The organism is Nocardia sp. NPDC101769, from assembly GCF_044766925.1.
GTDB lineage: Bacteria > Actinomycetota > Actinomycetes > Mycobacteriales > Mycobacteriaceae > Nocardia.
Genome location: NZ_JBIWMX010000002.1, coordinates 507400 through 562640 on the forward strand (window position 1 = coordinate 507400; position 55241 = coordinate 562640).

Genomic DNA, 55241 nt, shown 5'->3' on the forward strand with positions numbered 1-55241 from the left:
TTCGGGAGTGAGCGGGGGCATCTGCGCGACGGCGGTGCGGAACGAGTCGACCTGCGCGTTCACGCCGTCCACCACCTGCTCGACCACGGGCGCGGCCTGCGGCGCCACCGCGGCCACCTGCTGCCCGAACCCGGTAGCCGCCTGCTCCACCACCGGCGCGACCTGTTGCTCGACCGTGGTGGCGACCTGCTGTGCGACTGGCACAACCTGCTGCACCACGGGCGCGGCCACCTGCGCGATCGGCGCGGGCAATCCGGCGATCGCCGAAACTGGCTGCACCTCGGGCAAACCCGTCACCGGATCCGAAACCGGCACCTGCGCAGCGGTATCGATCAAAGCCGGGGGAGCGGGAGGTGCTGGCTGCGTCGCATCGCCGCCGCTGAGTGCACCCGCGCCGAGGGCAGCGAGTGCGCCGCCGCCGACTACCAATGGGACGCTGACAAGTCCGCCGAGCGAGCCGCCGCCGACACAACCCGCGATGCCACCGACGATCGCGCCTGCGGGCGCTCCGACCCCGGCAGTTGGAATGCCGGCGATCGCCGCACCGGCCAGCGCTCCGACTGCCGCGCCAACGCCGCAGCCGATCGGTGCCAACACTGCCGGCGCGGCCACACCAACCGTGCCCGCGCCGAGGAGCGCACCCATCGAGCTCGAGGCCGCCATTCGGTCGGAATCGTCTCGTGAGAACCCCATTCGGTCGTAGGCGGCCGCGATCTGCCACTCCGCCATATCGAGATAGGCTTGGGCCTTATCGCGGGTCTTGGTGTCGATCCAGTCCGGCAGCTCAACGCCGCCCGTGCCGACTCGCAGCTTGTGTGGGTCCGCAGGCATTACTTCGGGCGTATTCGCGGCGGGCTGATCAGGCTGTGCATCCTGCGGTTCAGTCGGCTGGACCTGCGGCTGAATGATGGTGTCCTGCTGCGGCGTTGTCTGCTGCTTCGGCCGGGGCCGGTTCGGGGGCGCGATCGGTGGATCCGGGATGTAATCCGCCGGGCTGGGCGCGGAATTCGCGGGCGGCTGTTGCGGCTGGGTGCTCAGGCCCGGTTGCCCGTCGCCGGGTACGGCGAGGCCCGGCTGGCCCGGGGCCGCGGCGGCGACGCCCTGGCCGGCCACCAGCGCGATGGGCAGCATCGACAACAGGATCGAAGTTCGTGTGGTCTTCATGCCCCCAATTCCCCTTCCCCGAACGGACAGTGTCGGGTGTGCGGCCCGAATCCCCCGGATGCCAGGGCATTCCATACCGCTCGGGCATTCCGCACCACTGGCCGACGACACAGGTGGCCCACCGGAACCAGGTCCCGATGATCCATCATCAACCCCACCACCTGCGATGATCATGTTGCGGCCCTGATCTTACCCGGATCATGAGCTCCCACAACCGGTTCCGTGACAGGAGTGACGAATTGTTAAACCGCGCCGAGCAACACTCGTAGATCAGTGCCTCGCACTCGTAGGATCACGACACGTCGCCCGCCCGCGCGTCATCCGAACCGGCGTCACCGCAACACTTCTCGACCGTCACCAGGTCTACCCGGAGGAATCCTCATGCGCGCCAAGACAGCACACCATGCGCAAACCTTCGCCGCCGCGGTCTCGACCGTGCTCGTCTCGGCGGCCGTCCTCAGCGTCGCTGCCTGCGGCGTCAGTGATCAGAACGCCGCGAAAACGACCACCGCACCGGTCGATCCGGCCCGCGCTCCGGCCGACGTGCACTGGGAGAACTACCAGGGAGTCCAGCTCCCCATCGGCAGTCACGACGGTCCCAGCAAACTCGGCACCACCGCGGCGGGCTTCTCACACACCCCGCAGGGCGCGGCCCTGGCCGCCATCAATGACAGCACCCGGCTATCACTGGCCCCGGACGGCGCATGGCCGCAGGTGGCGGCTATTTCGCTGATTCCCGGTCCGGCCAAGGACTCCTGGGTGCTGGCCCGCGCGCAGGTCTCGATCACCGCCCCCGCCAATCCGGTGGTCGCCCCGCGCATCACGGCCTACAAGCTCACCGCCTACACCCCCGACCGCGCCGACCTCACCGTCTATGCCACTTACTCCGACGCCAGCATCACCGCGACCGCAGAGACCGTGCTCTGGGCGTCCGAGGATTGGCGGCTCCTCCTCGCGGATCCGGCCGCCAAAACCCAGACCGTGCAATCGGTTCCGGGCGTCCCGGCGGACGCGGTCGAGCTGGAACCCCCGAAATAGCCGCTACCCGACCAGCTTCAACCCGATCACGCACGCCACGATCCCACCCAGCAACAGCAGTTTGACCGCACTGACCGCGGCCCCGCCGGTAGCCATGGAATAGACGACGGTCAACACCGCCCCGATCCCCACCCACACCGCGTACGCCGTCCCCACGGGCAGCCCCCGCATGGCATAGGCCAGCCCCGCCATACTCACCACGATCGCCACCCCGAACACCACCGTCGGCCCGAGCCGGGTGAACCCGTCCGACTTCCCGAGCGCGGTGGCCCACACGGCCTCGAAAACCCCGGACACGACCAATACCAGCCACGACATGACAACCTCCGAAGGCCGTCTTGTCGCACACCGGGTACGGCTCCCTCGTCCGGGCCCCCCGACCGGGGACTACCTACACGATGGCAAATATTCAGCGACCAGGGCAAATTCCCCGCCGGTGATCTCGGCCTCCATCTGCCGAGTTCACCGGCCGCATCTCAGCGCCAGATCCCACGACCGAGGAATCGATCCCACTGTTCACCGGAGACGGCGAGGATCACCCCGGGCTGTACAAGGTGCTCCACGAGAGCACGGTGCACCGCAGGCTCGGCATGCCGTTCAAAGAAGTCATGGTTCAACGCACGATCGACTCGGTGCAGCGATGCATGGACGCTGGCCTCGCACCGTCGGACGATGCGACCACCGTGGCGATCGATCTGCGGACTGCCGTGAACGGCATGCTCTCCCAACGGATCAACGAACCCGATTTGCCCTGGCCGCCCGTCACCGAACAGCTGGACCGTTTCCTTGCCAAACTTGTCGGAATCCACGGGCCCAGCTGAATACCTGTCTCGAGACGCTGGTCGAGGCGAAATCGGCGACATAAGGCACGGCCTGATCATTTCATCGTGGCGAGATTGTGCCAGAGGTGTCTGAGGCTGTCGGTGCCACCGAAGAGCGTGGTGAAGTTGGTGGAGTCGATGAGCAGGATGTCGCCGGCGCGCGGGCCGGCGGGCGGCATCCAGATCAAGGCGTTGAATTCGGTGTTTCCGGCGGTGGTGAAGGGATGCGGCCGGTTGGGGTCGACGCGCTGGCGGGCCAGCACGCGTAGCGAGTCGCTTTCGGGCGCGGTGAGGTGGTAGTGCGGCAGATGGGGGTGGAAGTTGAATGTGGTGACCTGGTCGAGGAGCCGGGGTGTGTCCAGGTCGCGGAACGCGGTGACGGGGGCGATCTGATCGGTGCCCTCGACGACCGCCGGGCGTAGGCCCCAGGTGTTGTGCACCGGCACGTCCAGCGCTTTCATCAGCGAGCGCGTGTACTGGCCGAACCGTTGCTGGCGGGGCACGAGCGGGTCGCCGTGATGTTCGTATTCGATCTGCCGCTGCGCGTTGTCGTCGGTGAAGCCGACGTCGTGGTGTGGCGCCAGCAGCAGGCAGGTGCCCTCGCGTTGCAGCCACTCACGGATGGCGTCGATCTCCTCGGGGGTGGCCTGCTGTTCGGCGAGGAGATGGTCGAGCCCGAACACCATCAGGGTGTCGGTGTCGGCCAGGACGCGTTCGTCGATGGGCAGGGAGTAGCCGGCCTGGTCGATGCGCTGGAAGACCGCGACGGGGTGACCGGTGGCCTGCCCTGCCAGCTGCTGGAAATCCAGTGTCGAGCGGTGGAACAGCTCGAGGGTGCCGGCGATGCCCTGCAGGAAATGGTCCCTGTCGTAATCAGGGGTCTCGTAGGCCGGCCATGCGACGTTGCGGACCTCGGTCATCGTGGAGAAGCGGTTGTAGATTTCGGCGGGATCGCGTTGGGCTTCCCAGGGGTAGCTCCACGTCCAGTAGATGCTGATCCGCCGCCGCCCGTCGGCCGTGCGCGGAATGTGGCTCTGGTTGTAGGTGCGTGCCGTCGGCAGGCTGCTCATGAGGTCCCTACCTCTCGGTTTTCGAGCGTGGCCAGGTAGCGCAGGGCGCTGATACCGGGCAGGAAGAAGTACGCTCCGCCCTTGAGAGTGGTGAAGGCGGGCAGGCTCGTGAACACCTTCCGGATCGGCCGCCTGGGGATGGTGAATTCCAGGGTGCCGTCCTGGGCGCCGCAAATGGGGTCGTGCTCATTGCCGAGTTCGTGGAATGTCTTGTCGTTGATCCAGACGTTCTGGGCGAACTCGAACTGGCGAACCAGGCTGGCGCAGATGATGAAGGCGGCGATGCCCCGGTCCGCGCCGTCGTCGGGCGCATCCTCGGGCAGCGCCGGTCCGTAGGTGGCGCCGCGGCGAATCATCCTGCGCCGGTTCATGTTCGGCGCGGTGTCGCGCGGGTTGAGTCGGCGCGCATGCGAGCCCAGCGGCACCGCATAACCGTGCGGGTCCATCTGCTTGTAGTTGAAGTCGTTGTTGCGCAATGGATCTGCGCCCAGCCGAGGATCATCGTGGTCCGGTGACAGCACGAGGGGTGCGCCGCTACGCCATCGGCCCATGAGTTTGGCGGCGAGGAGTTCCTGACCGTCCGGGGTGTCGGCGTTCTCACGCAGGAAGTCCCGAAATGCACCCACGTGTTCTTGCAGCCGCCGGTAGGCCATGTAGCTGCCGTTGCGGGACAAGACCTCCGGCTGCGGCAGCCCGTGGGGTGGCCCTTCCTCGTCGGGGTAGCCCAGGATGAATTCGCCGGGTTGCAGCGGCGCGCCCGAGCCCGGGGTCGGTTCTTCCCCGGATCCTTCCATCACCGGCTGGGACAAGCGGTCGCGAAACCCGAAGTGGTCATGGGCATAGTTGAACGGCGGTGTCGCGTTCAAATCCAGGAACGACAACACGCGCACACCCGGACAGCCGGCCACCAGTTTCTCGTGTTCGGCCGTGCATCGCTGTCGTTCGTCCTCGGTGCGGGCGAACAGGATTGCGATGGCGTGCAGGTCGGCGCCGGCCAGCCCGCCCACCCAGTTGTCGGGATGATTGGCGCCGGTGTCACCCAGGATGTCGGCCCTGGCGGCCATGCCCTCACGGAATTCGTCGGGAAAGGTGGCAAGCGCTTGCTCTGGTACCCCGAGCGCCCGCAGCCCGTTCCAGGTGAAGGCCAGTGTGACCCAGCGCTGCGAACTGTCCATCGTGGCGCGCGCGTCCGCGGCCGACTGCACCCGGTCCAGCAGCGGAGTCAACCAGGCCCGGCCCCCGGCGGGGTCGTCGAAGGACAGGAACTCATAGCGGCCGGTCACCGCCGGGGTGCGGGTCAGCAGGATGTGCTGAATATCCTCGAGTTCGAGCATGGCGTCGGCTACTGCATCTGATCGAGCATGTCGGAGAACGCCGCCTTCGCCCGTAGCGCCTTCTTGATCTCGTCAGAGGTGACATAAGGGTACTCGCCGTACTCGAGGAAACTCGGAAACTGATGTTTGCGAACGAATTCGACGAATGACTCCGGATTCTCCTTCCAGTCCTCCGGGAATCCCTCGAGGTTTGTGAAGACGGTGTCTATCCCGGTCTGCGAGAACAGCATCACGGCGTCTTCGGTGTACTTGTCGAAATCGGTATCGAAGATGCCCTGATACTGGAAGTACAGTCCGAAGCCGACGTCGAACAGCAGCCACCTCAGGTAGTGCAGCCGGAGCGGTGCCAGTACGTCCGGGCTTGCGGCCACCGCGTCTTGGATCCGCTTGCCGTGGGCGCGGATGGCCTCTTCCCGGCCGGGTTTCACCTTGGCGATGATCGAGAACCCGTAACAGGCCGGGGTTCGTGGATAGGCGGGACCGTATCTGCCGCGCTGCAGTTCGAAGTAGCCCTCCTTGGGGATGGCAAGCGCTGCTGGTTTACTCCAGTCCTGATCGGCGGTTGGCATGTTGCCCACACCTTTCGCAGTAAGCCACATATTGAGACCGTGTTGTAACCCGCACTCGGCACCGAAAATGGATGCCGCGAATCGGCTGAGGCCAAAGGTCGGAAACTGTTGTCGATTTGTTAGGCTGCCGACCGCGATACGCGGTGGCAATACCGCCGAATTCCCGGGGCAGGCAACCCATTCTGGCAGGATGACCCCATGCCGACTCCGTCGCAACACAGCAAGCCTGCGCCGCCTCTGGGTCAACTGTCAACGCCGCGAGCCGCCGCACTGGCAGGGGTGCTCTTCGCGATATTGCTCGGTACAACGCTGGTCTTGATTCGCATCCAAATGCCCGACCACGTCGAGGATTCGGCGCAATGGCTGCAGAGCCGGCACGGCGCGCTCACCACGGCGACCGTGCTGATGCCATTCGCCGGAATCAGTTTCCTGTGGTTCATCGGCGTCGTCCGCGACGGCTTCGGACGCCACGAGGACCGGTTCTTCCTGTCGGTATTCCTGGGCAGCGGACTGCTCTTCCTCGCGATGATGTTCGTCGCGACCGCTGGTATCGCCGGCCTCGTGACGAGCAACAACAGCGTCACCGATTCGGCCGCCCGCATCGAGGTGATCAACTTCGGCAGGATGATGGTGATCTCGGCGAGCCAAACCTACGCACTGCGGATGGCCGCGGTATTCATGATCTCGCTCGCGACGATCTGGGCGAAGACCAGGCTGATGCCCCGCTGGCTCGTCGTGCTCAGCTACGTGCTCGCTGTGGCGTTGCTGATCGGCAGCGAGCTGAGCCGGTGGGTGACGCTGGTGTTTCCGGTCTGGGTGCTCGTGGTCAGCGGCATGCTGCTGGCCCGCGCCGGTCTGATCGGCGAGCAGAGCGGCGAGGGCGATCGGTCTCGGAGGCTTTCGTGAACGAATCATCTTCGCGTTCGCCCGATTTGGAGATGCTCTACTTCGTGGTGGCGGACCGCCATCTGCAATACGAGAACCTGCTCTGGCAGGTGCCTGCGCTCAGTCTGACCGCTCAGGCCTTCCTGTTCAGTATCTCCATGGGAGCAGGCAATGATCCCGTCGCGCGGATCGCGTCCTCGCTCCTCGCGCTGATCGTCTCGATCATCTCGATCATGCTGATGGCGAGCCATCGCCTCGCCGGCCGCAAGGACGAGCTCTGGCTGGAGCGTTTCGAACAGAATGAACTCGACGTGGGAGCCTGGGGCGCGCACGGCGCGGCATTCGCGAGGCAACAAGACATCGCCGACCTGGACGCAGGGTACGTGGGCAAGCTGATACCAATGCGGCAGATGTTCAAGGTATGGGTTGTCGGACTCGGCTGCTTCGGCATGGCCGCCGTCTTCATGATTCTGCGGACATTGGTCGGTCTCCGCCATTGAGCAGTCTCGAAGGGTGCCGACATGCTAGCCCACGAATGAAGACTTGTGGCCCCTAGCGATGCCGGCCGATCGCGGTTAACCTGAATCAGCGTCCTCGCCTCAACACCGTGAAAAGGACGTCGCTTCGGTCCAATACAGCTACCGGAGCCGCCAGGTCGACGCGGTCGCGACAGGGCCTGGCACCGGACCATTCGCACAAGGTCTGGTCCGGCAAATTTCACCGTGTGGCTATCGCTCGTCACGTAGGACCATGACAACCGGTCGGGGTCGAGAACGGACGAAGTGTGTCATGAGCCGCTTCCGAGAGCGGCGAAGCGAGCGACAGCATTCATACCACCGTCTGCTTCAGCAGACTTCGCCGCTCAATCGCCAGCGCAGCGGCTCGGCGGCAATCGCTGAGGTTGCCCGGCTGCACTGGACACGTCACTCGACATCGAGGAACAGATATGTCCAGCAAAATGATCAAGTTCGTGGCCGCAATCGCTATTGCCTTGCCGCTGGGCGCTATCGCGGCTCCGGCAGCTTCGGCCGCAACGCCTAGTTCGACATCGACCGCGGTTACTCCCGCGGACGGATCAGTTGCTATCTGCTTCCCCCTGGGCAGTGTGGTCTGGTGCATCTGAGACCAGGGACTGACGTCTCCGCATGGTTGGAAGGAGCTGCGAGAATACTGTGGCATCCCCGGATTCCGACTTCTCGGGGCCGGGGATGCCCCCATGCTCACCAGGCAGACATATCGAACGCCTAGTACCTGTGCGCGTTGTTCCGTCAACGGGAGAAGGCATGCGATAACGCAATTGAACATTATCTCGAAGGCGCATTACCCTGCCTCCCAGTCGTTTCCACGCTACATCGCGGGTAAGCGGTCTCCCTGGACGAGTTCTATGTCCAATTCGATACGGACGGTGGTGCCCACCGCGGCGATGCCCGCCTGCACCATGACGTTGTAGTCGAGCGCGAAATCCTTCCGGTGCAGGAGGGTTTCGGCGTGGAATGCCGCGCGAACGCCGCCCCACGGGTCGGGGCCGTAGCCGCCGTAGGTGACCGTGAGTTCCGTGGGGCGGGTGCGGCCGTGCAAGGTCAGGGCGCCGGGCATCGACCAGCCGGCAGGGCCGGTGCGGTGCAATCCGGTGCCACGGAAGGTGATCAGCGGATAGCGCTCTACATCGAGGAAGTCCGCCGACCGCAGGTGGTCGTCGCGCATGGCGATACCGGTGTCGACGGTGGCGGCCTTGATTTCCGCGTATCCGGTGGTGCGCTCGAAGATCTCGGCGATGTCGAGGCGGCCGCCGACCTCGGCGAAGCGGGCCTTGATGCCGGCGATGCCGAGGTGGCGGGCGGTGACCAGGACGGTGGAGTGAGCCGGGTCGATGGTCCAGGGACCCGGGGGCGGGGTGGTGACCGCGTCGGCGGAGCGTTCCAGGCGGATTTCGCCGAGAGTACCCGCGCCGGTGGCCGAGATGCGGGCGATCAGGGCGACCGGCTGGTGGCCGGGCGCGGTGACGACCGCGGTGTGCGTGCCCGGGGGCAGCGGCGCGGTGGCCGCCGCCCCGGTCGCATCGGCGGCGGCCCGGGCGAGCTGGTGGCCGTCGAGGTCGGTGACGGTGAGTACCGCCTCGGCGACCGGCCAGCCCTCCGGATTGCGGATCTCGGCGGTCAGGCCGGTCACGACAACTCCGCGGCCCGATCGGAACCCGTTGCGTAGAGCTCGGTTTCGCCCTGCCCGCCCGGAACCGGTTCGGGCTCCGTGCTTTCCAGGTCGTAGCCGAGCTCGACGGAGTGCTCGACCTCGCCGCCGAGCACGGTCACCCGGCTGGTCACCGGCGGATAGCCGCGGGCGACGACGGTGTATGCGCCCGCGTCCAGATCGGTGAGCGTGTAGCGGCCGTCCGCGTCGGTGCGGGTGGTCCCGACCGGCGTGCCCGCCGCGTCCAGCACGGTGACCTCAGCGTTCGCCACCGTCTGGCCGTCGCCCCGGACCGTGCCGGTGAGCGCCGCCGTCGGGGTCAGTTCGATGTCGTAGCGCAGCAGTCCACCGGCCGGCACCACCAGTGCGGTGGCCGTCGGGCGCAGTCGTTCGGCCGCCGCCACCAGGGTGTACGTACCGGCTCCGACGCCGTGGCAGACATAACCGCCGTCGTCACCGGACATGGCCACGCCGACCACCTCGCCGTGCAGGTCGGTCACCGTAATGGTCACGCCCGCAAGCAGTTCGCCGCCTGCGGTGCGCACGGTGCCGGACAGTTCACCCGAACCCTCCAGCGTGAGGTCAAGTTCCGGCGACCGCCCGTTGATCGACACGTTCACCGCGGTCGGCATGTGCCCGTTCGCCGCAGCGATGAGCACATAGCTGCCGGTAGCGGGCGAGTCGATGCGATAGCGGCCGTCGTCACCGCCGGTGGCGCGCGAAACCTGATGCCCGCGTTGATCGATCAGTGTGAGCGCCGCAGCGGGGACGGGGCTGCCGTCCGTCCGCCGGATCCGGCCGCCGATCGACGAGCCGTCCGCCCCGCCGAGTGCGGCGGTCGCGATCCGCTGCGCCGCCCGGTCGTCGGCCGCCGCCGCCCGCTCACCGGCCGGCAGCGCGTGGCCGTTCGCGATGACGCTGTGCCCGTTGACAATCGAGCCGTGCGCCGCCGCGGCCGCGGCCAGCACCGGTTCGGGCTGGGAGATCGCCTGGGCCGCGCCCTCCCATACCTGATCCTCGGCCCACTCGGACTCGGCCTGCTGCGCAGCGACCGCCGGATCGGATTGCGCGGCCAGGGAATCGGTGCCCTCGGCCGGAGCGGCCGGGGCCTCCTGGAGCGGGATCTCCTTCATGAACAGCAGCACTATGCAGGCCACCAGGGCCACTCCCGCCGCGGCCCAGAACACGCCGTGCATCGAGTTGGTGAACCCGATCAGAATGGGGTCGCGCACCTGCGCCGGCAGCGCCGCGATGCCCGCGGTATTGGACTGCACGCTGGAGAGCTTGTCGGCCGAGAATCCGGGCGGCAGGTGTCCGCCGAACGCGTCGGTGATCTTGTGCGGCAACAGGTTGAACAGGATCGTCAGGAAGACCGCGACGCCCAGCGTGCCGCCGACCTGCCGGAAGAAGGTCGCCGCCGCGGTCGACACACCCATATCCGAACGCGGCCCGGCATTCTGCACCGCGATGATCAGCGTCTGCATGCAGCCACCCAGCCCGAGACCGATGATGCCGCCGTAGACCAGCGGCTGCCACAGCGCGCTGTCGTAATGCACCGTCGCGTACAGCGCACCGCCGCAGGCGATGATGAACGTGCCCAGCACCGGCAGGATCTTGTACCGCCCGGTGCGCTTGGTGACCTGACCGGAGACCAGCGATCCGGTCATGATGCCCGCCACCAGCGGCAGCATGAGCAGACCCGCCTTGGTGGGCGAGAAGCCGCGCACCACCTGCATGTACAGCGGGACCATGGAGATCGCGCCGAACATGGCGATACCGACGATGAAGCCGCCCACGATGCACACCGTGAAGGTGGAATTCTTGAACAGCCGCAAGGGAATCAGCGCGGCGTCCGCCATCAGGTGCTCGACGACGAGGAACAACACGAGGCCGACGAGCCCGATGGCGTAGCAGACCATCGCCTTGCCCGAACCCCAGCCCCAGCCGCGGCCCTGTTCGGCGACAATGAGCAACGGCACCACGCAGATGGCCAGCGCCACCGCGCCGCCCCAGTCCACGCGCAGGTCACGCCGCTGGTGCGGCACGTTCAGTACGCGCGCCACGACACCGAGAGCGAGCACGCCGATCGGCACGTTCACCAGGAACACCCAGCGCCAGCCCTCGATCCCCCACAGGTGGTCGAAGCCGGAGAACCAGCCGCCCAGCACCGGCCCGAGCACGGTGGCGATACCGAAGGTCATCATGAAATAGCCCTGGTAGCGGGCTCTTTCACGGGGCGGCACGATATCGCCGATGATCGTCATGGCCAAGGACATGAGCCCGCCCGCACCCAGGCCCTGGAAGGCCCGGTACCCGGCCAGCTCGTACATGGAGGTGGCGAAGGTGCAGGCCGCGGAGCCGATGACGAACAGGCCGATCGCGGTGAGGTAGAAGGACTTTCGCCCGTAGATGTCGGCCAGCTTGCCGTAGAGCGGGGTGCTGATGGTGGCCGTGATCAGGTAGGCGGTGGTGGCCCAGGCCTGCTGGTCGAACCCGTGCAGGCTGTTGGCGATCTTGACGATCGCCACGCTGACGATGTTCTGGTCCAGCGCGGCCAGGAACATCCCCAGCAGCAGCCCGGACAGGATGGTGAGGATCTGCCGATGCGACAGTTGGGGTGGAGCGCCTGCCGGTGCGCCTGCGTGCGCGTCGGTCGTCGCTGTTGTCATGTGTCGATGCCCTGTTTCGAATCGATTGTTGCGGTGGTCTTTTCGATGCCGTCCACGAGCCGCGCCAACAGACCGGTCAACGCTGCCCGGTCGGCGGTGGACCAGTCGGCCACCATTTCGGCGATCCAGAGATTGCGCAGCCGCCGGTTCTCGGCGAACACGCGCTCCCCGTCGGAGGTGGCCTTGAGCACGCACGCGCGTCCGTCGATCGGATCGGCGCCGCGCTCGACCAGCCCGTGGCGCACCAGGTTCCGGCTCTGCCGGCTGATGGTGGAGATCTCGGCGTGCAACAGCTCGGCGAGTTTCCCGGTGCGTTGCGGCCCGTCGTGGACCAGGGTGAACAGCATGGCGTAGGCCAGCTGTTCGAGTCCTTCAGGACCGTGTTTGATCACCCGATGCTTGGCCCGGCCGACGGCTCGGAGGAGCCGAACCAGTTGCGCCCCTAGCGCGTCGGCATCCCCCAGAGCCCCGGCGTCCGACAGGTCGGTGGCGGTGTCGGGATCGTGGGCGGTGAGGGCCATAATCGGTTCCTTCTCACACTTACTTAGCACGTGCAACTACTTGCGTGTGCCAACTATACCCACGCTCGCCCACCCGATTCCAGTCCCGAGTTCGGCGGCCATCGCCGCGAACCAGAAGCGCGGCCGGGAAATTCGTGCGGCAGGCGGGCGCGATCGGCATCCGCACCCCTTTGCCGGGCTCGGTCGTGACCGGTCGCGCGCGGACCAATGTCTGCTCGGCGGTGGCCGGCGGCGTCGGGCGGAAACCGTCGCGTAGTGACAGACTCCCGATCATGAGTGCACAGGACGATTTCGAGCGGGTTGCGGCGGGGCTTGCCGACCGGGGCGTGACGGTCGCGAAGGTCTTCGGAAAGCCCGCCTACAAGGACGTCGACGGCAAGGCGTTCGCGTGCCTCTTCCAGGATGCTCTGGCCTGCCGCCTGCTCGAAGGGACCGCAGAGCACAGGGAGGCGTTGGAGTTGCCCGGTGCCGAGCTCTTCGATCCGTCGTCGCGGCATCGGCCGATGAAGGACTGGGTGTGCGTGCCGCACGCGAACGCCGGTCGCTGGCTGGAATTCGCCGAGATCGCCTGCGGTCGTCCACGCTGAGTAACGTCCTCAACCGGTCGCTCGGCGGTGCTGGATCGCCCACCAGACCTGTAATGCGGTGCCCGCGCCGCGCAGGTCGGTATCGGCCAAGTCCTCGAAACGGGACAGGCGATAGCGAACGGTGTTGGGGTGCACGATGAGTCGCTCGGCCGTGGCGTCGACCCGCATGCCGGTGTCGAGGAAGCACTCGGCGGTGTCGATCAGGGTGCGGGCGGCCTCGCCGGATCCGAGCGGGTCGAGGTAGCGGCGCACGAGCTCGGCGCCCAGCTCGGTGTCGGCGGCGATCGCGGGCAGCAATCCGACGCGATCGAGGTCGAGCGGGCCGGTGAGGTCGAACAGCTGAGCGGTGGCGAGGACCCGGGTGGCCAGGCGGAAGGAGCGGTCCAGATCCGCGATCCGCGTGGCGGGGCCGTAGGCGATCAGGCGCGACCCTTCGAGCCTGCTGGAGTTTTCCACAAAGCCGGCGAGGTCGCCGTCGACCGTGGTGGTGAACCCACGTGAGGTCGAGATCCCTTGCAGCGCAGGAGCTGTCGGTCCCTCGTCCGGGCGGGCCCGGTACGCGCGGTACTCGCCGTCGACGTCGAGACCGAGCTGCTGGGCACGAATCTGCAGCTCCGCGGGACCGATCGTGCCCAGCAGCAGGGAGCGGGTGACCTCGGCGCGGAACTGCTCGTCATGGCGGGCGAGCGCGATCTCGACCTCGCGATGGGCGGAGCTGAAGGCGATGGAGGCCTGGTCGACGAGGTCGAGCAGGTCGGTGATGGACTCCAGCAGCACCCGGTCGGGGACCTTGCCGGCATGGGCGGCCGCGGTCAGCTCGGCCAGGATCTCGCGCACCGCGATGCGCCAGCCGCTCTGCACGTCGGCCAGTGAAATACCCTGGCGGGCACGGGTTGCACCGAAATCCCCAAGGGCGTCGAGGTCGTCGGCCAGCAGCGGGCGGGAGTCGAGCAGAGCCCGGGCCAGCCGCTCCAGAATGGCTTCGGTGCTGCGTACAACGGTCGTCGCGGACAGGCGGGCGTAGACCGGCATCTCGGCTCGGGCGCGGGCGACCACGCGCTCGGACGCCTCGGGGACGCGGTCCAGGACCCCGGTGATCATCCGTTGTTTCGCGGTCGCGCGACTCGAACTCATGGTGCCCCGACCCTACGACCGGTGTCTTGGAGAAATCAACAATCCGGCGACCTCGAATTGAACCCCATCTCCATGGCGCACGTCATAGTGCCCGCGAATACTCGTGACACCGACCACAGTTGTTCGACGAAGGGTTACCCGATGTACCTGACCCAGGGGCTCCACCGCGCCGCCCAGCAGCGGCCCGACGGCGTCATGACCATCTGCGGCGAGCGGACCCGCACCAATCGGGATGTGTTGGATCGCGTGTCCCGGCTGGCCGGGGCGCTGCGCGGACTGGGGGTCGCACCGGGGGACCGGGTGGCCATGCTGTCGCTGAACTCGGACCGGTACCACGAGTACCTGCTCGCGGTGCCCTGGGCGGACGCGGTGCTCAACCCGGTCAATATCCGCTGGAGTGCCGCCGAAATCGCCTACAGCCTCGCGGATTCCGACAGCCGCGTCCTCCTGGTGGACGACGCCTTCGCACCCCTGGTGCCTGCGCTGCGGGAACGGTACGACGGACTGACCACGGTGATCCACTGTGGTGACGGCGCGACGCCCGAGGGCATGGAGTCCTACGAGACGCTGATCGCCGCGGCCGAGCCCATCGCCGACGCGCGTCGCGGCGGTGATGCGCTGGCCGGAATCTTCTACACCGGCGGCACCACCGGATTCCCCAAGGGCGTCATGCTCAGCCACGCGAATCTGATGACCTCCGCGCTCGGCGGTGTCGCCACCGGCTACCTGATGTCCCCGGACGCGGTGTTCCTGCATGCCGCGCCCATGTTCCACCTGGCGGATCTGGCCGGTTGGCTGGGTGTGATCATCTCCGGCGGCACCCACGTGACGATCCCCGCCTTCGACCCCGTCGCCGTGCTGAGTTCCATTCAGCAGCACCGGGTCACCTCGAGCGTGCTGGTGCCGGTCATGATCCAGCTGCTGGCCGACCACCCACGGGCGCCCGAATTCGACCTGTCCAGCGTCGAGCACCTCATGTACGGCGCGTCCCCGATCTCGGAGGCGGTGCTGGAGCGGGCCATGCGGCTGTTCCCTCGCGCCGGATTCGCGCAGGCCTACGGCCAGACCGAGGCCTCGCCCATCATCACCCTGCTCGGCCCCGACGAGCACCGCGCCGGCCGGCTGCGTTCGGCGGGAAAGGCGGTGCCGCACAGCGAAATCCGCATTGTCGACGGCGACGGGCAGGATGTGCCGGTGGGTGCCGTCGGTGAGGTGGTGGCCCGCGGCGGCCACGTCATGCTCGGCTATTGGAACAAGCCCGACGAGACCGCGGCCGCACTCCGCGCGGGCTGGCTGCACACCGGCGACGGCGGCTACCTCGACGCAGAGGGCTTCCTGTACATCGTCGACCGGTTGAAGGACATGATCGTGTCCGGCGGTGAGAACGTCTACTCCGCCGAGGTGGAGAACGCCGTCGCCGCGCACCCCGCCGTGGCCGCGGTCGCCGTCATCGGCGTTCCCGACGATGAATGGGGTGAACGAGTCCACGCGGTCATCGTCTGCAAGCCCGGCCACGCTGTGACCCCGGCCGAGATCCGCGATCACACCCGACAGCTCATCGCCGGCTACAAGGCCCCGCGCAGCGTCGAGATCGTCGACGCCATGCCGGTGTCGGGAGCCGGAAAGATCCTGAAACGCGACCTGCGGGAACGGTATTGGGGAGACCACGCGCGCCTGGTCAACTGACGAGTCGAATCCCTAGTGGGTCGGCGGTGCATCGCAGGCCGCGGGGCGTTCGGCGGCGGTGAAGAACTGGCAGATCCAGCTCGGGACGATCTGCCAGGCACCGTCTTCGGGAACGAGTGGAATCTCGAACGGCAACGCGTGCGAGCCGAAACTCATGACTCCCGTCGCCACCAGCAGGCCGTGACGTAGACGGTGGACGTCGCGGATCTGGTAGCGGGCCGATTCGGTCGCGTTGTCGGTCGCCCACGCTTTCCTGATGTCGCCGTTCTTGTCCCCGGCGATGCGCAGTGTGGGCGTTCCCGCGGCGGGATCGGTCCGCAGGGTGTCGCTCAGTTCCTGGTCGACCTCCGCGGCCGCCGGGACCGGTGGCTCAACGGCTTTGGGGTCGGCGGCCGGCACCGGTCCCGTGCCCGGGTAGAGCGCGTCGACGAGGTCGAACCACAGCAGGGCGGCATCGACCGGCAACAGCTGCGAAGTCCCGGGACCGTATTGGTTGACCGCGACCGCCACGGTGGCGTGCTGGTCCGGTAGGTAGCCCAGCTGGTCGGTGAAGCCGAGGACCGCTCCATTGTGCCCCAGCCACCGGCCCATTCGAGCGATGCCGAGGCCGTAGCCGATGTCCCTGCCGTCCAGCTGCGTGAATCGCGTTCGGGCCTGGAAGGTTTCGGGTTTCAACAGCGTGCCGGTAGCGAGCTGTGGGCCGTAGCCGGCCAGATCCGAGATGGTGGAAACCATCGACCCGGCCGCGCCGTACAGTGACGGCGGCACCCGGTTGGTGACATCGACGGCGGTGTTCTCGTCGAAGGAGTACCCGTCCAAGTGCGGTTCGGGGACGGCCGTATCCCGGGTATAGCTGGTCTCGTGCAGCCCGAAACCCTGTGCGGTGCCGTCGAGTACCTCCGCGACCGGCTTGCCCGTGACCTTCTCCAGCACCAGGCCCAGCAGGTAGAACTCCGAATTCGAATAACTGGTCTGCTGATTCGGCGGTTTCGCGTGTTCCGGATGCGCGATGATCGCGCGCAGGGTGTCACCGTCGTTCCACACCTTGTCCGGCGCATGCGCCACAGCCTGTATGCCGAAATCCGTGTCGCCGTCGAGCTTCCACACCCCGCCCCGCATCCCCAGTAGATCAGCGAGGGTGATGGTCGTCCCGTTCGGCACGCCCGGGACATACTGCTCGAGGGTGTCGGTGAGCCGCAGCCGCCCCGCGTCGGCCAGCCGCAACACGGCCGTGGCCGTGAATGTCTTGGTGATGCTCCCGATCCGGAAGTGGTCCCGCACCTGCGCCGTTCGGCCCGTCGCGGTGTCGGCGACACCGTACGCGTGGATGTAGGTGCCCTTCGCGGGATCGACGATGGCGACCTCCGCGCCCGGAATCAGCCCAGCCGCCAGATGCGTGGCCACGATCTCGTCGATGGCGCGCACCAGATCCGCATCCATCGCTCCCTCACCGCCGCGGGTGTGCGAAGTACACGCCACCGCCGTCGACACCAGGCACACCGACAGAATCGCGCCCGCCATCCGCACGACTCCGCACCGCTGTGTAAACCTGATCCGCACGTTCAGCCTCCCCTCCGAGCGAAGCTTCGAACGTATCGCGGAGGTGTATTGGGAACCAACCGAATTCGAGCCTCCCGTGCAGCGCTGTTCAGCGGAGTCGCGGGCCGGAGCCCCCACACTTCGGGCCGGGACACCTTCCGTGTCCCGGCCCGAAGTGTGCTGCGGAGCAGAAAGAACTACTGGCCCGTCTGGCAGACGCCGTTCAGGATGGCCGCGTTGTTGCCGACCAGTGCGACGTCGCCCTTGGCCAGCGCGTCGGCGTAGTTGTCGATCGCCCACCGCTCCTGGCCGCTGGCGTCGATGGCGTGCAGGCGGTCGGCGGCATCCTGCTTCTGCTGCGGGCTCGGGCCGAGCGAACCGTAGCTGGCGAGGATGTCGTTGGCGGCCTGGCAGGCCGGGGTGAGGGCGTTGGCGGTGCCGGCGGGCAGCACCAGCAGGGCACCCACGGCGCTGGCGGCCAGCAGGGCGGAAGGCAGGATCTTGCGCATTCATTCACTCCAAGAGCTCGTGTGCGGTTTGCGCCTCCGAGTTTGCCCGATGCCGGTCGAAAATCGATCACCGACATCTGCTCGGTGGCACATCATCGGGGCTGATTAGGGAGAAATCCCCCAATGGTGTGCGACTCCCGGGCATCGGATGGGCGGCTCGCCGGGCATCGGATGGGCGGCTCGCCAGGCATCGGATGGGCGGCTCGCCAGGCATCGGATGGGCGGCTCGCCAGGCATCGGATGGGCGGCTCGCCAGGCATCGGATGGGCGGCTCGCCGCCGCCGTGAATCCACGATGTGCACGGTCGGCCGCCTCCCGCCTGGCGCGGGGCTCAGCGTGTCGCCGGAGCGCACCGGGGTGGATCGCCTCGAGGCGGCGGGTGCGGCACGGTCCCTCGGAGTTCCCCGGGGGCCCGTCCGCCCCGTCCGCTCCCGCCTGCTGCTGCCGATCCCGTTCGGCGATCCGGGCGAACAACCGCACCACGGCATCCTCGAGCCGCAGGCCGAGCGATTCGGCCCGCAGCGCGGCCATCTCCAACGCGAACTCCCCGTCGGCGGGGGAGGGGTCGCTCAGGATCTCGTCCAGCGCCATGCCGTCGATGGCCTGCTGCCGGGTCAGATCCCACCCCGGCAGCCAGCTCAATACCCATGTCCCACCGTCGGGACCGAATACCAGATGCGCGGTCTCGGGCGTCATGTCGCTGGTAATCGCGCGACCGGATATACGGAGCGCCATAGCCTTTCACCCTCTCGGAGTGTGGGATCCCCTCGAAATCTACGGGCGCAGCCTTAAAGATCTCTATCGAATTGCTTGCCCCGCACTACAACCGAAGGTTGTCCTCCGGCCCTGCGGTAGCGTGCGTTCCGCCAGATCGAGATCACTTGCAGGGGGACGGAGGCGTAAGGAGACGCAACGCCGTGCACTCGGCAGGCTGAACGGCGGTCGTCTCGCCGCGGTATGTCTCGCCACGGTTGCGCCGACCGCGACGGCGCAACCGGGTGCTCGATTACCGAGGCCGTAGTGGACCAGGATACCCATCTCCTGTACGTCTACACCGACCGCGAAGTGACGATCCTGTCGCGCCCGCTGAGGGCCACCAAATGCCGGTCCGCATCCTGACCGTGCGCGGCGGCAACGAGCAGATCGGCGCCTATCTGGCGGGCCTCGGACACAGCGACCATGCCACGCGGATCGCGCGCTACGGCGATCCGATCTACGCGCAGGCGCGCCGCACCTACCTCGAAGGCAGCCATCCCACTCTCGCCGTCCGCGCCCGCGGCGTCGCCGACGCCTTCGGGATACCGGTTGACGTCAACGAATTCGTCACCGCCGCAGTCGGATACGACGTACCGGGACGGCCGGCCTGCTCGGCGATGTGGTGCCCGCCGGTCCTCACCACGAACGACACCCGATGATCGGCCGCACTGTGGACTGGTACACCCTGCCATCCCGGCGCGGATGGGTGGCAGGGATTGCGCCGGTCAGCGGAGTCCGGCGAAGAGGTCGGTTTCCCGGGCGGGTGCATCGACGACGCGGTTGAAGTGGCGGACGAAGCTTTCGGTGGCGAAGATCGTGTGTTGTAGTTCGGCGGGCATCTGGAGGAACGGCACGCTGTCACTCTGACTGGCGTGGGCCTCGAGCGCCTTGATCTTGCGCCGGGTGTAGGGGGCCACGTCCACGACGGTGGTGATCTGATCCATGGGCGTGCCGAAGTTGTCCGGCGGCTCGAAGTCGATCAGGCCTCTCGCTCGCAGATCCGCGAACGTCTCGCGGGAGGACTCGCGCGGAAGCGCGGTGTAGTAGAGCTTGTCCGGGATGTCGGTTGCCGATGCCGCCGCCACCGCGACACGGTTGGCCTGGATGTGGTCGGGGTGGCCGTAGTTGCCATTTTCGTCATAGGTGACGACCACCTGGGGGCGGTAGTGCCGTATGAGGTCTGCGAGTCGTGCGGCCGCCTGGCCGACCGGAATATTCCGGAAGGCTTCGGGGTCGTGGTTGGCGTCCCAGCCGTCCATCCCCGAATCGCGGTAGCCGAGCAGCTCGACGTGCTCGATATCCAGCAGCGCCGCCGACTCCTGAAGTTCGGAGAGTCGTTGGGCTCGTACCGCATTCGGATCGTGGCCCGGCCGTCCCGGCTTGATCCCGCCGGGCGCATCGCCCTGCTCACCATTGGTACAGGTCACCAGGACCGTCCGGATTCCTTCGGCGGCATACCGCGCGAAAACCCCGCCGGTGCTGAGGACTTCGTCGTCCGGATGAGCGTGTACGGCCATGATCGTCAGTTGGTCGGTCATGGGTCCCGTGTGTGCTCGGCGATTCGGTGCATTCACGCTACGAATGAACACCAGGAACCGGAGGGGTGATTCCCCTGCCGCAGAATCGAACGGCGAACAGCGCGGCGATCGTCACGTGTACCGCGCGGTATCACCGGATGTTCGACGCCGCGAGCTGGTGGCGAGGCGCGGGACCGGTGCCTGTCGTCGACGTGCGCGCCGCGGCGTTCGGGTCTGCTCGACGCCGAGTCGAATCGGACGATCTTGAATGAGGTACGTTCGAAAGGGGGGCGCGACAGGAGGATTCAACGATGGCTGCTGTGCACGGGATGTCGGTCGACGTTCGGACTCCGGACGGTATCGCGGACGCGTACGTCGTCCATCCCGACGATGGCGCGGCCCATCCGGGAGTGCTGGTGATCCAGGATGGGTTCGGGCTGCGGCCGAGCCTGCGGTCGCTGGCCGATCGTATTGCCGCCCACGGCTACACCGTCCTGCTGCCCAACGCCTTCTACCGGCACGGGCGTGCACCAGTGATCGAGCTGCCGGACTTCATCGACCCGTCGGAGCGGCCGGAGATCTTCCAGCAGGTCTTCCCGATGATCCGCGAGCTGACTCCGGAGCGAATGCGTTCCGACGCGGGCGCGTACCTCGACTGGCTGGCAGCGTCGCCGCAGGTCGCGCCCGGCAAGGTCGGTCTCACCGGCTACTGCATGGGTGCGCGGCTGGCGGTGATGATCGCCGCCATGTTCCCCGATCGGGTTGCGTCGGTGGCCGGATTCCACGGCGGCCCGCTCGTCACCGACAGTCCGGAAAGTCCGCACCTGACCGTCGGAAACATCACGGGGGAGCTGTATTTCGCCCACGCCGGCGAGGATCACCACATGACTCCGGAGCATATTGCCCAGTTCGACAAGGCACTCGATGCCGCCGGCGTCCGCCACCGCACCGAGGTCTATGAAGGCGCGCAGCACGGCTACACCCAGGCCGACACGTCCGCCTACGACGCCGAGGCCGCCGAACGGCACTACCGCGAACTGCTGGACCTGTTCGACCGCAACCTGCGCTGACACCCGACTCGGCTGAGCCCCCCAGATCGTCAGCATCGGCGAATCGGTCTCGATCGAGCGCCGAACTCAGCGCATGCGTTGGTAGCGAAGGTAGACGACCTGGGAACCCACTGTCCGTGACTCGATCAGCCGCAGGTCGAGGTGCTTGTCCAGCGGCGGGAAGTACGGGGTGCCGCTGCCGAGAATGACCGGTCGCACGAACTGGCGGTATTCGTCGATCAGGTCCTCGGCGATAGCGGCCGCGGCGAGCCCCGCCCCACCGACGGCCACCACGCCGCCACCCAGCCGATCCCGCAACCGGCCGACCTCGGTGACGATGTCCTCGGTGGCCAGGCGCGCGTTGCCCGCCACCGAATTCAGCGTCCGCGAGAACACCACCTTCGGGATCGGCCGCCAGATCCGGGCGAACTCCAATTCCGCGTCGCCGGACATGGTTTGCTCGGCCGTCTCCCACACCAGCATCTCCTGATACAGACGGCGTCCGCACAGGTGAGCGGCGATGTCACGGGTCTGCTCGAGGTGAAATCGCATCTGCTCCGCGTCAGGAGCGGTCCAGCTGATGTCACCACCCGGTCCTGCGATGAAACCATCCAGCGACACGCTCATCGAGTAGATGACAGGCAACATCGGTGTCCCCCTCAGCGACTGGGCAGTGCGTTCGAGCTGGTCGAGAACCTGATCGGGGCCCTCGATCCTATAGTGCGCTACGTCTGCGATCCGCGGCTTCGTATTCCCAACCGGGCGTGGACATCCGGCGGTGGAACTCTTCGGGGCCGAGGCTCGCGCCATTGTAATCGCCTGCACCCCAATCGAAATCACAGAAAGGCAGACGGGAGAACCAATCGGCCCGTTCGGGGCGGGAGATCACCCGGGCGCGGCGGTGAAGGCGAGGGGCTTCGGCGGCCCGTTGTCCGGATGCCCGCCCTCTCACACTCCGGCCCCTCGGACGGGCGGCGCCGGAGTGCCGGCGCCGCCCCGTGCGGGTCAACCCACCAACTCGGGGACGCGCAGGTGCGCGAGCGCCAGTTCGAACTCACCGACGTCGGTCACTTCGACGCCGGCCTGCTGGGTTGTGGATGCCCGGAGATCCGCGGCCTCCATGCTGTTGCGGGCCATGGCCTCGGCGCTGTCGAACGAGGCAGACGAGACGGCGGTCCCGGTTGTCCGATTGACCATGAGGCTGGCACTGCAGAACCCTTCCAGCCCTTCCATGCCCGGCAGGGCAACAGATCGGTAGATTCCGATGGCCGAGTCGAGTTGATCCGGAGTGGTCCGGGTCCAGATCGCGCGCACGCAGGTACCCTCCTGCGCGAGGTGGTCCCGATGCAGAACGGCGATATCCCATTCCTCGACCAGCGGGCCGCCGCCCCCGAACATTTCGACAGCGCGATCGCGAATCGAGCGAACTCGACCCTGACTGTCACGCATCGCTTCTTCCGTTTCCCACGCCGTCGTGGCGATGCACCGGCCGGAGCGCCGATCGACCAGCAGCGACAGGCCCACCCAACCGGGCATGTCCGCCAGTTCGGACATCACTTCATCGCGCATGTAGGCAATCCCGGCATCGATAGAGGACAGCTGCGCCTGAATCGTGCTAGAGCGTGCGAACACGTTCGATCCACCTCCTCTGAGCGGGGGCAGCGCCTCGGTGACGCCACCGATGCCCCTCAGCCTGCCTCGGCATGATCGCTGTGGCAATAGCCTGCCCGGCAAACGTCCGGCAGCCACGGGCGAACACCGGAAACAGATCACCCGGCGAGCGTTCGCCGCAGATCGGACAGGTGGGTCGCATGGTCCCGGTGTGCACCAACGGGGATCGGTGCGGGGCCGGAATCTGGTATCCCGCAACCGATTCCGACTCCTCGCTGTCGGCGCCGCGTGATCGATGCGGGCTGGCGTTGCCGACGGCCCGGATCTGTTGTCGCGGCAGGTCAGGGGCTGCCGGTCGAGAGGTCAACGCGTACCGGAGGTGGGTGACGCAGTTCGTGCTGCCGGTGCACTCCGGAAGCTCCGCGGCCGTTATTCGGTGGCTTCCTGTTCTCGGCGGACTGCGGCTTCGTAGGCGGCGGTCAGTTCCGACAGGACGCCGTCGGTCGGGGGCGGTGCGCCGTGCAGGTGGATGGCACGGAGTTCGGTCATGAATCGCTCCCACAGGGCGGGGCCGCCGGCGGCGAGGAGTTCGGCTCGCACGGTCAGTTCCGGGGTTGTGTCGAGCCAGCGGGCACCCCATGCGCCGAGTTGAGCCATGACCGGCACGAGCTGGATCGCCGCTTCGGTGAGGTGGTATTCGACTTTCTGGCGGTGGCTCGGATCGTCGTCGCGGGTGAGCAGGCCCGCGACGACGAGTTTCGACAGGCGCGCCGCGAGGATGTTCGAGGCGATGCCCTCGATGGATCCGGAGAGTAGCTCGCGGAAGTGGGTGGCGCCGCTGAACATGATGTCGCGCAGGACGATCAGACTCCACCGGTCCCCGAGCAGCTCGACCGTCATGTTGATCGGGCAGCCCGACTTCCCCGGGGGCGTCCTCAGCTTGTCATGAGCAACTGGTTGCGTCATGAGATCAGTCTAGGTACAGTCCGGACTGATTGCAGATTGCAACCAGAAGGGATTGTCGATGGCGCAGATGGTTCGGGTTCACAATTTCAATCTCTCCAGCGATGGATACGGCGCGGGCGAGGGGCAGAGCCTTACGCACCCGTTCGGCGACGCCGACGCGACCGCGCTGTTCTCCTGGTCCGGCGCCACCGCCCACGCGCCCACCCGGACCGAGCCCGGCGGCAGCTACGGCCTCGATGACTACTGCACCCGGGAATGGCACCGCAATATCGGCGCAGAGATCATGGGCCGCAACAAATTCGGCCCCCAGCGTGGCCCGTGGGAGAACTACGAATGGGAAGGCTGGTGGGGAGAAGAACCGCCCTTTCGCACACCGGTATTCGTCCTCACCCACCATGTCCGGCCGTCGATCACCCGGGGCGCCACCACATTCCACTTCCTGAACACATCGCCGAAGGACGCCCTGGAACAGGCTCTGGAGGCCGCCGAGGGTAAGGATGTCCGCATCGGCGGGGGTGTGGCCACGGTCCGCCAATTCCTCGATGCCGACCTCATCGACACCCTCCATGTCGCTGTCGCGCCTGTCGAATTCGGCCACGGTGAAAGACTGTGGACGAGCCCCGGCGAACTCACCGACCGCTTCCACCTGGAGCAGATCCCAAGCCCGAGCGGCGTGACGCACCACTTCTTCTGGCGCCGATAGATCGGATCCGCTGACGGTGCCGCCCGGGCGCGCAGGGCGGCACCGAGGCCGACGCGGTCCTGCGGCCAGCGGCAGTGGTGACCTTGCCGGACACTGAAGTGATGGCTAATCGCTGGGTTGGGGTGACCATCGACTGCGTCGACGTGGAACGGGTGGCGGGCTTTTGGAGTGTGCTGCTGGACCGGCCGCGGGGGCCTTCCGAACCCGGCTGGGTCTATCTCGGGGATCCCGGAGATCAGCAGCCTCGCCTTGTCTTCCAGCCGGTGGCCGAGCCCAAGCGCGGCAAGGTACGTGTGCATCTCGATGTCGCAGTGGACGATATCGATCAGGGGATCGCGCAGGTCGTCGCGCTCGGTGGGAGGTGGACGGGGGAGCGGCACGATTATGACGAGGGTGTGGTCGTTGTGATGGCCGATCCCGAGGAGCATGAATTCTGTCTGGTTCAGTACCGTCGGTAGTTCAGGATTGTCCGACTCGGTTCGGCCGTGGATGCCGGCCGAGGCTGCTACTCGGGCTCGCCAGGCCCCGGCTGGTGCCGTGTGGTCCCGTCGAGCACGATTGAGCGGATCATCCCACCGATGACGGATTCGATGACCAATCCAATGCGCTACTTCGAGATGTCAAGTGCCTGTTAGACTTCGCGACTGTCTTTGTTTCGGGCGTGGCGGGCATTCGACAAGGGAAATGGGTTGGGGATGAAGCGTGTGTTCGGGGTGGGGTCTGCCGGTGCGGCGGCGTTCGCGATGGCAGTGGGTGTAGCGGGTGCCGCTCCCGGCGATGTGAGCAACGGTGACCCGAATATGCTTGCGCAGCAACAGATTCGGCAGGTGTCGGTTGGCGTGGATATCGTATCCGGCACGTGGGTGTTCTCGCCCCCGGCGGCCGGGCTCGCCTGCTATTGGGGTTACGTGCCGTACCCCGGCCACGACGCACAGGGCAAGCCGTATTCGCCGTGGACGGACACCGTGCACGTCGTGGGACCCGGCGGCTGGACCGAACCTCTGGAGTCCGGATCGGTGATCGAAACCAACTGCTACATGAACCGAACCGGGGTCTGAACCAGCACTGGTGGATCAGGTGGCCTGTGCGGCGAGTGCTCGCGTCCAGAACTCGATCACGGCCCCGACGGAGGATTCGATCGTGTGGCCGTCGATAGGCTCGAGCACGACACCGTGGATCTGCGCTTCGACCGCTTGAATCAGTAGCAGCGCGGTCAATGCGGGATCGGCTCCGGCCACACCGAGACGGCTGAGGTGAAAGACGACCTCGCCGGCCAGCAGTTGCTCGAACTGTCGGAGCCTCGCCGTGCTGGCGGGAGTGCGAGGCGCCTGCTCGTAGAGCAGCCGATGCATATGGGGTGGTCGAGCCGGAGAACTTCACCGCCTGCCCGGTGTGGCTGCTTCACCCGGGCGCGGATCGCTGGACACCGCTGGCGCTCAGCAAATCGTTCTTCAGCCGAATCGCCGCCCCGAAACACCTTGTCGTCCTGGACGATGCAGGCCATTACCCGGTGGAAGACCCCGGAATCCGCCAACTGACCGCAGCATTGGCGGACATCCATCGTCAGATTGCCGCCGCCACCTGACCGAGACGGCGTCGGAACACCGGCCGGCTGACCGCCGAGCTCAGCGACTCGACTGCGCCGACGTGAGCCGCGCGGGCTCCGTGAGTCGATGCCGCCCACCGGCGGAGGCTGCCCCCGCGGCGGGGAGCACGACTGTCGGCGGATCCAGCAGGGCGTACAGGCGGGCGCAGAAAGCATCGATGCTGCCGTAGCGCGCGAGAATCTCACCCAGCAGCGCGTGGACGGTCGAGCCTGTCGGATCGGTCATCTCGGCCCCTTGGAAGTTCATCGGCCAGCCGGGCCGGTTCTGCCTCGGCATTCTGCATGATCGGTCCGATCACGCAGCTATTTCGGGGATATCTGTCGGTTCCGTGCCGTGAACACTCCCGATTCGTGCCACGCTCACGGGATTCCTGCCGTTCCAACGCCGGGTATCGCTACTGTCCTGTTCGGGTGGACTGAGCGCTGAACGCGGCATGTCTGAGGGTCTGGTTACCCCGCCGCATTCCCTGCTTAAACCGTCATTTCCGGGCCGCCGCGCCCAAGAGCCGAATCACCACCCGGCCCACCGCATCTCGCTGCTCGTCGGTATCGCTGCTCCGATCGGCCGCAAGGTGACCTACCAGGCCGCGAACTACGGTGTTGCGCAGCCATTTCAGTACGGTCAGCGGTGCGGGCATGCCATGCCGACCACGGCGTCGGCAAAGGAGACAATTCGTATGGGCTCGTGCCTGCGTCCACGCCGGACCGGGATACGATTCGAGCTGCTCGTCCCCTTTTCTGTGCTCCACGCTCCACGATTTCAGTTCCACGAACGAATCGAACGGTGGTTCACATCATGCGTATCGGGAACGCTGTCGGCGCGGTCGCCGGCGCACTCGCGGACACCCTGACCAAGTCCGGCATCGGCGCCACGGCCGATTTCGCGCGCCGACGCCTCACCGGGGACTATCGTCTCGACGAGTTCGGCCTCGACGAACACCTCCTGGAGTCGGTGATTCTGCCGGCCCTGCGTCCGCTGTCGGAGCTGTGGTTCCGAATACAGGTCGACGGCATCGAGAACATCCCAGAATCCGGTGCGGCGCTGATCGTGGCGAACCACGCAGGCGTGGTGCCGCTGGACGGGCTGATGCTGCAGCTGGCGGTACACGATCGGCATCCCGGGCAGCGGGCGCTGCGACTACTGGCCGCCGACCTCGTCTTCGAGCTGCCGATCCTGGGCGAGCTGGCCCGCAAAGCCGGGCATACGCATGCCTGCGCCGCCCACGCGGAGCAGCTGTTGCGCACGGGCGCGCTGACGGGCGTCTTTCCTGAGGGCTTCAAGGGTGTGGGCAAGCCGTACAGCGAGAGGTACAAGCTGCAGCGGTTCGGCCGCGGCGGTTTCGTCTCCGCGGCCGTGAGAACAGGGGTGCCGATCATTCCGTGCTCGATCGTCGGCTCGGAGGAGATCTATCCGAAGCTCGCCGACATCAAGCCGCTTGCCCGGCTGCTCAGCCTGCCGTATTTTCCGGTGACGCCGCTGTTCCCACACCTGGGAGTGCTGGGCTGCATACCTCTGCCGTCGAAGTGGTACATCGAATTCGGCGAGTCCCTCTCCACCGGTGTCTACGGTCCGGAAACCGCCTACGATCCGATGATCATGTTCGAGGTCACCGATCGGGTCCGCTCAACCATCCAGCAGATGCTGTACACGCGGCTGACCGAGCGTCGAGGCCCATTAACTGGCGGACTGGCTCGACGAGGCTTCCGTCCACCTCTGCTCAGTACGTAGCGAGAACATCGAAGCCTCGGCTGGAGAACCGGCGCACGGGCCCAATTAGGCGGTGACCGATGCCGTTTCGAGGACACTCCCACCCGCCGCACACCGGGTCAGGTGTCGAGCTCGGTGGCGAAGCCCCGGTCGATGCGGGTGAGGAAGTCGGCGACCAGTTCGAGTTCGGCAATGGTGTAGTCGGCGATCTCGCGTCGCCACGCGCCCAGTAGCGGACCGAAGATCGGGGCGATGTCGGCTCGCGCGCGGTCTTGTGCCAGGTGGACGAGCACTCGCCGGCGGTCGGTGGCGTCGCGCTCGCGGCGGACCAACGCGGCCCGTTCGAGCCGATCGACCAGCCCCGTTATCGACGCGGTCGTCAATCCGGTGAGTCGGGCCAGCTCACCCGCGGTACGTGGCTGGTGCTGGAGCAGCTGTAGCACCTGCATGTCGCTGGCATTGATGCCCAACCGGCCCGCGGCGAGCTGATTCATCCGCATCCCGAGCTCGGCGGTCCGGCCGACGCCTGCCAGCACGGCGTCGATCAAACGCGCCTTCTCCGTTGACATCCCGCATTCCTCTCGCCATCCTGATATCTAGCTATCCTAGTAATTAGATTTGCTTGACATCAGTTTATCGAGAGGAATGGCAATGGCGCGCCGACTGTCCCCGCTGTTGTTCGTGCTCACCACCACTGCGCTGGTCGCAGCCTGCGGCTCGGCGCCCGCCGAGTCCGTCGCCGAGAGCTACCAGGGTCGGTGGAATTACGACCTGCCCGACGTGGCCACCATGACCAATATCGCCACCATGAACATCGGCGAGGGCCTCCGGGGGCCGCAGATCGGCGACATCGTCTTCACCTCCGCCGGTCCCCATCGGATCGTCGGCCGCACCGACGTCGGCTGCACCTGGCAATTCGACATCACCGACGACGGTCTGGCCCTGGCCTCACCGGGTCAGACCTGCTACAACCCCACCGCGGGCTATGCCTACACCATGACCGAATGGGCGATCCACGTCTCGGGCATCCACGAAACCGAATCCATCAAGGCCATCAGCCATCACAGCGACCGCGACTACGAATTCGATCTGGCCCACGGCGCCCGCACCCGTACCACCGAAGACGACCCCGGCTCGGCCAAGGCCTTCCTGGGTACCTGGTCCTACGGTCCCCCCGACCCCGCAACCGGCGCCAACACCCAACTCACCGTCGGCGCCGCACCCACGCCCCTCACCGGCACGCTCACCATCACCGGCGATTACGGCAGCCGAGTCACCGCGCACACCCCCGACGGTTGCGACTGGACGCTGCTCACCCGTGGCGACACTGCCAAGCTGGACCCACCCGCCCAAACCTGCACAGTCGCCAATTCCGCTGTGACGCTGACCTATTGGACCATCGTCACCGACGGCAGCCACCAGATTTCGGCCGTCTACGGCACTACCCCCGGCAACACCCGCTTCTCCGCCAACGGCGATCTCCACAAACGATAGAGAGATGGTTTCCCTTGTGCGCCGACGGATACATCGCGCTGGGCGCGTGCGCACCTCGCGTCCGGTTGCGCGCGATCGACCGCAGAGCTGGAATCCATTGCGCGCGTACACCATCTACAGCTGAATGTGGTGCATCGGGGCAGCTTGATCGCGGGGTGGTCTACCTGATCGCGTGGCACCAGCCGCGCCCAACGCCGATCGGGACGGGACACCCTTTGGACCGGCGCGACGCGCCTTGTCCAGGCGTTCAGGGGCAGCTGGTGGCCAATGGCACACCACGCAGCGCAGAATCGATCAACTGCTGCAATGCACCGTCGATCGGCTCTTGGCCGTGGGAGACCGTACGGCCGGGGCAGAACGATTGAATACCGACATTGGTCGCGCCCGGCAGCGGGCTCTTCTCCGCCCCGGCATTGTCGGAGAAGAAGTGGTAGGCGGTCAGGCCCGACGGCACCGCGGGATCCGCATTGAGCCGAGTCAGGAATACCGAACCCGGCACCAGATCCTGGCAACCCGGGGACACCCCGGAGCATACGGTTCCGAGGTCGTCACCTTGTTCGGGTGTGCCGTAGTCGATGTAGGTTCCGACCGAATCGATTCCGCCGAGGAATTTCACATAGGCCCGCTGTGCGAGACCGCCCATGGAGTGACCGACCAGATCCACCCGTCGCGCCCCGGTCTGTCGACGGATATCGGCGACCTTGTCGGCGACGGCCTGCGCTGACTCCGAGATCGATGCTGTCCCTGTGGGATTCCCGGCCAGCACCATCGAAAAGGTGGAATATCCGCGTGCATCGAGCCACCCCTGGAGGCTCTCCAACCGCGCCTGATCCGCATAGATGCCGCCGATCACCAGGACCGGGTCCCGATCACCGCCTTCCGCTGCCGCGGTCCCGGCGTGCCCTGTGACCAATCCTGTTGCCGCGCATAGCAGGACGATGCCTGTGCGTGCGATCTGCATGAGGGAGTACATCGGCCCGCTTTCGTGGAAGATCTGACTGCCGTTCTACCACCACAGTTATCAGCGTGCCGAGTCGGTCGCAGTCGATCCGAATTTCTCGAGTGCGTTGCGGTGGTTCGTGACGGCTTGGCTTCGCAGCCTCGGCATCGACCTGACGACGGAGACCGGTCCCGGTGGCGCTGACACAGGATCTCGGTGACCGGCGAGGTCGCCTGGATGCCCACGGACGAGTCCGGGGTGCAGGTGTACCTGAGCCTGTCCGAGGCTGAGGAACTGGCCGACGCCTTGACCGCAGCGCTGATCGAGCACAACCGGCTCCTCGACGGGGACGACGGCGAAGGCTCCGAGCCGGACTGGGAACCCGGCCAGCCGCCGGAGCCCAAGTACGACCATGGGGCCAACTGGGCCGCGATCGCCGTGGACTTCGATCTATCGACGAACCAGGTGAAGCAGCTCGCGCGGACCCTACCGGCAGGACTGTGATCGGAGAGCCCGCCAGCACCAGTTGACCTTGTTCGACTGATCACTCCGGACACAACCGAATACCAACTGAACAGTGAGAAAGCGGAGTCCGTGCCTGTCGTTACCAGGCACGGGCTCCGCCCATTTTCTACCAGGTACCTCACTCCGCGGTATCGGTTCCCCGGGGACGGAGCGCGTAGGCCGGGACGAGTTGATCGCGGATATGGAGATCAGGACACCGTCCGCGTATTGCAGGCTGTAGGTGACGCGGCCGAGCCATTCGCCGTTAACCGTTGGCACCCAATGCGACTGCCGATGCGAGGTCCCCTGGGGTCGTGCCGTCCTGGTCGGTGAGGGTGGCGAGATCGTCCGCCGCCCTCACCGCCGGGCATCTGGGTACGCGCGGCGAAGGTCGGCCGTGGGGCGTCGGCGAACAACGCATCATCCGCGCAGGCAATGTCCTGCCGCTGCTGGACTGCTACAGGATCAGCATCAGAGCCACTGTCAGTTGATCAAGCGCGACGGCCACGTCATGGGCGGCTCTGCCATGCATCCCTCGACGACATTAGCCTTGGCAATTCATGCCAGTTGAGCTGATGGTGTCTCTGGAATGGCGAAAGGTGCTCCGAGCTGCAATGATTCGACTTGTCTAAGGTTGAATCAGCAGTATCGAGGAGCACCCTTCTGGTGGGGCAGTCTACGTTGTGTTACCCGTCGCTGAAAGTTGACGGGGACGGGTCAGGAGTGGTGTCGCAGGCCGGGTCGGTCGCCTAGCTGCGGGCCGCGTCGGTGACCGGATTGGATCGAGCGTTGTCGCAGGCACTGGCGCCGTGGCGTAGACCGCTCGCGGTGCATGATCCGGGAAAGGTTCTGCTGGATTTGGCGGTGACGGTCGCGATCGGCGGCGATTGCGCCGTCGATATCGCCCTGTTGCGTGACGAGCCGGGTGTGTTCGGTCCGGTGGCGTCGGATCCGACAGTGTCACGGCTGATCACGACACTGGCTGCGGAGGCGTCGAAAGTGTTGTCCGCCATCGCTTCTGCCCGGGCCGCCGCCCGTGCGGCAGCGTGGCAGCGCGCGGGTGAGCGGGCGCCGGGTCACGCGATCACCGCCGGGAATCCGCTGACCATCGATCTGGACGCGACACTGCTCGACTCGCATTCCGAAAAGGAATGTGCGGCACCGACATTCAAAAAGGGTTTCGGCTTTCACCCGCTGCTCGCGTTCGCCGATCACGACCCGGGCGGCACCGGCGAACCGGTCGCCGAACTGCTGCGACTTGGCCACCTCGACGCAACCCCAACGCACCGGACGCCACCACCGGAACGGTCACTCAGATAGCCGCGAAAGGTCATTGGATACAAGGCGATGACGACTTCCTCCTAGGCCGGGAGCCTCTGCGGCACCGAGACGGGCAGTGTGCCGGGCAGGCGGGAGCCTGCCCGTCTTGTTTACGCGCCCCCACCCCACCCCTCCGCAAACCGGGGTAGCGATGACGCGCGGGATCAAGGACACCAGTCGCCAAGGTCGGTGGCACAACGAACGATTCCGTGCCCTGGGTGAAGAACTGGGGCTCACCCTGACCCACCACCCGAAACTCGGCTGGTCGGTCACCACGGTGCCCGACACGACCCGGGAGCATTACCGCGAAGCCATGGAGGAACTTGCTTTCGCGCTCGTGGCATACCATCGGCGGGAACCTGACCGGCTCGGTGGGCGCAAGTCGAACAACAACGGCCTGTCCGCCGAGTGCGACTGCGGACGCAAGATCCGGGTGGCCCGCAGTACCTTTGAGGCGGGCCCGATCTACTGCGGGAACTGTGGGGGGCGTTCGACGTCGACGACGAACCTGAGAGCCAAGCGTCAGTTCAGATTGAGTTCACACCGGTCAGTTCACATTGAGTTCACGACAGCAGAAAGGCCCGGCGGAAACCGGGCCTGATCTGGTCGAACGTTGGTGCGCGATACTGGGATTGAACCAGTGACCTCTTCCGTGTCAGGGAAGCGCTCTCCCGCTGAGCTAATCGCGCCGAAAAAATCCCCCGTGGAGCGGATGACGGGATTCGAACCCGCGACCCTCACCTTGGCAAGGTGATGCGCTACCAGCTGCGCTACATCCGCGTGCTCACCCGGCCTTGTGGGCCGATCGGCTTGCGGGACAGAACATTAGCCTATGGGTGGGTGGTTCATGCAAATCGCCAGGAAAACGGGGGATTTCGGGCGTGGCGGCGATGGTCAGCCGGTGACGGGCTGGCGTTCGGGTGCGGGGGCGGCCTGGGCGCGGGAAAGGCGCACCGCCGCAACGCACATGACGAAGACCGCCGCGGCGACGAAGGCGGTGCCGATGGGGCCGGAGCGCAGCCGCTCGTCGAGGACCGTCATGCCGAGGAAGGCCGCGCCCAGCGGTTCGGCCACGGTGAAGGCCGGCAGGGAAGCCGACAGTGGGCCGACCTGATAGCCGCGCTGTTGCACGTACAGGCCGACCATGCCGCACGCGACCAGGACGTAGAGCTCCCAGCTGGTCAGTGCGGTGCCGATGCCGACCCGGAACAGTCGGGTGACATTCTCGGTGAGAGCGGCGGAGATGCCGAACAGCAGACCTGCGGCCGTGCCCAGCAGCAGGGCCTGCAGGGTCGGCACCTTCACTGTGGTTGCCACCGCGATGCCAGCGACGATCGCACCCAGCGTCAGCCCCAGCGGCAGCATCCATCGATGCCAGGGCGCGTCGGTCACCCCCTGGGTCGGTTCCCCGACCACCAGAAAGCAGGCCAGCGCGATCGACAGCGCCGCCGCCTGTATCCACATCTCCGCCGTCACCCGGCGTCGGCTGTAGTGCGCGGCCAGCGGCAACGCGAACACCAGCGCTGTCACCAGAATCGGCTGGACCACCAGCACCGAGCCCAGCGCCAGCGCCGCCACCTGGAACGCGAAACCGCCCGCGTCCCCGAGCAAACCCGCCAACCACCGCGGATTCCGAATCAACTTGGCCAGCAGCGCACCCCCTTCGGGCACATCCGCCGCGGCCCGCTGCTGTGCCACCGCCGACACCGCGAACAAGATCGCACCGATGAACGCGCAGACCACCGCTGCCACAGGTAGATTTCCCACCCGGTCAGTCTGCCCGACCAGCCCATGCTGGTCGGTCGCCAGGGGTCTCCTACCACCAGCGGAATGTGAGGCGGTCGCCAGAAGGTAGCCGTCAGCGGCCGATTTCCTCGGCCCAGGCTTGCGGGTCGGCCATGAATCGCCGCGTTCGTCGGCTGAGCCGGACCTGGCGCGCAGCAGGGGTCGGATCGGTGGTTGATGAAGGTGGCCACATCGTCGCGGGCTGTTGCGCATCGCCCGCACCACAGCGGCGCTGCCGGCCTTCGTGCTCATCATCACCGTGGTGTCCAGCCCGAACCGTCGTGTCAGGCGGTTCTGGTGGCTCCCAACTGAATTCGGGCAGCCGGGGCGGCGCCGTGATAGAAGTACCGTCCCAGCCCGACGGAGAACACCAGCATCCCGTACAGCGCATGCTCGACCGAGGCGGTGAACAGCGACTGTGTCCGCATGTACCGCGCGGCGAACAACCACCCGCCGACGCTGCTCGCCGCCACGGAGAACCAGCTTCCGAATACGATGTGCACGTAGCCGAATGCCGCGGCACTGGCCGCCACCATCGCCCGCCCGTCACCGAACACCGGCTGGTAGCGGTGGAACAGGAACGACCGGAAGATCAACTCCTGCGGATACACGCTCAGGGCGGGATACAGCACCATCACCGCCAGCCAGATCAGCGGATTCCGCCGCGGCAGATCGAACAGATCCTCCCGCCGCAGCGCCGCGGTGACGGCGGTCAGCGCCACCGCGTTGGCCGCGGCGGTCACCGCCATGGACCGCGCCTGCTCGGGGAACGCCTCCGCCCGCCACAGCGACCCCCGATCGAATCCCTTCGACCGCCGCAGGTATACCGTCACCCCGGTCCCCAGCACCAGCAGCGCCGGAATCGGCGGCTTCCCCCGCAGTACCGCGTTGTACAGGGTCGTCCCGCCGAAGAACAACGCCGCGTACTCGGCGGCCAGATAAACCTGCCGCCATCGCCGAATCCTCATGGGCTACACCATAATTTCCCGCGCGTGAACGCGCTGATCAGAACCGATTCTCCCGATTCGCACTTCGCTGACTCAATGTCTAGTTAGTCTGTGCAGTGTTAGTGAATCTGGATTGCTAGGACCTCTCGTGGGCTACTCACTCATCATCGGCAACGGCACGATCGTCGACGGGACCGGAGCGGAACCGTATCCGGCCGACATCGCGGTGGAGAACGGACGGATCGCGGTGATCGCCGCGCCCGGGGCGCTCGCGAACACGCCGGCGCAGAACCGGATCGATGCGACGGGGCTGCTGGTCACCCCGGGCTTCGTGGACATCCACACGCATTACGACGGGCAGATCACCTGGGACCCACAGCTCACGCCCAGCTGCTGGCACGGTGTCACGACCGTGGTGATGGGGAACTGCGGGGTCGGGTTCGCTCCGGTCACGCCGGAGAAGCGGGAGTGGCTGATCGGGCTGATGGAGGGCGTCGAGGACATTCCGGGCGCGGCGCTGTCGACCGGAATCCGGTGGGACTGGCAGTCTTTCCCACAATTCCTCGACGCGCTGGACCGGCTGCCGCTGGCCATCGACGTCGGCACCCAGGTGCCGCACGGCGCGGTGCGCGCGTACGTGATGGGGGAGCGGGGCGCGAAGAACGATCCGGCCTCGCCCGAGGACATCGCCATGATGGCCAAACTGGTGCGCGAGGGCATCGAGGCCGGAGCACTGGGCTTTTCGACCTCACGCACGATCGTGCACCGCGCCATCGACGGCGAACCCGTGCCCGGCACCTTCGCGGCCGAGGAGGAACTGTTCGGCATCGGCCAGGCGCTGGCCGACGCGGGCGCGGGCGTCTTCGAACTCGCCCCCGCCGGCATCATGGGCGAAGACCTCGCCGCACCGGATCGCGAACTGGCCTGGATGCTGCGCCTTGCCGAACAGACCGGCCGCACAGTGAGTTTCGGTCTCCTCCAGCACGACGGTGCGCCCGACGACTGGAAACGCCTGCTGGACGCGGCCGCCGCCGCCTTCGACTCCGGAATCCCGGTGCGCCCACAGGTTTCCGCGCGCCCACTGGGCCTGCTGATCGGCCTGCAGACCTTCAACCCGTTCTCGTTCCGGCCCTCCTACCAGGCCGCGGTCGAACGCGCGGGACAGAACCTGGACGCCCTCGTGGCCGAACTCCGCGATCCGGCACTGCGCGACACGATCCTGACCGAGGCCGATCTCCCCGACAATCCGATGGCCTTCATCAGCATGGGCCTCGACCGCACGTTCACCCTCGGTGACCCGCCCGACTACGAACCGGACCCGGAAGCCAGCCTGGGCGGCGACGCCGCCCGCGCCGGTGTCGAACCGTTCCGCTACATCTATGACCAGCTGCTCTCCCGCGACGGCCGGGCACTGTTCTACCGCCCGCTGCTCAACTACTCCCGCTTCACGCAGGATCCGATTCGCGAGATGCTCCTGCATCAGGCCACCGCGGTGGGTCTCGGCGACGGCGGCGCGCATGTCGGTGCGATCTGCGACGCCTCCAACACCACCTACCTGCTCACCCACTGGGCGCGCGATCGTGCGCGGGGCGAACGCATTCCGCTAGCCTTGGCGGTCCGGAAGATGACCTACGACACCGCCCAGATGTACGGCCTGGACGACCGCGGCGTCATCGCCATCGGCAAGAAAGCTGACCTCAATGTGATCGATTTCGAGGCGCTGCGCCTGCTGCCGCCCGCCATGGCCTACGACCTTCCCGGCGGTGCTCGCCGATTGCTGCAGCGCGCCGAAGGCTATCGTGCGACGATCGTTTCCGGCGAGGTCGTGCTCCGCGACGGCGAGGACACCGGCGCACGCCCGGGAGCCCTCATCCGCTCGCAGCGTTCACGCTGACCACCGGACATGGCCGCCCGCGTTCACTTTTCGAGGAGCGGTGAACGCCCTACCTCGAGCCCGATGACTGCAGCAGGTAGGTGATATCGGCCTCGCCCGTTCTGGGTGACGTGACGTCGGCCGGGCCGGATCAGCTCAGCTGGACCACGGCGGTGGCGCGGCCGAATACCTTGCGGCCCTCGTGCGTTGCCGTGATCGTGACCGCGGCGGTGCCGGCCACCGGATCGATCGACTTGACCTTGCCGGTGAATTCGATCGCGGTCGGCCCGTCGCTGCCCACGTAGACCGGATTGCTCATGCGCACACTCAGCTGCTTCAGCGCGCCCGGATCACCTAGCCAGGACGTGACGAAGGCTCCGGCATAAGCCATGGTGAGCATGCCGTGCGCGACCACGCCACGCTCCAGACCCACCATGCGGGCGGCGTCGGGGTGCCAATGGATCGGGTTCGCGTCGCCCGCCACCCCCGCGTAGCGGACCAGATCGCCGATGGTGAGAAAGACTGTGCGACTGGGTAACTCGTCGCATTCGTGGACCGAGCCGACCGCCCGCGAGTAGGTGCTCCGGTACGTGGCCGGGGTGGGGATCCAGTCGACGAGCTCGACCTGCTCGGGCGAATTCCGCACGAAGGTGTCCATCCCGCGGTGCACCAGCGCTCCGATCCGCTGTGCCACCTCCACGCTGTGTTCGGACCGCTCCGATCGCGCGATCATGCTGGTCGTCCCCGTGACCACCGCCTCGCCCCGCTGATCGGTGACGACATTCTCGAACACCAGCATGTCCCCGCCGAACGCTTGGCGAAACGACTGCAGCAAGACATTGCTGGTCAATCGATCCCCGACCAGAACCGGCCGATGGAACTCCAGCACCTGATCCGTGTGTACCGAAGCCCGCAGGTCGTAACCCAACAGCAGCTCGCTCATCCCGTGCAGCACCGGCCCGCCCAGCAGCGCCACGAATGTCGGCGAAGCCGGCAACGCCGAATACCCCAGCGCGGCCGCGGACACGTCATCCCAATGCGCCGCATGTTCATCCTGAACCGCTGCCGCGAACTCCAGCACCTTCTCGCGCCCGACCTCGTAGTACCCGTCCAGCCGGAACCGCCGCCCCGATATCTTCCGCGCAGATTCGATCACATCGAACCCGTCTCGGATACCCACGCCGACCCTGGCGTTCATTACACCACCTCCTCCACGAACCGAAGCGAACGATCTCGAGTCATCGATGTAGTGCAACAGCCGAGTGGTCCGGCGAACCCCGGTTCGATCGAACATGAGTCGAGCGAAACCCGTAACGGCGTGACAAGGCAGAGTAACCAACCTGCGCCCACTTTTGTCGCATCGACCCCGAAACGGACAAAGACCCCCGAGTGAGTCGACGGCTCGGCGACGGCAGTGATTCCGAGTCGATGCCCAGCGAAGGATGCGGGCCGCCGACCGATCACCGATACCGCACGACAGCGGCCCATGAAACGAATCGGCCGCAGGCACCAGAGGATCGGCGTGATCGAATAGGGCCATGTTGTTCCGCCAGCTCGAGTATTTCGTCGCGCTCGCGCGGGAGCGTCATTTCGCGCGGGCGGCCGCCTGCTACGTTTCGCAACCGGCGTTGTCGGAGGCGATACGCAAACTGGAGGACGGACTTTCGTCGGCCTGGCCGCCACCGCGGTCCTACTGTTGCCGCATCTGCCCGCGGCGCTGCTCGGTGTGCTGGTCTTGCTGCTGCTGATTCCCACCGAACTGTTCATGGCCAGCAATTACGCTCTCGCACTGGGCTTCTTCACCCCGCTGATCATGGTGATGACCGACCTCGCCGCGCCCGCCGACCCGGTTCGGCTACTTCTCGATCGCGGAACGGACACCATCCTGGGGGTGGGTATCGGTATCGGCGTGGCGATCGCCACCCGGCCACGGACGATTCCCGGGGCGTCGCAGCCCGAACTCCCGGCCGAGGCTCGGGACGGCGTCGCGCCGGGGCCCTAACCTCGCCCGTGAGCCGAATATCGAAAGCCTTGTATTCGGGGTTCGTCGATGCCCGGTCAGCGTCCCGAGGCCTCGACGCGTACGTTGACATTCTTCATGATCGGCTGGTCACTCTGGGTGCTGTAGTCGCCGATCGCGCACAGCACATTCATCTCCGGCATGTACCCGGCCGCGCAACCGCGCGGAATGTCGTAGGGAATGACCTTGTAGCGGCTCAACTTCCGGGTGCTGCCGTCACGGGCGATGCTGGTGATGTCGACCTCGTCGAACTCCCTGAGCCCACGCTCGCGCATATCGTCGGCGTTCATGAAGATCAGGGTGCGCAGATTCTTGATACCCCGGTAGCGATCGTTGTCCGAATAGATGGTGGTGTTCCACTGATCGTGTGAGCGCATGGTCGCCAGCGTCAGCACATCCGCGTTCTGGGCCGGTTGCGGCAGCGGGGCCGCGGAGAACTCCGCGCGTCCCGACGGCGTGCGGAAGACGAGTTCGCGTGCGGGCTGGCGGATCCGGAACCCGAGCGGCAACCGCACCCGCCGGTTGAAGTCCTCGAATCCATCCAGGACGGCGGCCATGGTCTCGCGGATGCGGTCATAGTCGTCGACGTAGTCCTGCCAGGGGGTGCGGCTGTCGGGCAGCGCGGCCCGCGCGATCCCGGCGATGATCGCTGGTTCGGAGAGCAGATGCGTGGACGCGGGCTTCTTCATGCCGGTCGACAGATGCACCATGCTCATCGAGTCCTCCACCGAGGTGGACTGGATCCCGTTGCGCTGCATGTCCTTCTCGGTGCGGCCCAGGCAGGGGAGGATGAGCGCACGGCGTCCGTGCACCAGATGGCTGCGATTGAGTTTGGTGCTGACGTGAACCGTCAACTCGCAGTTGCGCAATGCTTCGAAGGTGTAGGCGGTGTCCGGCGCGGCGAGCGCGAAGTTCCCGCCCATGCCGACGAACACCGTCACCCGCCCGGCGGTCATCGCCTCGATGGTGGCGACCGTGTCCAGGCCGTGCGCGCGCGGTGGCTCGATGCCGCACACCTGGCCGAGCCGGTCCAGGAACGCCTCGGTGGGCCGATGGTCGATGCCACAGGTGCGGTTGCCCTGCACATTGCTGTGCCCGCGCACCGGTGACGGACCCGCGCCCTCGCGGCCCAGATTGCCGCGGAGCAGGAGCAGGTTCACGATCTCGCGCACCGTGTCGACGCCGTGCTCGTGCTGCGTGACTCCCAGACACCAGCTGACGATGGTGCGGTCGGCGGCACGGTAGATGTCCACCGCCGCGCGAATTCGCGCTTCGCTGACCCCGGACAGCTGTTCGATCTCGGCCCACGAGGTGGCCTCGCAGATCGCGCGATAGGCGTCGAACCCGCTGGTGTAGCGGTCGATGAATTCGTGGTCCAGCGCCTTCGGATCCGACTTCGATTGCTCCAGAACGGCTTTGGCCATACCCCGGAGCAGGGCCATATCGCCGCCGATGCGGGGCTGCAGGTTCAGGTTGCTGGTCGGAGTGGCCCGGAAGGTGGCCATCGCGAGGAATTCGTGCGGGATGATCGCCTTGCGCGCAGCGGCCTCGACCAGCGGGTTGATGTGCACGATCCGTGCGCCTCGCTTGTGGGCCTCGACCAGCGCCGTCAGCATGCGCGGCGCGTTCGACGCCGCGTTGACCCCCAGGATGAACAGCGCGTCCGCAGCTTCCCAATCCTTCAGATCGACTGTGCCCTTGGCGGTTCCGAGCGAGGCCTGCAACGCGCGACCGCTGGCTTCGTGGCACATGTTCGAGCAGTCCGGCAGGTTATTGGTGCCGAGCTCCCGCGCGAGCAGCTGATACAGGAACGTGGCCTCGTTGCCGAGTCGGCCGGAGGTGTAGAACGCCGCCCGATTCGGATCGTCCAGCTCCCGCAGCGCGCGCCCGGCCATCTCGAACGCGTCCGGCCAGGAGATAGGAACGTAGCGGTCGGTATCGGGGTCGTAGCTCATCGGTTCCGTCAGCCGGCCCTGGTTCTCCAGGTCGAACTCGCTCCACGCCGACAGTCCCGTGACGGTATGGGCCGCAAAGAATTCGCGCCCGACGCGCTTGTGGGTCATCTCCCAGGTGACGTGCTTGATGCCGTTCTCGCAGATGTCGAGATGCAGGCCCTTCAGGTCGTCGGGCCACGCGCACCCGGGACAGTCGAAGCCGCTGTTCTCGTGGTTCATCTTCAGGATCGCGCGCGGTCCGACGATCGGCTCGCCCTCGCGGGCCAGGAATCCGGCCACGCTCTTGGCCGCACCCCAGCCGGCCGCGGGGTGATGGTAGGAGTGAAAAGCGGGTTCGTGCTCGTCGCTGTCGCCAACGCTCTCGGGTGAAACCGTGGCCATCACGCTTCCCTTCGACGATCCGATGATCCGACCGGGCCGGGCCCGTAACTGTCCTCATCCTCGCCACTGCTCGCCGATGACGTCCAAGACGTATCAACGAATAAACGATAGATCTCGCCGATCACCGCACGCGGGCGCCCCGCCGATTTCTCGCGATGCCCATCCGCAGCAGAGCCCCGCCATGCCCGAGACAGCAGAAAGGCCCGGCGTGAGCCGGGCCCGATCTGTATGAAATATGGTGCGCGATACTGGGATTGAACCAGTGACCTCTTCCGTGTCAGGGAAGCGCTCTCCCGCTGAGCTAATCGCGCGGGTCTTTTGCTCTTCAAAAAGAAGAGGCGGCGACGGGAATCGAACCCGTGTGCACGGCTTTGCAGGCCGTTGCCTCACCACTCGGCCACACCGCCAAGCAGGCCGTGTTGGCCTCTCGAGCGGATGACGGGATTCGAACCCGCGACCCTCACCTTGGCAAGGTGATGCGCTACCAGCTGCGCTACATCCGCATTTCGTCCCGGGCGCCTTTCGGCTGTCCCGCTGACGAGAGAGAACATTAGCCGACGATCTGCGCAGGTAACAAATCGCCTGGTAGGAGGGGGTAAATCTGAACTACAGGCATGTAGTTCCGCCGGTCGTCCGGGACGGGGAGGACCGGGCGGGCAGGAATCGCCATCCATCCAAACCCGCCGGGGCGACGGGCCCGTGTCGCCCCGGCAACGCGCTGGTGAAGCCTCACCCATCACACAGCCCCCAGAAACCTCAGTTTTACGCTGTTGTGCACGCGATTTGGTGTGACAGCAACGGGGTGTGTAATCTTCATTCTCGTTCGAGCGGCACCGCAAAAGTCGGCCCGAACAACCCGCGGTTCTATAGCTCAGCGGGAGAGCACTCGCTTCACACGCGAGGGGTCGCTGGTTCGATCCCAGCTAGAACCACTCGAATCGAATGGCCGGTCTGCCACAGGCAGACCGGCCATTTTTGTATGCTGTGGATGCGGCCGTTGCTCGAATCTTCACTGTGACAACAACATTCGGAACTAGCGGTGGTAGTGGTGCCGGCCGGGGGGTCAGTGGCGGCGTGCGGAGCCGGCCGGTGCCCAGAAGTGCCTCGAGCTCGCCGGCCGCGAGCCCGCCGGGGGCGGATGCCGCTGTGGCGTCGGGGCACGGCGCGGACCAGTAAGACGCATCCGGGGGCGGCTAGGGAGCGGACGGTGGCGGCCCAGCCGGGGTGTCCGGGCTGCCGTGCAGGCGGAGATCACCCCGCGCGTGGAGTACACGCTGACCGAGCGTGGCCGGGCGGTCGAGCCGGTGATCGCGGCCCTCGCCGCGTGGGGTGGTGGAACGTCCTTGGCCGAGCAGCTCTGAGTCCGGCCTCTTTTCGACATGCCAACCCCCTCGCGGCGGGCGCACGATAGACGGGAGGCCACCGATGGACGGTTGACGTGCCGCGGCCTGCCGGTCGCGGTCGATCGGGAGATACGGAGGTTGCGACATGACGAGAACCGCGCAGCGGCAGGACACGACCTCGGTGCCGACGACCCTTGCTATCGATGTCGGCGGTACCGGATTGAAGGCCGCGGTGCTGGACGCCAATGGCGATTTGAGTTCGGAGAAGGTGCGCGTCGAGACACCCCGGCCTGCCTATCCGGATGTGCTGATCGCCGCGGTCGCCGATCTGGTGCGTCCATTGCTGCCCGTCGACCGGGTATCGGTCGGATTCCCCGGAATGGTGCGGGCGGGGCGGGTCTATTCGGCGCCCAATCTGGTGCGATCACGGCCACCCGAGGACGAACTCGACCCCGGTGCGGTCGCGGCCTGGTCGGGGTTCGCATTGACCGAGGCGCTGGAAACCGAACTCGGGGCGCCGGTCAAGGTGGCCAACGACGCGGATATGCAGGGCGCCGCGGCGATTCGCGGCAGCGGCCTGGAAATGGTGGTGACCCTCGGGACCGGATTCGGGACGGCACTGTTCTACGAGGGCAAGCTCATCCCGCACCTGGAGTTCGCGCATCATCCGTTCCGCCACGGCGAAAGCTACGACGAACAGCTCGGCGACGAGACCCGCCGGCGAATCGGCGCCAAGAAGTGGAATCGTCGTGTCGCGCTCGCGGTGGCAACCCTGGACGCACTGGTGTTTTTCGACCACCTGTACCTAGGTGGCGGCAACGCGCGCCATGTCACCGTCGATCTGGGCCCCAAGGTGACCACGGTCGACAACCTGGCCGGCATCCTCGGCGGCTTCCGCCTATGGGATTGTGCGCCGAGCTGAGTTGCGCTGGTGCGCCGCGGATCACGCGGACGGGCCGGGCGGTGGCAGGTGTGTGGGTAACCACCCGGCTGTGCGCTGACCGCTTGACAGCACCCCATAGAAGAGTCTTCGGCCTTCGTGATTCGAATGGCTCGAGTGGGCGCGCTCAGCCGGGAATCACATACATCGTGCACGATGGAACCGGGGTAGGCTGACCAGTCTGTCTACTGCCTCATGAATAAGCGCCCAGGGAGGCCCACCATGCCCACCCCGCAGTTATCCGTCTCCGGGAACCCGTCCCGGCGTATCGCGGTAGCCGATCAGACCGAGCGTCTATGCACACTTGTTCGGGACGCGGACCTGTCCACCCCGGTCCCCACTTGCCCCGGCTGGACATTGGCCGACCTGATCCAGCACGTAGGCAGCGTGCAACGCTGGTTCTCGGTCCTGCTCCAACTGCGCGTTCAGGGGCCGCCCAAGAGCCGGGAGGTGGATCTCCATCTGCCCGAGCGCCCAGAGTTGTTGCCGGACTGGCTTGCCGCAAGCGCGGCCGTGGCAATCCACACCTTCGAAAGCATGGACCCCGACCTGCCCATGTGGGCTTGGGGCGAGGACCAGCACGCCCGATTTTGGGTCCGGCGCATGCTGTTCGAAACACTCGTACATCGTGCGGATGCCGAACTGGCCCTTGGCATCACGCCCGAGATCGCACCCGGCACCGCCGCCGATGGCGTGGACGAATTCCTGGTCAACTTGCCCTACGCTGGACTGTTCGCCCCCGGCGTCAAAGAAATGCGCGGCCGCGGCGAGACCATCCGGTTCAAAGCTATCGATGTAGGCGATGAATGGGTGATGCGCCTGCGGCCGGACGGCTTCGGAATCATCGAAACCCCATCGATCATCCCCGCATCGAGCACCATTCGCGGCACCGCGGCAGACCTGCTGCTATTCCTGTACGGTCGGCTGCCGCATACCGCGCCGACCCTGAAAGTGACTGGCGACGAGGCCCTTTTGACTCGCTGGTCGGTGCACTCCAAGTTCTGATCCGCATCCCCGGCAGCCGGGCCCGCAAAGAGGTGGAGGACATGGCGGCTGTGGCCGCCACGACGGTGGGCCGTCGTCGTGGGTGCGTGCTCGGTATGCGCCGGAACCCGCGGCCCGGATCGTTGGTATGTGGCTCATGATCTCGGGAAGTCAGCGAGGGGGCTGGCAGGAGGCTTCGGTGAGGAGACGTTCGAGGCATCGACCCTCGAGTCTCCGAATTCCGGGCCATGCGGCATCGAATCGTAGGCCGTCATGATGGCGACCGCGCCGCCGAACGAGTGACCGATGAGGATGACCGGTCCGACGATGCCCACCGCCCGGATGAAGGCGGCGACCCAGGCCGCAAAGCCGCGCATGCTGGAGTGGCCGGCGGGCCGTTCGCCGGTGCCGCCGAAGCCGGCATGGTCGGCGCGTAGACCCGCATTCCGCGGCACACCAGCTCCTCGAGTGCCGGTCGGTAGGTGCGATTTGCCAGCCCGAATCCGTGCAGCAACACCACGGAGGGACCGGTGCCGCCGACCGGATATCGGATACGGATGCCGTCGGCCGACGCTGTCCGCCTCTGCAGCCCGCTGATATCGGGCCGATTGCCGTGCCGTGGGAGCTCCGTGGTTCGACCGTGTACCTCGGGACCGGCCGCTGCCGAGAGACCGATTTCGTCTGTCGACGCTGGAATGATCCACGACCGCTGGGACCTTCGACTCCTCTTTGGTGGGGCCCGGCTGCTTCGGATCTCTGCAGTTCGAGGACGCTCCGGTGACCTTCTGCCCTCCCGATCACCCGTTCGGTGGAGTCACAGTGAACTGGAGGACATGCTCTGCGGGTACGGGATACGGAGTGCGCCGAGCGGTTCCAGGGTCTCGGATCGGCAGGACCGGCCGACGGCGCGGGCAGTAACTACGGATGGCGCGGACAATGGCTTCACTCGACTCCCATATGACACAGTCGGACCTCTTCACCTGGAGCATGGAGCAGGACCCGAGCCTTCGTTCCACGATCGTGTCGGTGCTGTTGCTGGACGCCGAACCGGACTGGAATCGGTTGCTGTGCACGTTCGATCGGGGGACGCGTGCAGTGCCGAGATTCCGGCATCGGCTGGTTACGGTGCCGTTGGGTCTCGCACCCCCGCGGTGGACGCCGGATCCGGATTTCGACCTGTCGTGGCATGTGCGGCATTTCGACGTGGCGGCCCCCGCCGATCTGTCGTCGGTGCTGGAGTTCGCGCGCACCGAGGCGATGGCAGCGTTCGATCCGGCTCGGCCGCTGTGGCGATTCACCGTGCTCAGCGGTCTCGCCGGTGGCAAGAGCGCCGTTGTCCTGAAGGTGCACCACAGCCTCACCGACGGTCTCGGTAGTATCCAGATCGCCGGTGAGATACTCGATTTCGACCGCGCGGGAACCGAGCGCGCGCAGATTCCGGAGACGGCGCGCGCGAACGGGCGCGGTGTTCTCGGCGATATCGTGGCATGGAACTGGACGGTTGGCGCGGGGCTGGTGCGCGGCGGGCTGTCGATCGTCCTGCCGGCACTCCGGCGGACGGTCACAAAACCGGTCGAAGCGATCAAAGACGGTGCGGCGCTGGCAGGTTCGCTGCTGCGTCTCGCGTACCCCATCACCAGCACCCTGTCGCCACTCATGACCGAACGAACCCTGGGCCGCAGGCTGACGGTATTGGATGTGCCGCTCGACGCCCTGCGGCACGGCGCGCACCTCGCCGGCTGCTCGGTCAACGATGCCTTCCTGGCCGGGGTGCTGATCGGTCTGCGCGCCTATCACGACCGCCACGGCGCGAAGGTGGACCAACTGCGGGTGACCATGCCGATCAGTGTGCGGCGGCCTGCCGATCCGATCGGTGGAAACCGGATCACATTGGCGCGCTTCACTGTTCCGGTCGACAAAGCCACGGCCGTCGACCTGATGCGCGCGCTCGCCGTCACGGTCGAGGGGTGGAAGCGCGAACCGGCGATCCCGTTCTCGAATGCCGTCGCGGCGACCTTCAACCGGCTACCGGTCGGATTGCTCACCGAGATGTTCAAACACGTCGACTTCGTCGCCTCCGACGTCCAGGGCTCTCCGGCAGACCTCTATCTCGCCGGCGCGAAGGTCGATCGGATCTACCCCTTCGGCCCTACCACCGGCACCGCGTTCAACATCACCCTGATCTCACACGTCGACACCTGCTGCATCGGAATCAACTCCGACACCGGGGCTGTTCCCGATCCGGAGGTCCTGACCGATTGCATCGCGGCCGGGTTCCGGACGGTCGCCAACCTCGACGCGGTCCCGCCCGTCCGGTAGCCGCGAGCCCGCCGATGCCACGCCGGAACTGATGACCCTGGCCGCAGAGCACCCGCTGCGCGAGCCGCTCTGGTGCCAGTTGATCTCGGCGCTGTATCTGTGTGGGCGTCAGTCCGATGCGCTGGGCGCCTGCCGGCAGCTGCGCAGCGCGCTCGCGGACGAGCTGGGTATCGACCCGAGCCGCCAGCTGCAGGAGCTCGAGGGCCGGATGCTGCGGCAGGAGCAGCTGCCCGCGCAGGAGGCTGCGGCCGCGACCGCCGCGGTGGCGGTCACGATCATCGACGAACGCTCGCCGTCGGCAACCGCGCAGCTTCGTGACGACACGGGAAACGTCATCCGTCTCGGGTCGAGGGCGCTGTGCATCGGACGTCTGCCGGACAACGACCTGGTGCTCTCGCACGGCAAGGTCAGCCGCCATCATGCGGTCATCGTGGACACCGGCCTGAGCTTCGTGATCCGCGACCTGCGATCGTCGAACGGGGTGTTCGTGCACGGCGAGCGGATCAGCGACAGCGCGGTGCTGTCCGACGGCGACGAAATCCGTATCGGCACCAGTGATTTCGTCTTCGAGCTGGTGGAATAGCCGGTCCATCGGAGATCTCCGATGGACCGGCCATCGTCATGCGGCAGGGCTAGTGGTGCTGCAACTTCCGCTTCATCTCTTTGGTCCGGTCATCGATGTCCGACCGTGCCTGCTGGCCTTCTCGCCTCATGCCTTCGCCCACCCGGTCCATACCACGCTTGGCGTCGTCGGCCAGCCGGTCCGCGTCGCGTTCCATGCGCTGGCTCTGATCCTTCATGCCCTGCTTGGCCTTGCCCGCCATCTGGCTGGGTTTTCGGCCCTTGCGATCAGACATCTCAAACCTCCGCATTGGTAGGTTCCGTCCGAACTACGAGATCGGACGCGGGATGACACCGCGTCCTCCGAATCTCCGTGCGCTGTGCAGCTCCCTTCGCCGCTTCGGCGACGATCACTGACAACCGGATATCGACAGCAACTGTCGAGACAACAATTGCGCCTCGTAAAGCCTGCGACTCCGGATCACCCTTGTCAATGATTTCGTCGAACCCTGGCGGATTCCCCCGGTCACTCGCGCCGCATGGAAAAGAACGCGATGGGCACGCGGGGGAGCGCTCGCGTCGGTAGGGTGACACCTCGGTCCGGGTCCGGGATATGCGGTGTCGGGCGTCGGTGGAGTGCTGCGCAGCATGTGGAGTGGGTTCGATGTCAGAGTCAGTGCCGGCTTCCGGCGGGTATGCCGGGGCGTTCGATGCGGCCGGTGCGCGGGTGCCCATCTACACGCCGGAGTTCGCGGCCGATCCACACCGGGTCTATCGGGAGATGCGGGACAGGTTCGGGGCGTTGGCTCCGGTGGAGTTGGCGCCGGGCGTGCCCGCCACGCTGGTACTCGGATATCGCACGGCGGTAAGGATTCTCAACGATCCGGATCGTTTTCCCGCCGATCCGCGGGAGTGGCAGGCAGGGGTTCCCGCGGACTGTCCGGTGCTGCCGATGATGCAGTGGCGGCCGAATGCCTTGCGTAGTGCGGGAATCGAGCACGCGCGGTACCGGCGGGCCAATACTGCCGGGCTGGCCGGAGTCGATCAGTACGGTCTGCAGGGCACGGTGGGCCGGGTCGCGGTGTCGCTGATCAATGCGTTCTGTGCGTCCGGATCGGCAGATCTGGTGCGCGACTACGCTTTTCCGCTGGCATTCCGGGTGCTCAACCACCTGCTCGGCTGTCCGGTGGACATTGCGGGGCAGGCGGCGGAGGGGTTCCGCGCCATCTTCGAGGGCATCGGCGCCGAACAGGGCAACAAGCTGCTCGCGGACGCTCTGCTGCGGCTCACCCTGCACAAACGAGCGCACCCGGGCGACGACGTCACCACCCGCATGCTCCGCCATCCCGCCGAGCTGGGCGATACCGAAATGGTGCACCAGCTGGCCACGCTCTACGGCGCGGGTATCGAGCCGCAGCAGAATCTGATCGCCAATACGCTGCTGCTGCTCCTCGTGGACGAGCGGTTCCGCGGCAGTGCGCTGGGTGGCAGTCTGTCCACCCGGGACGCGCTCGACGAGGTGCTCTTCGACGATCCCCCGATGGCGAACTTCTGCATCAGCTTCCCGCCCCGGCCTGTTCTCATCGACGACTACTGGCTGCCCGCACATCAGCCGGTCGTGATCAGCATGGCCGCCTGCAATACCGATCCGGCCATCCGTGACAAAGAGCTGGCCGGCAACCGTTCGCATCTCGCCTGGGGTGCGGGCCCGCACTCCTGCCCCGCCAATTCGCTGGCCTATCTGATCGCCCAGGAGGCCGTCGACCAGCTGCTCGACGCCCTCCCGGAAATCCAGCTGGCGGTCCCGGCCCCCGAATTGTCTTGGCGGCCAGGACCATTCCATCGTGCCCTGACCGCCCTCCCGGTCGTCTTCACGCCCTCGCCGCCGCTGCCCGAGCGGTGAGGGTCATTGCGGACCGAGGCCTGGCCAGGTGTGGTGCACTGGCCAGGCCGTCGCGCCGGCGGGGTGGGCAGTCGTCAGTTGATGGAGAAGCTGCCCGCCATCGGGGGCGTGCCGTCCGCTCCGGCGGCCACGGTGCCGATGGGGTCGCCCGAGCAGTCGATGCTGGCGTAGAAGGTGGCGTCCTGGTCGGTCGAGTTCGTCACCGTGGTCGTGTCCAGGTCGGTGAGCTTGATCCGGACGCAACCGGACGGGTCGACGAGAACCCTGCCGTTCGAGACCAGAGTGCCGGTCGACGCGCCCGCGGTCGCGGGCATGAGCACCGCCACCATCCCGGCCACTGCGGCAGCGCCGAGTGCTCCAGCAATACGCAACTTCATAGGTTCCTCCGTCGTGAATCTGCACCCGATCGCTCGGGCACCCTCATCCTGGCAAACTACCGCCGCCCGGGCACCGTGTCGTATCGGGAAAAATACGGCCGTGTTTCGGCGTGCGTCCGTCCTGCCGCTGAAATCGCCCTCACCGACGCGGAATTCGACGCGCTGACCGACGCCGGCCGAGCTGCCCACCGTGCGTGGCAGTGAGCGACGGTGCACCCGATTTGGCATGCCGGTGGGTGAACGCGCTAATGTTCTCTCAGCCGGAGCGGGGAGTCCCCGGGCCGGACAGTCGCCTCGGCGACGAGCTACGGTTCTATAGCTCAGCGGGAGAGCACTCGCTTCACACGCGAGGGGTCGCTGGTTCGATCCCAGCTAGAACCACCCTAGAAGAAGCCGCAGGTCAACGACCTGCGGCTTCTTTCGTTTACGGCTGCAATTCGAAACCGGTGCCTTTGAGCTGCGGAAATGCGACCGGTTGGTGTTTGAACCCAGCAAGGGGTCGTGAGGGCAGGGGCCGGAGTGACTGTCGTGGCCCATGTATGCGAAGGACTGCTACTGCTCGGTGAATAACTGCCCGGCTGTTACGTCTCGCGCGGCAGTTGGTTTGCGGTGCCCGGGAATCGGCCCGGCCGACTATTTCTGCCGAGGAGACTTGTCACCGGGACAGAGTCATCGCCAGCTGCGGCGGCCTTGGCTTGACCGATCGCGAGGGCGATGACCGCGCGGCTGAGTCTTCTCAGGTCTGGTGGTCGGCGCAGGTCGCTCGTTGCGACGATGCGGCGCTGAAATTTCGACGCGCGGCGTTTTCTTCTTCGGTTGTTTCGGCATCGGGGTTTGGTTCGCCGACTGCGCAGATCGGATCACCTGCTGTGTGCTCTTGACTTGTTCGGTTGTCTCCGTTGTAGCAGCGGCGCTATAACCTCAACCGGAATTCCGAATGACGACAGTCGTTTCTGCGGTCTGTGCGAGCACGACCGATTGGCTTCGGACACCGTGCGGGGTGGCCGCGGCGCGGGGCCGGTGGCATTGCGGTCGGCGGTTCTACACCGGTTGCTGTCAGCCGGGAGACCGGTCGGTAATCGAGGTTGCCATCGCGCGATCCTGCCATCGGATCCGGAGTCCTGTCAGGCCGGTAGTTCTCGGGGCATCGCATGCGACGCGGCGGTCGATCGAGGTGAGAGACGTTGGAGCGGTGTAGGTCTCGCGATACGCGAACGTAACCGTTATGGGGTTACTGAATGGTTGACAAGGTTGAGAACATACAAATACTGTTCAGTAACGATGAATCATGCTGTTCGAAAGCCCCAGTATGCACGCCTCAATCGGGGTGTCCTCAGGTAGAGATTCAGTCCTCAGCATCGCTCGCTGATCAATCGCGACTGCGCCCGGTCGCACAGCCGGGACGGTCCTGCCCGGCTCGCGCCATCCCCGCGGGCCGGGGTCGCCCACGGCGCGAACGCGGCGCCGCACGGGCTCCCCACTGTTCCGCGAGCAACGAAATCTGTTGTGCCGAAGCAGTAATCGTCTTGGTCGACCTAGTTGCGGGCTATCTGGTCGGCAGGTGAATCGTTGGTTTCGCGCAATGCCGGTCGGGGTAGAAGTACGAAACTTGCCGGTCGGTCTTTACGGCCGTCCGGCGGCGGATGAGGTCGCGGAGTGTGTGCGCCCTGAGGAAGGATGTTCGGTGACCGGTTCGGCCGGCGAGGTTTCCGAGGCACGACGAATCCCGCTCGCGGACTGCGGGTTACGGCGGCGGGTCGCGTTCGTTTTCCCCGGTAATGGCAGCCAGTGGGACGGCATGGCGCTGGGGCTGCTGGACGCGGACGAGTCTTTCGCGGAGTCGATCGCGGACTGCGAAGCGGCGCTTGCGCCGTATGTGGGCTGGTCGCTGACGGCGGTGCTGCGCGGTGAATCCGATGCGCCCGCGCTGGATCGGGTGGACGTGGTGCAGCCGGCGCTGTTCGCGGTGATGGTGTCGCTGGCGCGGATGTGGCGGGCCGCCGGGGTGGAACCGGATGTGGTGATAGGTCATTCGCACGGTGAGGTCGCCGCCGCGCATATCGCCGGTGGTCTGTCGCTGTCGGATGCGGCGCGGGTGGTGGCGCTGCGGTCGCGGGCGCTCGCGGCTGAGCTGGCCGGTCACGGCGGTATGGCCGCGGTCGGGCTCGACGCCGAGGCGGTTCGGGAACGGCTTGCGGCGGAGGGGAATCGGCTGTCGCTGGCGGCGGTGAACGGGCCCGCGAACTGCGTGGTCTCCGGTGAGGTCGACGCGGTGGAGGAGTTCATCACCGACTGCGCCCATGACGGAGTGTGGGCGCGGCGGGTGGCGATCGACTACGCATCGCATTCGAAGGCCGTCGAGGCGATTCGCGATCGGCTGCTCGCGGACCTGGCCGCGATCCACCCGAGCTCGGGTGCGGTGCCGTTCTTTTCGACGGTCGTCGCCGCCCCCGTGGACACCGCGGAACTGGACGCCGAGTACTGGTATCGGGCCGAGAGGCAACCTATTCGATTCGCCGATGCGGTGACCGCGTTGATCGCCGACGGTGTCACGACATTCGTCGAGGTGAGTCCGCACCCGGTGCTCGCCCTGAGCATCGGCCAGACCGCCGAGGCGGCCGGTGCGGAGGTGGTCGTCGTGGAATCGCTGCGTCGCGGCGAAGGCGGCCCGGAACGGTTCCTCGCGTCGCTGACCCAAGTGGTCGAGCCCGGCGAGATCCAGCCCGACAATCCGCTGTCCCGGGCCTTGCTGGCGACCCCCGAATACCAGCGCGACACGGTCGTTCTCGATCTCGTTCGCGAACACGCCGCCGCGGTATCCGGCCACGAGTCGGCCAGATCGATCGACCCCGGCCTGCCGTTCACCGAGTTCGGCATCGATTCCGCCACCGCGGTGGAGCTGCGGAACCAACTGGTCCGCGCGACCGGCGTGTCACTGCCGATATCGCTCATTTTCGACCACCCGACCCCGAAGGCCGTGGCGGCACTGCTGCGCGCCCGGGCCGAAGGCGCCGACCGTGGCCCGCACCGGGTCTCGCGGCGCACGAGCGCCGACGAACCCATTGCCATCGTCGGCATCGGCGCGCGTTTCCCCGGCGGGGTGCGCTCGGCCGAGGAGCTGTGGGAGCTGGTGGACGCGGGCCGCGACGTGATCGGTGAATTCCCCACCGACCGCGGCTGGGACCTGGACCGGCTGTTCGACCCGGATCCCTCGAAACCGGGCACGGTCTACATGCGCCACGGCGGATTCCTCAGCGACGCGGGCGATTTCGACCCCGGCTTCTTCGGCATCAGTCCGCGCGAAGCCTCGGCGATGGACCCGCAGCAACGACTGTGGCTCGAAACCTCATGGGAGGCCCTCGAAGACGCGGGCATCGACCCGATGTCGTTGCGCGGCAGCGATACCGGCGTGTTCGTGGGCGCATGTTCGTCGGGATACTCCCGGCGGGTGACCGGTGAGCTGGAGGGCTACCGGCTCACCGGCACCTCGCACAGCGTCATCTCCGGCCGCGTCGCCTACGTGTTCGGCCTGGAAGGGCCAGCGGTCACGGTCGATACGGCGTGTTCGTCTTCGCTGGTGGCGCTGCATCTGGCGTGCCAGGCGTTGCGCGCGGGCGACAGTTCGCTGGCGCTCGCCGGTGGCGTGACCATCGCGGCCAGCCCGTACCTGTACGTCGACTTCGCCCGCCAGCGTGGCCTGTCGCCGGACGGCCGGTGCAAGGCGTTCTCAGCTGATGCCGACGGGGTGGGCTGGTCCGAGGGCTCGGGCGTGCTCGTGCTGGAACGGCTTTCGGACGCGCGCCGCAACGGCCACCAGGTCCTGGCCGTCGTGCGCGGCAGCGCGGTGAATCAGGACGGCGCGAGCAATGGACTGACCGCGCCGAACGGCCCGGCGCAAGAGCGGGTGATCGCCCAGGCGCTGGCCAATGCCGGAATCTCGGCGCTCGAGGTGGATGCCGTGGAGGCCCACGGGACCGGAACCAGCCTCGGCGATCCGATCGAGGCGCACGCGTTGATCGCCGCCTACGGCCGGGATCGCGGTGGGCGGGCACCGGTGCGGATCGGTTCCCTGAAATCGAATATCGGTCACGCGGTGGCCGCCGCCGGTGTGGCGGGTGTGATCAAGATGGTGCAGGCCATGCGGCACGAGCGGTTGCCGCGCACCCTGCATGCCGAAACGCCGTCACCGCATGTGGATTGGTCCGCGGGGGCGGTGCGGCTGCTGACCGAAGCCGAACCGTGGGTCGCGGGCGAGCGGCCGCGCCGGGCCGGCGTGTCGTCGTTCGGGATCAGCGGCACCAATGCGCATGTGATTCTCGAGGAGGCGCCCGTCGCACCGGTGGCAGCTGCCGAAGACGGTGCGGGGCAGTCGAATATCACCGCCCCGCTGCTGGTGTCGGGCAAAGGTGAGGCGGCGTTGCGCGCGCAGGCCGCGCGCCTGCATGCCTGGTTGTCGCAGCGACCGGAGATCGATATCGCCGATGCCGCATACGCGCTGGCGACCTCGCGGGCGCAATGGGATGCGCGCGGTGTGATCCTCGGTCGTGACCGCGACGAATTGCTCGCACGGCTGGCGACTCTCGCCGAGTCCGGGACCGGAGCCGGTGTGGTCGACGGCGTCGCTCGCTCGACGCGGACCGCCTTCCTGTTCACCGGCCAGGGCGCGCAGCGCATCGGCATGGGCGCCGAGCTGTACGAGGCGTTCTCGGTATTCGCGGAGGCGCTGGATTCGGTCTGCGTCCGGTTCGACCCGCTGCTGGGATGCTCGCTGCGTGAACTCATGTTCGGCGGCGGCGCCGGTGCCGCCGTGCTCGATCGGACCGAATTCACCCAGCCCGCATTGTTCGCCTTCGAAGTGGCGCTGTATCGCCTGCTGGAGTCCTTCGGGGTGACCCCGGACGTGCTGATCGGCCATTCGATCGGCGAACTGGCCGCCGCGCACCTCGCGGGCCTGTGGTCGCTCGAGGACGCGTGCCGATTGGTCGCGGCGCGGGGGCGTCTCATGGGTGTGTTGCCCGAGGGCGGCGCGATGCTGGCCATCGGCGCCCCCGAATCCGAGGTGAACGAGGCAGTCGGCCGCTATCCCGGTCGAGTGTCGATCGCCGCGGTGAATGCTCCTGCCGCGCTGGTCGTCTCGGGTGACCCGGACGCGATCGCCGAGATCGAGGCCGACTTCGCCGAGCGTGGCGCGAAGACGTCGCGACTGCGGGTCAGCCATGCGTTCCACTCGCATCGGATGGACCCGATGCTGGCCGAATTCGAGTCGGTCGCAGCGGGATTGACGTATCACCGGCCGCGCCTGCCGGTGGTGTCGAACGTGTCCGGGCGGCTGGCCGGGGACGAGATGCTCGAGCCCGCCTACTGGGTTCGGCAGGTGCGGGATGCGGTGCGATTCGCGCTCGGCATCGAGACACTGCTCGCCTCGGGCGTGCGCCGGTTCCTGGAGGTCGGCCCCGACGCGGTGCTGGCGACGATGACCCGCCAGATCCTGCCGGACGACACGGAGTCGGTGGTGGCGGCGGCCGCACGCCGGGATCACGACGAGCCTCAGCAGATCCTGACCCTGCTGGCACACGCGCACACCTCCGGTGTGAACGTGGACTGGAAGCCGCTGTTCGGTCAGCGGCCGATTCGGCGAGTTCTCCTGCCCACGTACGCCTTCCAGCGCCAGCGCTTCTGGCTGCCGCCGCGTGCCGAAGCCGCCGAGGGCCTCGGCCACAAGCTGCTGACCGGGGTGGTGCCGGTCGCCGGGAAGGACGAATTCGTTTTCACCGGGCGGTTCTCGCTGGCAAGCGACCCGTGGATCGCCGACCACATGACCTACGGCACCGTCGTGCTGCCGAGCGCGGCCCTGGTCGAATTCCTGCTGGCCGCGGGCGACCGGATCGATTGCGGAGTCGTCGAGGAACTGACTCTGGAGGCTCCGATCCCGCCGTCGGCGGACGGCGAGGTCGAACTCCAAGTCG

The 55241-nt window shown here is 66.7% G+C and carries 52 protein-coding genes, 7 tRNA genes, 2 pseudogenes and 1 riboswitch (2 of these 62 only partly in view); of the genes and pseudogenes, 29 read left to right on the forward strand and 32 right to left on the reverse strand.

Annotation, left to right across the window (positions count from 1 at the left end; translation table 11 throughout):
• Positions 1-1164, reverse strand: partial view of a hypothetical protein gene (locus tag ACIRRA_RS05385; RefSeq protein WP_402763374.1) — the 5' portion only. 42 nt of this gene lie to the left of the window's left edge; 1164 of the gene's 1206 nt are visible here — the first part of the coding sequence; the start codon lies at positions 1162-1164; its stop codon lies off the left edge, out of view.
• Positions 1165-1545: 381 nt separating this feature from the next.
• On the opposite strand from ACIRRA_RS05385, the gene ACIRRA_RS05390 reads away from it, so the two are divergent.
• Complete coding sequence (locus ACIRRA_RS05390; RefSeq protein WP_402763377.1) at positions 1546-2202, forward strand: hypothetical protein; 657 nt, start codon at positions 1546-1548, stop codon at positions 2200-2202.
• Positions 2203-2205: 3 nt separating this feature from the next.
• Here the strand turns inward: ACIRRA_RS05390 and ACIRRA_RS05395 are convergent, their stop codons facing one another.
• Positions 2206-2520 (reverse strand): DMT family transporter, encoded by a 315-nt coding sequence (locus tag ACIRRA_RS05395; RefSeq protein ID WP_402763380.1) that lies wholly within the window; start codon positions 2518-2520, stop codon positions 2206-2208.
• A 9-nt stretch (positions 2521-2529) separates the two neighbouring features.
• Positions 2530-2593: riboswitch (guanidine-III (ykkC-III) riboswitch) on the reverse strand.
• 181 nt (positions 2594-2774) lie between these two features.
• On the opposite strand from ACIRRA_RS05395, the gene ACIRRA_RS05400 reads away from it, so the two are divergent.
• Complete coding sequence (locus ACIRRA_RS05400; protein ID WP_402763383.1) at positions 2775-3023, forward strand: hypothetical protein; 249 nt, start codon at positions 2775-2777, stop codon at positions 3021-3023.
• 56 nt (positions 3024-3079) lie between these two features.
• On the opposite strand, the gene ACIRRA_RS05405 is transcribed toward ACIRRA_RS05400, so the two are convergent.
• Genes ACIRRA_RS05405 through ACIRRA_RS05415 form a run of 3 tightly spaced genes read right to left on the reverse strand, consistent with a single transcriptional unit; the run spans position 3080 to position 5996 of the window.
• Positions 3080-4093: a hypothetical protein gene (locus tag ACIRRA_RS05405; RefSeq protein WP_402763386.1), complete on the reverse strand. Its 1014-nt coding sequence runs from the start codon at positions 4091-4093 to the stop codon at positions 3080-3082.
• The gene (locus ACIRRA_RS05410; RefSeq protein WP_402763389.1) at positions 4090-5427 is read right to left on the reverse strand and encodes a Dyp-type peroxidase; all 1338 of its coding nucleotides are present in this window, start codon (positions 5425-5427) and stop codon (positions 4090-4092) included. Before ACIRRA_RS05410 ends, ACIRRA_RS05405 begins: the two co-directional genes overlap by 4 nt.
• A gap of 8 nt (positions 5428-5435) precedes the next feature.
• The gene (locus tag ACIRRA_RS05415) at positions 5436-5996 is read right to left on the reverse strand and encodes a hypothetical protein (protein ID WP_402763392.1); all 561 of its coding nucleotides are present in this window, start codon (positions 5994-5996) and stop codon (positions 5436-5438) included.
• A 198-nt stretch (positions 5997-6194) separates the two neighbouring features.
• Here ACIRRA_RS05415 and ACIRRA_RS05420 point away from each other — a divergent pair, with 198 nt between their 5' ends.
• Together ACIRRA_RS05420 and ACIRRA_RS05425 are read left to right on the forward strand one after the other, a co-directional pair.
• Positions 6195-6902 (forward strand): hypothetical protein, encoded by a 708-nt coding sequence (locus ACIRRA_RS05420; RefSeq protein ID WP_402763394.1) that lies wholly within the window; start codon positions 6195-6197, stop codon positions 6900-6902.
• The gene (locus ACIRRA_RS05425) at positions 6899-7381 is read left to right on the forward strand and encodes a hypothetical protein (RefSeq protein WP_402763397.1); all 483 of its coding nucleotides are present in this window, start codon (positions 6899-6901) and stop codon (positions 7379-7381) included. The genes ACIRRA_RS05420 and ACIRRA_RS05425 overlap by 4 nt, the downstream gene beginning before the upstream one ends.
• Before the next feature lie 847 nt (positions 7382-8228).
• Here ACIRRA_RS05425 and ACIRRA_RS05430 read toward each other — a convergent pair.
• Genes ACIRRA_RS05430 through ACIRRA_RS05440 form a run of 3 tightly spaced genes read right to left on the reverse strand, consistent with a single transcriptional unit; the run spans position 8229 to position 12258 of the window.
• Positions 8229-9050, reverse strand: coding sequence for a YceI family protein (locus ACIRRA_RS05430; protein WP_402763400.1), 822 nt, complete (start codon positions 9048-9050; stop codon positions 8229-8231).
• On the reverse strand, positions 9047-11737 hold the full coding sequence (locus ACIRRA_RS05435; RefSeq protein ID WP_402763403.1) for an MFS transporter: 2691 nt from the start codon (positions 11735-11737) through the stop codon (positions 9047-9049). The genes ACIRRA_RS05430 and ACIRRA_RS05435 overlap by 4 nt, the downstream gene beginning before the upstream one ends.
• On the reverse strand, positions 11734-12258 hold the full coding sequence (locus tag ACIRRA_RS05440; RefSeq protein WP_402763406.1) for a MarR family winged helix-turn-helix transcriptional regulator: 525 nt from the start codon (positions 12256-12258) through the stop codon (positions 11734-11736). The genes ACIRRA_RS05435 and ACIRRA_RS05440 overlap by 4 nt, the downstream gene beginning before the upstream one ends.
• A 134-nt stretch (positions 12259-12392) precedes the next feature.
• Between ACIRRA_RS05440 and ACIRRA_RS05445 the strand changes: the two genes are divergently transcribed.
• Positions 12393-12845, forward strand: a complete 453-nt coding sequence (locus ACIRRA_RS05445) for a hypothetical protein (RefSeq protein WP_402763409.1) — start codon at positions 12393-12395, stop codon at positions 12843-12845.
• 9 nt (positions 12846-12854) lie between these two features.
• Here the strand turns inward: ACIRRA_RS05445 and ACIRRA_RS05450 are convergent, their stop codons facing one another.
• On the reverse strand, positions 12855-13979 hold the full coding sequence (locus ACIRRA_RS05450; RefSeq protein ID WP_402763412.1) for a PucR family transcriptional regulator: 1125 nt from the start codon (positions 13977-13979) through the stop codon (positions 12855-12857).
• Between the two features lie 141 nt (positions 13980-14120).
• Between ACIRRA_RS05450 and ACIRRA_RS05455 the strand changes: the two genes are divergently transcribed.
• Positions 14121-15665: a long-chain fatty acid--CoA ligase gene (locus ACIRRA_RS05455; protein ID WP_402763415.1), complete on the forward strand. Its 1545-nt coding sequence runs from the start codon at positions 14121-14123 to the stop codon at positions 15663-15665.
• Between the two features lie 12 nt (positions 15666-15677).
• Here ACIRRA_RS05455 and ACIRRA_RS05460 read toward each other — a convergent pair whose 3' ends face one another.
• The 3 genes from ACIRRA_RS05460 to ACIRRA_RS05470 all read right to left on the reverse strand — a co-directional run bounded on the left by ACIRRA_RS05460 (position 15678) and on the right by ACIRRA_RS05470 (position 18448).
• A complete protein-coding gene (locus ACIRRA_RS05460) occupies positions 15678-17186 on the reverse strand; it encodes a serine hydrolase domain-containing protein (RefSeq protein ID WP_402763418.1) in 1509 nt (502 codons plus the stop codon).
• A gap of 215 nt (positions 17187-17401) precedes the next feature.
• Positions 17402-17713 (reverse strand): hypothetical protein, encoded by a 312-nt coding sequence (locus ACIRRA_RS05465; protein WP_402763421.1) that lies wholly within the window; start codon positions 17711-17713, stop codon positions 17402-17404.
• Positions 17714-17818: 105 nt separating this feature from the next.
• Positions 17819-18448, reverse strand: coding sequence for a hypothetical protein (locus ACIRRA_RS05470; protein WP_402763424.1), 630 nt, complete (start codon positions 18446-18448; stop codon positions 17819-17821).
• A gap of 365 nt (positions 18449-18813) precedes the next feature.
• On the opposite strand from ACIRRA_RS05470, the gene ACIRRA_RS05475 reads away from it, so the two are divergent.
• The gene (locus ACIRRA_RS05475) at positions 18814-19128 is read left to right on the forward strand and encodes a hypothetical protein (RefSeq protein WP_402763427.1); all 315 of its coding nucleotides are present in this window, start codon (positions 18814-18816) and stop codon (positions 19126-19128) included.
• A 66-nt stretch (positions 19129-19194) separates the two neighbouring features.
• Here ACIRRA_RS05475 and ACIRRA_RS05480 read toward each other — a convergent pair whose 3' ends face one another.
• On the reverse strand, positions 19195-20007 hold the full coding sequence (locus ACIRRA_RS05480; RefSeq protein ID WP_402763430.1) for a PIG-L family deacetylase: 813 nt from the start codon (positions 20005-20007) through the stop codon (positions 19195-19197).
• Between the two features lie 290 nt (positions 20008-20297).
• On the opposite strand from ACIRRA_RS05480, the gene ACIRRA_RS05485 reads away from it, so the two are divergent.
• Positions 20298-21056, forward strand: a complete 759-nt coding sequence (locus ACIRRA_RS05485) for a dienelactone hydrolase family protein (RefSeq protein WP_402763433.1) — start codon at positions 20298-20300, stop codon at positions 21054-21056.
• Between the two features lie 66 nt (positions 21057-21122).
• Here ACIRRA_RS05485 and ACIRRA_RS05490 read toward each other — a convergent pair whose 3' ends face one another.
• From ACIRRA_RS05490 to ACIRRA_RS05500, 3 genes are all read right to left on the reverse strand, one after another.
• Positions 21123-21662, reverse strand: coding sequence for a dihydrofolate reductase family protein (locus ACIRRA_RS05490; protein ID WP_402763436.1), 540 nt, complete (start codon positions 21660-21662; stop codon positions 21123-21125).
• 378 nt (positions 21663-22040) lie between these two features.
• Positions 22041-22667 (reverse strand): hypothetical protein, encoded by a 627-nt coding sequence (locus ACIRRA_RS05495; RefSeq protein ID WP_402763718.1) that lies wholly within the window; start codon positions 22665-22667, stop codon positions 22041-22043.
• Positions 22668-23075: 408 nt separating this feature from the next.
• Positions 23076-23612 (reverse strand): winged helix-turn-helix transcriptional regulator, encoded by a 537-nt coding sequence (locus ACIRRA_RS05500; RefSeq protein ID WP_402763438.1) that lies wholly within the window; start codon positions 23610-23612, stop codon positions 23076-23078.
• Between the two features lie 58 nt (positions 23613-23670).
• Here ACIRRA_RS05500 and ACIRRA_RS05505 point away from each other — a divergent pair, with 58 nt between their 5' ends.
• The 3 genes from ACIRRA_RS05505 to ACIRRA_RS05515 all read left to right on the forward strand — a co-directional run bounded on the left by ACIRRA_RS05505 (position 23671) and on the right by ACIRRA_RS05515 (position 25373).
• Complete coding sequence (locus ACIRRA_RS05505) at positions 23671-24315, forward strand: dihydrofolate reductase family protein (protein WP_402763441.1); 645 nt, start codon at positions 23671-23673, stop codon at positions 24313-24315.
• Positions 24316-24416: 101 nt separating this feature from the next.
• Positions 24417-24773 (forward strand): VOC family protein, encoded by a 357-nt coding sequence (locus ACIRRA_RS05510; protein ID WP_402763444.1) that lies wholly within the window; start codon positions 24417-24419, stop codon positions 24771-24773.
• Between the two features lie 381 nt (positions 24774-25154).
• Positions 25155-25373 carry a hypothetical protein gene (locus tag ACIRRA_RS05515; protein WP_402763447.1) on the forward strand — a complete coding sequence of 73 codons (219 nt, stop codon included), beginning with the start codon at positions 25155-25157 and terminating at the stop codon, positions 25371-25373.
• A 15-nt stretch (positions 25374-25388) separates the two neighbouring features.
• On the opposite strand, the gene ACIRRA_RS05520 is transcribed toward ACIRRA_RS05515, so the two are convergent.
• Positions 25389-25667: a hypothetical protein gene (locus ACIRRA_RS05520; RefSeq protein WP_402763450.1), complete on the reverse strand. Its 279-nt coding sequence runs from the start codon at positions 25665-25667 to the stop codon at positions 25389-25391.
• 5 nt (positions 25668-25672) lie between these two features.
• Between ACIRRA_RS05520 and ACIRRA_RS05525 the strand changes: the two genes are divergently transcribed.
• Entirely contained in the window at positions 25673-25900 is a 228-nt protein-coding gene (locus ACIRRA_RS05525; protein WP_402763453.1) for a hypothetical protein, read from the forward strand.
• Positions 25901-25940: 40 nt separating this feature from the next.
• Here the strand turns inward: ACIRRA_RS05525 and ACIRRA_RS05530 are convergent, their stop codons facing one another.
• Complete coding sequence (locus tag ACIRRA_RS05530) at positions 25941-26147, reverse strand: hypothetical protein (RefSeq protein ID WP_402763456.1); 207 nt, start codon at positions 26145-26147, stop codon at positions 25941-25943.
• Between the two features lie 570 nt (positions 26148-26717).
• Between ACIRRA_RS05530 and ACIRRA_RS05535 the strand changes: the two genes are divergently transcribed.
• Entirely contained in the window at positions 26718-27650 is a 933-nt protein-coding gene (locus tag ACIRRA_RS05535) for a lysophospholipid acyltransferase family protein (protein ID WP_402763459.1), read from the forward strand.
• Positions 27651-27748: 98 nt separating this feature from the next.
• Here the strand turns inward: ACIRRA_RS05535 and ACIRRA_RS05540 are convergent, their stop codons facing one another.
• On the reverse strand, positions 27749-28198 hold the full coding sequence (locus tag ACIRRA_RS05540) for a MarR family winged helix-turn-helix transcriptional regulator (protein ID WP_402763462.1): 450 nt from the start codon (positions 28196-28198) through the stop codon (positions 27749-27751).
• Between the two features lie 82 nt (positions 28199-28280).
• Here ACIRRA_RS05540 and ACIRRA_RS05545 point away from each other — a divergent pair, with 82 nt between their 5' ends.
• Positions 28281-29123 (forward strand): hypothetical protein, encoded by an 843-nt coding sequence (locus ACIRRA_RS05545; protein WP_402763465.1) that lies wholly within the window; start codon positions 28281-28283, stop codon positions 29121-29123.
• A gap of 247 nt (positions 29124-29370) precedes the next feature.
• Here the strand turns inward: ACIRRA_RS05545 and ACIRRA_RS05550 are convergent, their stop codons facing one another.
• Entirely contained in the window at positions 29371-30084 is a 714-nt protein-coding gene (locus ACIRRA_RS05550; protein ID WP_402763467.1) for an esterase/lipase family protein, read from the reverse strand.
• Positions 30085-30279: 195 nt separating this feature from the next.
• On the opposite strand from ACIRRA_RS05550, the gene ACIRRA_RS05555 reads away from it, so the two are divergent.
• From ACIRRA_RS05555 to ACIRRA_RS05565, 3 genes and pseudogenes are all read left to right on the forward strand, one after another.
• Entirely contained in the window at positions 30280-30567 is a 288-nt protein-coding gene (locus tag ACIRRA_RS05555) for a hypothetical protein (protein ID WP_402763470.1), read from the forward strand.
• Between the two features lie 666 nt (positions 30568-31233).
• Positions 31234-31833, forward strand: a pseudogene (locus ACIRRA_RS05560) (transposase); the annotation flags it as partial.
• 205 nt (positions 31834-32038) lie between these two features.
• Entirely contained in the window at positions 32039-32488 is a 450-nt protein-coding gene (locus ACIRRA_RS05565; protein WP_402763473.1) for a hypothetical protein, read from the forward strand.
• A gap of 13 nt (positions 32489-32501) precedes the next feature.
• Here ACIRRA_RS05565 and ACIRRA_RS05570 read toward each other — a convergent pair.
• The 4 genes from ACIRRA_RS05570 to ACIRRA_RS05585 form a co-directional block, all read right to left on the reverse strand.
• Positions 32502-32576 (reverse strand) — tRNA-Val (locus ACIRRA_RS05570).
• A 15-nt stretch (positions 32577-32591) separates the two neighbouring features.
• Positions 32592-32667: transfer RNA gene (locus ACIRRA_RS05575), tRNA-Gly, on the reverse strand.
• 114 nt (positions 32668-32781) lie between these two features.
• Positions 32782-33654 (reverse strand): DMT family transporter, encoded by an 873-nt coding sequence (locus ACIRRA_RS05580; protein ID WP_402763476.1) that lies wholly within the window; start codon positions 33652-33654, stop codon positions 32782-32784.
• A gap of 302 nt (positions 33655-33956) precedes the next feature.
• Complete coding sequence (locus tag ACIRRA_RS05585) at positions 33957-34640, reverse strand: CPBP family intramembrane glutamic endopeptidase (RefSeq protein WP_402763479.1); 684 nt, start codon at positions 34638-34640, stop codon at positions 33957-33959.
• Between the two features lie 127 nt (positions 34641-34767).
• Between ACIRRA_RS05585 and ACIRRA_RS05590 the strand changes: the two genes are divergently transcribed.
• Positions 34768-36513 carry an amidohydrolase family protein gene (locus ACIRRA_RS05590; protein ID WP_402763482.1) on the forward strand — a complete coding sequence of 582 codons (1746 nt, stop codon included), beginning with the start codon at positions 34768-34770 and terminating at the stop codon, positions 36511-36513.
• Positions 36514-36643: 130 nt separating this feature from the next.
• On the opposite strand, the gene ACIRRA_RS05595 is transcribed toward ACIRRA_RS05590, so the two are convergent.
• On the reverse strand, positions 36644-37690 hold the full coding sequence (locus ACIRRA_RS05595; RefSeq protein ID WP_402763485.1) for a fused (3R)-hydroxyacyl-ACP dehydratase subunits HadA/HadB: 1047 nt from the start codon (positions 37688-37690) through the stop codon (positions 36644-36646).
• A gap of 340 nt (positions 37691-38030) precedes the next feature.
• Here ACIRRA_RS05595 and ACIRRA_RS05600 point away from each other — a divergent pair.
• Together ACIRRA_RS05600 and ACIRRA_RS05605 are read left to right on the forward strand one after the other, a co-directional pair.
• Positions 38031-38156 (forward strand): annotated as a pseudogene (locus tag ACIRRA_RS05600) (LysR family transcriptional regulator); the annotation flags it as partial.
• A gap of 32 nt (positions 38157-38188) precedes the next feature.
• Complete coding sequence (locus tag ACIRRA_RS05605; protein ID WP_402763488.1) at positions 38189-38494, forward strand: FUSC family protein; 306 nt, start codon at positions 38189-38191, stop codon at positions 38492-38494.
• Between the two features lie 56 nt (positions 38495-38550).
• Here ACIRRA_RS05605 and ACIRRA_RS05610 read toward each other — a convergent pair whose 3' ends face one another.
• The 4 genes from ACIRRA_RS05610 to ACIRRA_RS05625 form a co-directional block, all read right to left on the reverse strand.
• Positions 38551-40848 carry an FdhF/YdeP family oxidoreductase gene (locus ACIRRA_RS05610; RefSeq protein WP_402763491.1) on the reverse strand — a complete coding sequence of 766 codons (2298 nt, stop codon included), beginning with the start codon at positions 40846-40848 and terminating at the stop codon, positions 38551-38553.
• Between the two features lie 236 nt (positions 40849-41084).
• Positions 41085-41159: transfer RNA gene (locus tag ACIRRA_RS05615), tRNA-Val, on the reverse strand.
• A 25-nt stretch (positions 41160-41184) separates the two neighbouring features.
• Positions 41185-41255: transfer RNA gene (locus ACIRRA_RS05620), tRNA-Cys, on the reverse strand.
• A gap of 23 nt (positions 41256-41278) precedes the next feature.
• Positions 41279-41351 (reverse strand) — tRNA-Gly (locus tag ACIRRA_RS05625).
• A 357-nt stretch (positions 41352-41708) separates the two neighbouring features.
• On the opposite strand from ACIRRA_RS05625, the gene ACIRRA_RS05630 reads away from it, so the two are divergent.
• The 4 genes from ACIRRA_RS05630 to ACIRRA_RS05645 all read left to right on the forward strand — a co-directional run bounded on the left by ACIRRA_RS05630 (position 41709) and on the right by ACIRRA_RS05645 (position 44136).
• Positions 41709-41780: transfer RNA gene (locus tag ACIRRA_RS05630), tRNA-Val, on the forward strand.
• Positions 41781-42086: 306 nt separating this feature from the next.
• On the forward strand, positions 42087-42209 hold the full coding sequence (locus tag ACIRRA_RS05635; protein ID WP_402763494.1) for a winged helix-turn-helix transcriptional regulator: 123 nt from the start codon (positions 42087-42089) through the stop codon (positions 42207-42209).
• A 127-nt stretch (positions 42210-42336) separates the two neighbouring features.
• Positions 42337-43113, forward strand: coding sequence for an ROK family protein (locus ACIRRA_RS05640; RefSeq protein ID WP_402763497.1), 777 nt, complete (start codon positions 42337-42339; stop codon positions 43111-43113).
• A 240-nt stretch (positions 43114-43353) separates the two neighbouring features.
• Positions 43354-44136 (forward strand): maleylpyruvate isomerase family mycothiol-dependent enzyme, encoded by a 783-nt coding sequence (locus ACIRRA_RS05645; protein WP_402763500.1) that lies wholly within the window; start codon positions 43354-43356, stop codon positions 44134-44136.
• 134 nt (positions 44137-44270) lie between these two features.
• On the opposite strand, the gene ACIRRA_RS05650 is transcribed toward ACIRRA_RS05645, so the two are convergent.
• A complete protein-coding gene (locus tag ACIRRA_RS05650; protein ID WP_402763503.1) occupies positions 44271-44570 on the reverse strand; it encodes an alpha/beta fold hydrolase in 300 nt (99 codons plus the stop codon).
• 481 nt (positions 44571-45051) lie between these two features.
• Between ACIRRA_RS05650 and ACIRRA_RS05655 the strand changes: the two genes are divergently transcribed.
• Together ACIRRA_RS05655 and ACIRRA_RS05660 are read left to right on the forward strand one after the other, a co-directional pair.
• On the forward strand, positions 45052-46434 hold the full coding sequence (locus ACIRRA_RS05655; RefSeq protein ID WP_402763506.1) for a wax ester/triacylglycerol synthase domain-containing protein: 1383 nt from the start codon (positions 45052-45054) through the stop codon (positions 46432-46434).
• Complete coding sequence (locus ACIRRA_RS05660) at positions 46373-47017, forward strand: FHA domain-containing protein (RefSeq protein ID WP_402763720.1); 645 nt, start codon at positions 46373-46375, stop codon at positions 47015-47017. Before ACIRRA_RS05655 ends, ACIRRA_RS05660 begins: the two co-directional genes overlap by 62 nt.
• A gap of 49 nt (positions 47018-47066) precedes the next feature.
• Here the strand turns inward: ACIRRA_RS05660 and ACIRRA_RS05665 are convergent, their stop codons facing one another.
• Complete coding sequence (locus ACIRRA_RS05665) at positions 47067-47291, reverse strand: hypothetical protein (RefSeq protein ID WP_402763509.1); 225 nt, start codon at positions 47289-47291, stop codon at positions 47067-47069.
• Between the two features lie 368 nt (positions 47292-47659).
• Here ACIRRA_RS05665 and ACIRRA_RS05670 point away from each other — a divergent pair, with 368 nt between their 5' ends.
• The gene (locus ACIRRA_RS05670) at positions 47660-48898 is read left to right on the forward strand and encodes a cytochrome P450 (protein ID WP_402763512.1); all 1239 of its coding nucleotides are present in this window, start codon (positions 47660-47662) and stop codon (positions 48896-48898) included.
• Positions 48899-48972: 74 nt separating this feature from the next.
• On the opposite strand, the gene ACIRRA_RS05675 is transcribed toward ACIRRA_RS05670, so the two are convergent.
• Positions 48973-49275 (reverse strand): hypothetical protein, encoded by a 303-nt coding sequence (locus ACIRRA_RS05675; protein WP_402763515.1) that lies wholly within the window; start codon positions 49273-49275, stop codon positions 48973-48975.
• Positions 49276-49584: 309 nt separating this feature from the next.
• On the opposite strand from ACIRRA_RS05675, the gene ACIRRA_RS05680 reads away from it, so the two are divergent.
• Together ACIRRA_RS05680 and ACIRRA_RS05685 are read left to right on the forward strand one after the other, a co-directional pair.
• A tRNA-Val gene (locus ACIRRA_RS05680) sits at positions 49585-49656 on the forward strand.
• 1303 nt (positions 49657-50959) lie between these two features.
• Positions 50960-55241 carry the 5' portion of an SDR family NAD(P)-dependent oxidoreductase gene (locus tag ACIRRA_RS05685; RefSeq protein ID WP_402763518.1) on the forward strand. Its footprint extends 8663 nt past the window's final position, so the window shows 4282 of its 12945 coding nt (coding positions 1-4282); the start codon lies at positions 50960-50962; the stop codon falls past the right edge of the window.

Bases quoted from the DNA above. Each gene is read 5' to 3' on its own strand.
- ACIRRA_RS05390 (WP_402763377.1), top strand. From the start codon at position 1,546: ATGCGCGCCAAGACAGCACACCATGCGCAAACCTTCGCCGCCGCGGTC.
- ACIRRA_RS05395 (WP_402763380.1), bottom strand. From the start codon at position 2,520: ATGTCGTGGCTGGTATTGGTCGTGTCCGGGGTTTTCGAGGCCGTGTGG.
- ACIRRA_RS05405 (WP_402763386.1), bottom strand. From the start codon at position 4,093: ATGAGCAGCCTGCCGACGGCACGCACCTACAACCAGAGCCACATTCCG.
- ACIRRA_RS05410 (WP_402763389.1), bottom strand. From the start codon at position 5,427: ATGCTCGAACTCGAGGATATTCAGCACATCCTGCTGACCCGCACCCCG.
- ACIRRA_RS05415 (WP_402763392.1), bottom strand. From the start codon at position 5,996: ATGCCAACCGCCGATCAGGACTGGAGTAAACCAGCAGCGCTTGCCATC.
- ACIRRA_RS05420 (WP_402763394.1), top strand. From the start codon at position 6,195: ATGCCGACTCCGTCGCAACACAGCAAGCCTGCGCCGCCTCTGGGTCAA.
- ACIRRA_RS05435 (WP_402763403.1), bottom strand. From the start codon at position 11,737: ATGACAACAGCGACGACCGACGCGCACGCAGGCGCACCGGCAGGCGCT.
- ACIRRA_RS05440 (WP_402763406.1), bottom strand. From the start codon at position 12,258: ATGGCCCTCACCGCCCACGATCCCGACACCGCCACCGACCTGTCGGAC.
- ACIRRA_RS05450 (WP_402763412.1), bottom strand. From the start codon at position 13,979: ATGAGTTCGAGTCGCGCGACCGCGAAACAACGGATGATCACCGGGGTC.
- ACIRRA_RS05455 (WP_402763415.1), top strand. From the start codon at position 14,121: ATGTACCTGACCCAGGGGCTCCACCGCGCCGCCCAGCAGCGGCCCGAC.
- ACIRRA_RS05460 (WP_402763418.1), bottom strand. From the start codon at position 17,186: ATGGCGGGCGCGATTCTGTCGGTGTGCCTGGTGTCGACGGCGGTGGCG.
- ACIRRA_RS05465 (WP_402763421.1), bottom strand. From the start codon at position 17,713: ATGCGCAAGATCCTGCCTTCCGCCCTGCTGGCCGCCAGCGCCGTGGGT.
- ACIRRA_RS05470 (WP_402763424.1), bottom strand. From the start codon at position 18,448: ATGGCGCTCCGTATATCCGGTCGCGCGATTACCAGCGACATGACGCCC.
- ACIRRA_RS05475 (WP_402763427.1), top strand. From the start codon at position 18,814: ATGCCGGTCCGCATCCTGACCGTGCGCGGCGGCAACGAGCAGATCGGC.
- ACIRRA_RS05480 (WP_402763430.1), bottom strand. From the start codon at position 20,007: ATGACCGACCAACTGACGATCATGGCCGTACACGCTCATCCGGACGAC.
- ACIRRA_RS05485 (WP_402763433.1), top strand. From the start codon at position 20,298: ATGGCTGCTGTGCACGGGATGTCGGTCGACGTTCGGACTCCGGACGGT.
- ACIRRA_RS05490 (WP_402763436.1), bottom strand. From the start codon at position 21,662: ATGAGCGTGTCGCTGGATGGTTTCATCGCAGGACCGGGTGGTGACATC.
- ACIRRA_RS05500 (WP_402763438.1), bottom strand. From the start codon at position 23,612: ATGACGCAACCAGTTGCTCATGACAAGCTGAGGACGCCCCCGGGGAAG.
- ACIRRA_RS05505 (WP_402763441.1), top strand. From the start codon at position 23,671: ATGGCGCAGATGGTTCGGGTTCACAATTTCAATCTCTCCAGCGATGGA.
- ACIRRA_RS05510 (WP_402763444.1), top strand. From the start codon at position 24,417: ATGGCTAATCGCTGGGTTGGGGTGACCATCGACTGCGTCGACGTGGAA.
- ACIRRA_RS05520 (WP_402763450.1), bottom strand. From the start codon at position 25,667: ATGCATCGGCTGCTCTACGAGCAGGCGCCTCGCACTCCCGCCAGCACG.
- ACIRRA_RS05530 (WP_402763456.1), bottom strand. From the start codon at position 26,147: ATGACCGATCCGACAGGCTCGACCGTCCACGCGCTGCTGGGTGAGATT.
- ACIRRA_RS05535 (WP_402763459.1), top strand. From the start codon at position 26,718: ATGCGTATCGGGAACGCTGTCGGCGCGGTCGCCGGCGCACTCGCGGAC.
- ACIRRA_RS05540 (WP_402763462.1), bottom strand. From the start codon at position 28,198: ATGTCAACGGAGAAGGCGCGTTTGATCGACGCCGTGCTGGCAGGCGTC.
- ACIRRA_RS05545 (WP_402763465.1), top strand. From the start codon at position 28,281: ATGGCGCGCCGACTGTCCCCGCTGTTGTTCGTGCTCACCACCACTGCG.
- ACIRRA_RS05550 (WP_402763467.1), bottom strand. From the start codon at position 30,084: ATGCAGATCGCACGCACAGGCATCGTCCTGCTATGCGCGGCAACAGGA.
- ACIRRA_RS05565 (WP_402763473.1), top strand. From the start codon at position 32,039: ATGACGCGCGGGATCAAGGACACCAGTCGCCAAGGTCGGTGGCACAAC.
- ACIRRA_RS05585 (WP_402763479.1), bottom strand. From the start codon at position 34,640: ATGAGGATTCGGCGATGGCGGCAGGTTTATCTGGCCGCCGAGTACGCG.
- ACIRRA_RS05595 (WP_402763485.1), bottom strand. From the start codon at position 37,690: ATGAACGCCAGGGTCGGCGTGGGTATCCGAGACGGGTTCGATGTGATC.
- ACIRRA_RS05610 (WP_402763491.1), bottom strand. From the start codon at position 40,848: ATGGCCACGGTTTCACCCGAGAGCGTTGGCGACAGCGACGAGCACGAA.
- ACIRRA_RS05640 (WP_402763497.1), top strand. From the start codon at position 42,337: ATGACGAGAACCGCGCAGCGGCAGGACACGACCTCGGTGCCGACGACC.
- ACIRRA_RS05645 (WP_402763500.1), top strand. From the start codon at position 43,354: ATGCCCACCCCGCAGTTATCCGTCTCCGGGAACCCGTCCCGGCGTATC.
- ACIRRA_RS05655 (WP_402763506.1), top strand. From the start codon at position 45,052: ATGGCTTCACTCGACTCCCATATGACACAGTCGGACCTCTTCACCTGG.
- ACIRRA_RS05665 (WP_402763509.1), bottom strand. From the start codon at position 47,291: ATGTCTGATCGCAAGGGCCGAAAACCCAGCCAGATGGCGGGCAAGGCC.
- ACIRRA_RS05670 (WP_402763512.1), top strand. From the start codon at position 47,660: ATGTCAGAGTCAGTGCCGGCTTCCGGCGGGTATGCCGGGGCGTTCGAT.
- ACIRRA_RS05675 (WP_402763515.1), bottom strand. From the start codon at position 49,275: ATGAAGTTGCGTATTGCTGGAGCACTCGGCGCTGCCGCAGTGGCCGGG.